This is a genomic window from Arthrobacter sp. GAS37 (genome assembly GCF_044908325.1).
In the GTDB taxonomy this organism is placed as follows: Bacteria; Actinomycetota; Actinomycetes; order Actinomycetales; family Micrococcaceae; genus Arthrobacter; species Arthrobacter ramosus.
In genome coordinates this window covers 1-54,414 of sequence record NZ_JBIYDB010000010.1, presented here as the reverse complement: position 1 = coordinate 54,414, position 54,414 = coordinate 1, and the positions used below count along the sequence as shown (strand labels likewise).

53 protein-coding genes and 1 tRNA gene (1 of these 54 only partly in view) are annotated in these 54,414 nt (G+C 64.7%); 31 read left to right on the top strand and 23 right to left on the bottom strand.

Translation table 11 applies throughout. The annotated features are described in order from the left end of the window. Together ABH924_RS10700 and ABH924_RS10695 are read left to right on the top strand one after the other, a co-directional pair. Positions 1-518, top strand: partial view of a class E sortase gene (locus ABH924_RS10700; RefSeq protein WP_234753039.1) — the 3' portion only. 211 nt of this gene lie to the left of the window's left edge; the window shows 518 of its 729 coding nt (coding positions 212-729); its start codon lies beyond the left edge, outside the window; it ends in the stop codon at positions 516-518. A gap of 170 nt (positions 519-688) precedes the next feature. Then, positions 689-1,330 (top strand): aminodeoxychorismate/anthranilate synthase component II, encoded by a 642-nt coding sequence (locus ABH924_RS10695; protein ID WP_404498679.1) that lies wholly within the window; start codon positions 689-691, stop codon positions 1,328-1,330. On the opposite strand, the gene pknB is transcribed toward ABH924_RS10695, so the two are convergent. From pknB to ABH924_RS10660, 7 genes are read right to left on the bottom strand one after another with little or no spacing between them, the layout of a single operon-like run. After that, positions 1,327-3,297 carry a Stk1 family PASTA domain-containing Ser/Thr kinase gene (pknB, locus tag ABH924_RS10690; protein ID WP_404498677.1) on the bottom strand — a complete coding sequence of 657 codons (1,971 nt, stop codon included), beginning with the start codon at positions 3,295-3,297 and terminating at the stop codon, positions 1,327-1,329. The two genes, ABH924_RS10695 and pknB, sit on opposite strands and share 4 nt — an antisense overlap. 6 nt (positions 3,298-3,303) lie before the next feature. Continuing rightward, positions 3,304-5,103, bottom strand: a complete 1,800-nt coding sequence (locus ABH924_RS10685; RefSeq protein WP_404498675.1) for a protein kinase — start codon at positions 5,101-5,103, stop codon at positions 3,304-3,306. Beyond that, a complete protein-coding gene (locus ABH924_RS10680) occupies positions 5,100-6,557 on the bottom strand; it encodes a penicillin-binding transpeptidase domain-containing protein (RefSeq protein ID WP_404498673.1) in 1,458 nt (485 codons plus the stop codon). Before ABH924_RS10680 ends, ABH924_RS10685 begins: the two co-directional genes overlap by 4 nt. After that, positions 6,554-7,921, bottom strand: a complete 1,368-nt coding sequence (locus ABH924_RS10675) for an FtsW/RodA/SpoVE family cell cycle protein (RefSeq protein ID WP_404498671.1) — start codon at positions 7,919-7,921, stop codon at positions 6,554-6,556. The genes ABH924_RS10680 and ABH924_RS10675 overlap by 4 nt, the downstream gene beginning before the upstream one ends. Further along, positions 7,918-9,633 carry a PP2C family protein-serine/threonine phosphatase gene (locus ABH924_RS10670; RefSeq protein ID WP_404498669.1) on the bottom strand — a complete coding sequence of 572 codons (1,716 nt, stop codon included), beginning with the start codon at positions 9,631-9,633 and terminating at the stop codon, positions 7,918-7,920. The genes ABH924_RS10675 and ABH924_RS10670 overlap by 4 nt, the downstream gene beginning before the upstream one ends. 3 nt (positions 9,634-9,636) lie before the next feature. Beyond that, positions 9,637-10,119 carry an FHA domain-containing protein gene (locus tag ABH924_RS10665; protein ID WP_234753040.1) on the bottom strand — a complete coding sequence of 161 codons (483 nt, stop codon included), beginning with the start codon at positions 10,117-10,119 and terminating at the stop codon, positions 9,637-9,639. 5 nt (positions 10,120-10,124) lie between these two features. Further along, positions 10,125-10,868, bottom strand: coding sequence for an FhaA domain-containing protein (locus ABH924_RS10660; protein WP_404498667.1), 744 nt, complete (start codon positions 10,866-10,868; stop codon positions 10,125-10,127). Positions 10,869-11,230: 362 nt separating this feature from the next. Between ABH924_RS10660 and ABH924_RS10655 the strand changes: the two genes are divergently transcribed. After that, a tRNA-Leu gene (locus tag ABH924_RS10655) sits at positions 11,231-11,313 on the top strand. A gap of 105 nt (positions 11,314-11,418) precedes the next feature. Here ABH924_RS10655 and ABH924_RS10650 read toward each other — a convergent pair. Continuing rightward, positions 11,419-12,102, bottom strand: a complete 684-nt coding sequence (locus tag ABH924_RS10650) for a TetR/AcrR family transcriptional regulator (RefSeq protein ID WP_404498665.1) — start codon at positions 12,100-12,102, stop codon at positions 11,419-11,421. Between the two features lie 139 nt (positions 12,103-12,241). Between ABH924_RS10650 and ABH924_RS10645 the strand changes: the two genes are divergently transcribed. The 5 genes from ABH924_RS10645 to ABH924_RS10625 all read left to right on the top strand — a co-directional run bounded on the left by ABH924_RS10645 (position 12,242) and on the right by ABH924_RS10625 (position 18,629). Next, on the top strand, positions 12,242-13,633 hold the full coding sequence (locus ABH924_RS10645) for a flavin monoamine oxidase family protein (RefSeq protein WP_404498663.1): 1,392 nt from the start codon (positions 12,242-12,244) through the stop codon (positions 13,631-13,633). A 163-nt stretch (positions 13,634-13,796) separates the two neighbouring features. Beyond that, positions 13,797-14,555 (top strand): LamB/YcsF family protein, encoded by a 759-nt coding sequence (locus ABH924_RS10640; protein WP_404498661.1) that lies wholly within the window; start codon positions 13,797-13,799, stop codon positions 14,553-14,555. Next, the gene (locus ABH924_RS10635) at positions 14,552-16,177 is read left to right on the top strand and encodes a 5-oxoprolinase/urea amidolyase family protein (protein ID WP_404498659.1); all 1,626 of its coding nucleotides are present in this window, start codon (positions 14,552-14,554) and stop codon (positions 16,175-16,177) included. The genes ABH924_RS10640 and ABH924_RS10635 overlap by 4 nt, the downstream gene beginning before the upstream one ends. After that, positions 16,174-17,907, top strand: coding sequence for an acetyl/propionyl/methylcrotonyl-CoA carboxylase subunit alpha (locus ABH924_RS10630; protein ID WP_404498657.1), 1,734 nt, complete (start codon positions 16,174-16,176; stop codon positions 17,905-17,907). The genes ABH924_RS10635 and ABH924_RS10630 overlap by 4 nt, the downstream gene beginning before the upstream one ends. A gap of 35 nt (positions 17,908-17,942) precedes the next feature. Further along, complete coding sequence (locus ABH924_RS10625) at positions 17,943-18,629, top strand: GntR family transcriptional regulator (protein ID WP_404498655.1); 687 nt, start codon at positions 17,943-17,945, stop codon at positions 18,627-18,629. Between the two features lie 28 nt (positions 18,630-18,657). Here the strand turns inward: ABH924_RS10625 and ABH924_RS10620 are convergent, their stop codons facing one another. Together ABH924_RS10620 and ABH924_RS10615 are read right to left on the bottom strand one after the other, a co-directional pair. Further along, on the bottom strand, positions 18,658-19,275 hold the full coding sequence (locus ABH924_RS10620; RefSeq protein ID WP_404498653.1) for a hypothetical protein: 618 nt from the start codon (positions 19,273-19,275) through the stop codon (positions 18,658-18,660). 150 nt (positions 19,276-19,425) lie between these two features. Further along, entirely contained in the window at positions 19,426-19,875 is a 450-nt protein-coding gene (locus ABH924_RS10615) for a DUF5997 family protein (protein WP_404498651.1), read from the bottom strand. Positions 19,876-20,008: 133 nt separating this feature from the next. On the opposite strand from ABH924_RS10615, the gene ABH924_RS10610 reads away from it, so the two are divergent. Genes ABH924_RS10610 through ABH924_RS10595 form a run of 4 tightly spaced genes read left to right on the top strand, consistent with a single transcriptional unit; the run spans position 20,009 to position 23,301 of the window. Then, positions 20,009-20,812 carry an ABC transporter permease gene (locus ABH924_RS10610; RefSeq protein WP_404498649.1) on the top strand — a complete coding sequence of 268 codons (804 nt, stop codon included), beginning with the start codon at positions 20,009-20,011 and terminating at the stop codon, positions 20,810-20,812. Beyond that, the gene (locus ABH924_RS10605) at positions 20,809-21,873 is read left to right on the top strand and encodes a sulfate/molybdate ABC transporter ATP-binding protein (RefSeq protein ID WP_404498647.1); all 1,065 of its coding nucleotides are present in this window, start codon (positions 20,809-20,811) and stop codon (positions 21,871-21,873) included. The genes ABH924_RS10610 and ABH924_RS10605 overlap by 4 nt, the downstream gene beginning before the upstream one ends. A 48-nt stretch (positions 21,874-21,921) precedes the next feature. Further along, complete coding sequence (locus tag ABH924_RS10600) at positions 21,922-22,677, top strand: LysR family substrate-binding domain-containing protein (protein ID WP_404498645.1); 756 nt, start codon at positions 21,922-21,924, stop codon at positions 22,675-22,677. A gap of 3 nt (positions 22,678-22,680) precedes the next feature. Further along, on the top strand, positions 22,681-23,301 hold the full coding sequence (locus ABH924_RS10595) for a LacI family DNA-binding transcriptional regulator (protein WP_404498643.1): 621 nt from the start codon (positions 22,681-22,683) through the stop codon (positions 23,299-23,301). Between the two features lie 95 nt (positions 23,302-23,396). Here the strand turns inward: ABH924_RS10595 and ABH924_RS10590 are convergent, their stop codons facing one another. Both ABH924_RS10590 and ABH924_RS10585 read right to left on the bottom strand, forming a co-directional pair. After that, positions 23,397-24,896 carry a SulP family inorganic anion transporter gene (locus ABH924_RS10590; RefSeq protein WP_404498641.1) on the bottom strand — a complete coding sequence of 500 codons (1,500 nt, stop codon included), beginning with the start codon at positions 24,894-24,896 and terminating at the stop codon, positions 23,397-23,399. A gap of 6 nt (positions 24,897-24,902) precedes the next feature. Beyond that, entirely contained in the window at positions 24,903-26,006 is a 1,104-nt protein-coding gene (locus ABH924_RS10585; protein ID WP_234753016.1) for a GTP pyrophosphokinase family protein, read from the bottom strand. Between the two features lie 153 nt (positions 26,007-26,159). Between ABH924_RS10585 and ABH924_RS10580 the strand changes: the two genes are divergently transcribed. The 4 genes from ABH924_RS10580 (at position 26,160) to ABH924_RS10565 (ending at position 29,384) form a co-directional block, all read left to right on the top strand. Further along, positions 26,160-26,969 (top strand): alpha/beta hydrolase, encoded by an 810-nt coding sequence (locus ABH924_RS10580; protein WP_234753018.1) that lies wholly within the window; start codon positions 26,160-26,162, stop codon positions 26,967-26,969. Positions 26,970-27,038: 69 nt separating this feature from the next. After that, positions 27,039-28,007: a carbohydrate kinase gene (locus tag ABH924_RS10575; RefSeq protein WP_404498639.1), complete on the top strand. Its 969-nt coding sequence runs from the start codon at positions 27,039-27,041 to the stop codon at positions 28,005-28,007. Next, on the top strand, positions 28,004-28,528 hold the full coding sequence (locus ABH924_RS10570; RefSeq protein WP_404498637.1) for a YbhB/YbcL family Raf kinase inhibitor-like protein: 525 nt from the start codon (positions 28,004-28,006) through the stop codon (positions 28,526-28,528). Before ABH924_RS10575 ends, ABH924_RS10570 begins: the two co-directional genes overlap by 4 nt. Positions 28,529-28,574: 46 nt before the next feature. Then, on the top strand, positions 28,575-29,384 hold the full coding sequence (locus tag ABH924_RS10565; RefSeq protein ID WP_234753021.1) for an HAD family hydrolase: 810 nt from the start codon (positions 28,575-28,577) through the stop codon (positions 29,382-29,384). Positions 29,385-29,417: 33 nt separating this feature from the next. Here ABH924_RS10565 and ABH924_RS10560 read toward each other — a convergent pair whose 3' ends face one another. Beyond that, positions 29,418-30,692, bottom strand: a complete 1,275-nt coding sequence (locus ABH924_RS10560) for a LuxR C-terminal-related transcriptional regulator (RefSeq protein ID WP_404498635.1) — start codon at positions 30,690-30,692, stop codon at positions 29,418-29,420. A 139-nt stretch (positions 30,693-30,831) separates the two neighbouring features. On the opposite strand from ABH924_RS10560, the gene hxlB reads away from it, so the two are divergent. From hxlB to ABH924_RS10540, 4 genes are all read left to right on the top strand, one after another. Then, complete coding sequence (hxlB, locus tag ABH924_RS10555) at positions 30,832-31,434, top strand: 6-phospho-3-hexuloisomerase (RefSeq protein ID WP_404498633.1); 603 nt, start codon at positions 30,832-30,834, stop codon at positions 31,432-31,434. A 54-nt stretch (positions 31,435-31,488) separates the two neighbouring features. Next, the gene (gene hxlA / locus ABH924_RS10550; RefSeq protein ID WP_234753024.1) at positions 31,489-32,112 is read left to right on the top strand and encodes a 3-hexulose-6-phosphate synthase; all 624 of its coding nucleotides are present in this window, start codon (positions 31,489-31,491) and stop codon (positions 32,110-32,112) included. Between the two features lie 181 nt (positions 32,113-32,293). Continuing rightward, positions 32,294-32,542, top strand: coding sequence for a hypothetical protein (locus ABH924_RS10545; RefSeq protein ID WP_078107057.1), 249 nt, complete (start codon positions 32,294-32,296; stop codon positions 32,540-32,542). Between the two features lie 38 nt (positions 32,543-32,580). Next, a complete protein-coding gene (locus ABH924_RS10540; RefSeq protein WP_404498631.1) occupies positions 32,581-33,366 on the top strand; it encodes a glycerophosphodiester phosphodiesterase family protein in 786 nt (261 codons plus the stop codon). Here ABH924_RS10540 and ABH924_RS10535 read toward each other — a convergent pair. Continuing rightward, the gene (locus ABH924_RS10535; RefSeq protein ID WP_404498629.1) at positions 33,308-34,585 is read right to left on the bottom strand and encodes an RNA polymerase sigma factor; all 1,278 of its coding nucleotides are present in this window, start codon (positions 34,583-34,585) and stop codon (positions 33,308-33,310) included. The two genes, ABH924_RS10540 and ABH924_RS10535, sit on opposite strands and share 59 nt — an antisense overlap. A gap of 6 nt (positions 34,586-34,591) precedes the next feature. Beyond that, positions 34,592-34,942, bottom strand: coding sequence for a YciI family protein (locus ABH924_RS10530; RefSeq protein WP_234753028.1), 351 nt, complete (start codon positions 34,940-34,942; stop codon positions 34,592-34,594). 132 nt (positions 34,943-35,074) lie between these two features. On the opposite strand from ABH924_RS10530, the gene ABH924_RS10525 reads away from it, so the two are divergent. Together ABH924_RS10525 and ABH924_RS10520 are read left to right on the top strand one after the other, a co-directional pair. Continuing rightward, positions 35,075-36,217 carry a glycerate kinase gene (locus ABH924_RS10525; RefSeq protein ID WP_404498627.1) on the top strand — a complete coding sequence of 381 codons (1,143 nt, stop codon included), beginning with the start codon at positions 35,075-35,077 and terminating at the stop codon, positions 36,215-36,217. A 255-nt stretch (positions 36,218-36,472) separates the two neighbouring features. Then, positions 36,473-36,937 (top strand): GatB/YqeY domain-containing protein, encoded by a 465-nt coding sequence (locus ABH924_RS10520; RefSeq protein ID WP_404498625.1) that lies wholly within the window; start codon positions 36,473-36,475, stop codon positions 36,935-36,937. 51 nt (positions 36,938-36,988) lie between these two features. Here ABH924_RS10520 and ABH924_RS10515 read toward each other — a convergent pair whose 3' ends face one another. After that, on the bottom strand, positions 36,989-38,341 hold the full coding sequence (locus tag ABH924_RS10515; RefSeq protein WP_404498624.1) for a uracil-xanthine permease family protein: 1,353 nt from the start codon (positions 38,339-38,341) through the stop codon (positions 36,989-36,991). 187 nt (positions 38,342-38,528) lie between these two features. Between ABH924_RS10515 and ABH924_RS10510 the strand changes: the two genes are divergently transcribed. Next, positions 38,529-39,134, top strand: coding sequence for a malonic semialdehyde reductase (locus ABH924_RS10510; RefSeq protein ID WP_404498622.1), 606 nt, complete (start codon positions 38,529-38,531; stop codon positions 39,132-39,134). Between the two features lie 221 nt (positions 39,135-39,355). Continuing rightward, positions 39,356-39,856 carry a 2'-5' RNA ligase family protein gene (locus tag ABH924_RS10505; protein ID WP_404498620.1) on the top strand — a complete coding sequence of 167 codons (501 nt, stop codon included), beginning with the start codon at positions 39,356-39,358 and terminating at the stop codon, positions 39,854-39,856. A gap of 6 nt (positions 39,857-39,862) precedes the next feature. Here the strand turns inward: ABH924_RS10505 and pgm are convergent, their stop codons facing one another. Beyond that, on the bottom strand, positions 39,863-41,539 hold the full coding sequence (gene pgm / locus ABH924_RS10500; RefSeq protein WP_404498618.1) for a phosphoglucomutase (alpha-D-glucose-1,6-bisphosphate-dependent): 1,677 nt from the start codon (positions 41,537-41,539) through the stop codon (positions 39,863-39,865). Positions 41,540-41,746: 207 nt separating this feature from the next. Here pgm and ABH924_RS10495 point away from each other — a divergent pair, with 207 nt between their 5' ends. Further along, positions 41,747-42,367 (top strand): DUF4190 domain-containing protein, encoded by a 621-nt coding sequence (locus tag ABH924_RS10495; RefSeq protein WP_404498616.1) that lies wholly within the window; start codon positions 41,747-41,749, stop codon positions 42,365-42,367. An 81-nt stretch (positions 42,368-42,448) separates the two neighbouring features. On the opposite strand, the gene ABH924_RS10490 is transcribed toward ABH924_RS10495, so the two are convergent. The 3 genes from ABH924_RS10490 to ABH924_RS10480 are packed head-to-tail and all read right to left on the bottom strand — an operon-like array spanning position 42,449 to position 46,176. Next, entirely contained in the window at positions 42,449-43,918 is a 1,470-nt protein-coding gene (locus ABH924_RS10490) for a peptide MFS transporter (protein WP_404498614.1), read from the bottom strand. A 58-nt stretch (positions 43,919-43,976) separates the two neighbouring features. Further along, positions 43,977-45,434 (bottom strand): amidase, encoded by a 1,458-nt coding sequence (locus ABH924_RS10485; RefSeq protein WP_404498612.1) that lies wholly within the window; start codon positions 45,432-45,434, stop codon positions 43,977-43,979. Continuing rightward, positions 45,427-46,176 carry a Type 1 glutamine amidotransferase-like domain-containing protein gene (locus ABH924_RS10480; RefSeq protein ID WP_404498610.1) on the bottom strand — a complete coding sequence of 250 codons (750 nt, stop codon included), beginning with the start codon at positions 46,174-46,176 and terminating at the stop codon, positions 45,427-45,429. The genes ABH924_RS10485 and ABH924_RS10480 overlap by 8 nt, the downstream gene beginning before the upstream one ends. A 196-nt stretch (positions 46,177-46,372) precedes the next feature. Between ABH924_RS10480 and ABH924_RS10475 the strand changes: the two genes are divergently transcribed. The 3 genes from ABH924_RS10475 to ABH924_RS10465 all read left to right on the top strand — a co-directional run bounded on the left by ABH924_RS10475 (position 46,373) and on the right by ABH924_RS10465 (position 48,055). Beyond that, entirely contained in the window at positions 46,373-46,699 is a 327-nt protein-coding gene (locus tag ABH924_RS10475) for a rhodanese-like domain-containing protein (protein ID WP_234754882.1), read from the top strand. Positions 46,700-46,729: 30 nt separating this feature from the next. Beyond that, on the top strand, positions 46,730-47,677 hold the full coding sequence (gene pheA, locus ABH924_RS10470) for a prephenate dehydratase (protein WP_404498608.1): 948 nt from the start codon (positions 46,730-46,732) through the stop codon (positions 47,675-47,677). 129 nt (positions 47,678-47,806) lie between these two features. Further along, entirely contained in the window at positions 47,807-48,055 is a 249-nt protein-coding gene (locus ABH924_RS10465; protein ID WP_234754884.1) for a hypothetical protein, read from the top strand. 27 nt (positions 48,056-48,082) lie between these two features. Here ABH924_RS10465 and ABH924_RS10460 read toward each other — a convergent pair whose 3' ends face one another. Then, complete coding sequence (locus ABH924_RS10460) at positions 48,083-49,129, bottom strand: diacylglycerol kinase family protein (RefSeq protein ID WP_404498606.1); 1,047 nt, start codon at positions 49,127-49,129, stop codon at positions 48,083-48,085. A 111-nt stretch (positions 49,130-49,240) separates the two neighbouring features. Between ABH924_RS10460 and serS the strand changes: the two genes are divergently transcribed. The 3 genes from serS (at position 49,241) to ABH924_RS10445 (ending at position 52,709) form a co-directional block, all read left to right on the top strand. After that, a complete protein-coding gene (serS, locus tag ABH924_RS10455; protein WP_404498604.1) occupies positions 49,241-50,521 on the top strand; it encodes a serine--tRNA ligase in 1,281 nt (426 codons plus the stop codon). A gap of 100 nt (positions 50,522-50,621) precedes the next feature. Then, positions 50,622-51,641, top strand: a complete 1,020-nt coding sequence (locus tag ABH924_RS10450) for a hypothetical protein (protein ID WP_404498602.1) — start codon at positions 50,622-50,624, stop codon at positions 51,639-51,641. A 222-nt stretch (positions 51,642-51,863) separates the two neighbouring features. Continuing rightward, complete coding sequence (locus ABH924_RS10445; RefSeq protein ID WP_234754888.1) at positions 51,864-52,709, top strand: HAD family hydrolase; 846 nt, start codon at positions 51,864-51,866, stop codon at positions 52,707-52,709. An 80-nt stretch (positions 52,710-52,789) separates the two neighbouring features. On the opposite strand, the gene ABH924_RS10440 is transcribed toward ABH924_RS10445, so the two are convergent. Together ABH924_RS10440 and ABH924_RS10435 are read right to left on the bottom strand one after the other, a co-directional pair. After that, on the bottom strand, positions 52,790-53,503 hold the full coding sequence (locus tag ABH924_RS10440; protein ID WP_404498600.1) for an aromatic acid exporter family protein: 714 nt from the start codon (positions 53,501-53,503) through the stop codon (positions 52,790-52,792). 66 nt (positions 53,504-53,569) lie between these two features. Next, positions 53,570-54,169 (bottom strand): hypothetical protein, encoded by a 600-nt coding sequence (locus ABH924_RS10435; protein ID WP_404498598.1) that lies wholly within the window; start codon positions 54,167-54,169, stop codon positions 53,570-53,572. Positions 54,170-54,414 lie beyond the last annotated feature (245 nt).

The following is a 54,414-nucleotide window of genomic DNA, read 5'->3' as shown; positions in this document are numbered from 1 at the left end:
CCGTGGTTGCCGAGGCTCCCGAGCACGGCGGCATGATCGGCATCATGTACATTCCGCGGTTCGGCCCGGACTATTCGCGGCCCATCATCGAGGGAACCGGCTCAGACATTCTGGACACGCTGGGCCTCGGCCACTACGGGACCACCAGCATGCCCGGAGCCCCGGGCAACTTCGCCGTCGCGGGACACCGCCAGACCCATGGCGCAGTGCTGGACAACATCCATCTCCTGGTACCGGGCGACAAGATATATGTGCAGACCAAAGACGGTTACTACACGTACGTTTTCCGTAACAACCAGATCGTGCTGCCTTCGCGGACGGACGTCCTCCTTCCGGTCCCCACACAGCCCGGCGCGACGCCTACCGAAAGCTACCTGACCATGACCAGCTGCAATCCGCGCTTCGGTGCGGAAGAACGCATCATCGCGTACTCCTTGCTGGAAAGCTGGCAACCCGCCTCCGCCGGCCCACCGCAGGAGATCGCCAAGCAAGTCGCCCAGACGCGCGGGAAGGGTTAAGCCATGTACGGATGGATTTTTCGCCACCTTCCGGGACCCCTTTGGGTGCGTATCCTGACATCAGCGGCCCTCGTGGCATGCGCGCTTGTCCTGATGGTCCAGTTCCTCTTCCCCTGGATGTCACAGTTCACTACCTTCACCGACTCAACGATTGGTTCAGCACAGCAGCCATGAGCACAACAAAAATCCTCGTCGTGGACAACTACGACAGCTTCGTCTACACCCTGGTCGGCTACTTGCAGGAACTCGGTGCGGAAACCACAGTGGTCCGGAACGACGACGTCACCCTCGCCGAGGCGATCGAACTGGCGGACGCGCGCGACGGCGTGCTGATCTCCCCCGGCCCCGGCACCCCAGCCGAAGCCGGCGTCTGCATTGAGCTGATCAAGTGGTGCGGAGACAACAACAAGCCGATGTTCGGGGTCTGCCTCGGACACCAGGCGCTGGCCGAAGCCTACGGTGGGACTGTCACGCACGCACCAGAGCTGATGCACGGCAAGACATCACCTGTGCAGCATGACGGCAAGAGCGTTTTCGCCGGTCTGCCCTCGCCGGTGACGGCCACCCGCTACCACTCCCTGGCGGCTGTCCGGGAAAGCATTCCCGACGTTCTGGAAATCACGGCCGAAACCGCCAGCGGGGTTGTCATGGGCCTGCAGCACCGTACGGCTCCGCTGTGCGGCGTGCAGTTCCACCCGGAATCGGTGCTCACCGAAGGTGGCTACCTCATGCTCGGCAACTGGCTTGAATCACTCGGGATGTCCGGGGCGGCCGCCCGTGCAGCCACCCTGAGCCCCCTGATCCAGCGCTAGCCGCCTAATCCGCCCAAGCCTCCGCCGCCCTTGGTATCGCTCGGAGACGGCGTAGGCGTCGGAGTGGGACTCGGTGACGGGACGGGAGCCTTCGCGACAATCACGCTGATGGTCTTGCCCTGCTCCACGAGGGAATTGAAAGCATCGCCCTGGCTCGTCACCTTGCCTGGGGTTACTTGCGAATTCTCCTGTTCGGTGACCGCGATGGCCAGACCGTTCGTTTTGAGCAGCGCTTCGGCATCGGCCTCGCTCAAACCAACGAGTTGAGGCACGGATACCTTGCCCGTGGACACCACCAAGTCAACCGTGCTGCCCACCCCAACCACAGCCCCGGAAGCCGGTTTGGTGCTGATGACGGAGCCCGCGGGAACCGTCGCACTATTGGCCAAGGTACTTGACCCGCCTACGAGGCCGGCCTGACGCAGGAGGTCGCGGGCCGCGGCTTCGGTGAGGCCGCTCAGGCCTGCCGGGACAGTCGCCGAGAGCGGCCCGTCTGAAACGTTCAGCATGACTTGCGATTTCGGCGCCACTTGGGACCCCACGCCGGGGTCGGTGCTGATCACCGCCCCCTTGGGGACCTTGTCATCCGGGACATGGTGCGACTCCGGGCTGAGATTGGCGCCGTAAAGCGTCTGCAATGCCGTGGCCTCGCTCATACCGACGACCTGCGGTACCGCGATCAACGCGGGCGGAGCCGGCTTCTGGTTCACCGTGCTGTAGACCCAGAATCCGCCGCCGGCCAAGACCAGCAGCACCAAAATAACCACCACCGCGGTCCACGCACGACGGCGGGACTTCTGCCGGGCGGTCCGCTCGCGTTCAGGGGCGAAACCAAGCGGCATGGCGCCGTCGTGGTCTGCTTCAGGTTCCGGTTCGCCGGCCTGGAGGGCCAGCATGTCCTGGTCGCCGGCGGCCTGGCCGTTGCCCGATCCTAGGCTCAGAGTGCTGTCCAGGAATTCGGCGCCCGTCAGGCCGCGCACCAAGCCACGTTCGGGAATCTGCTGTGTCGACGGCACCACGTCCTGGACGTCCGTGGGCGTTCCGGAAGCAAGGGCCGGGACTGCGATGCCGTTCTTGGCCGCGCGCAAGGCACGCCGGAAGGCGGCCGCATCCTGGAAACGATCGGCGCGATTCTTCTGCAGGCCCTTGGCCAGGACACTGTCCAGTGCCTCCGAAACGGCCGGATTGAAGGTGCTGGCGGGCTCCGGGATCTCGCGGACGTGCTGGTAGGCCACCGAGACAGGGCTGTCGCCCGTGAACGGGGGGCGGGACGTCAGCATTTCAAACAGGAGGCAGGCCGCAGAGTACAGATCGCTGCGGGCATCCACGGTCTCGCCGAGGGCCTGCTCGGGCGACAGGTACTGGGCAGTACCAACGACGGCCTGCGTCTGGGTCATGGTTGCCGCGGAATCGGCCATCGCCCGGGCGATTCCGAAGTCCATGACCTTCACATCGTTTGACTCCCCGGTCACCATGACGTTGGCCGGCTTGATGTCGCGATGCACGATCCCGGCCTTGTGGCTGTACTCCAGCGCGGCAAGGACGCCAAGGATGAACTCGATGGCTTGATCGATGTCCAGTTCCTTGGCACGGATCAGGTCGCGGACAGTCCGGCCGGACACGTATTCCATCACGATGTAAGGGACGCGGACGTCCTCGCCCGGTCCACCGGACACCGTGTACTCGCCGGTGTCATAGATGGCAACGATCGAGGAATGGTTCAGGGCCGCCACCGCCTGTGCCTCGCGCTTGAAGCGGGCATGGAACTGCGGATCGCGGGCAAGATCGGCACGGAGCAGCTTCACCGCTACGGTTCGTCCGAGCACCGTGTCGATGCCCTTGTAGACATCGGCCATGCCGCCACGACCGAGCAATTCACCGAGTTCGTACCGCCCGTTGAGGACGCGCTGGGATGTCATTGGAGTGCTGTCCTCTCTGTGGGCGGGGGTGGAGCGTCCGGTTGGCATGGTGTCCTACGGGGTGGTCTTAGGAGAAGCAGACGGGTTCGTGGTCGACTTGGACAGGTGATAGGTCACGACAGACCCGGCGGGGATCTTCTGCCCGGCCGCAGGATCGGAACTGACGAATGTTCCCGGCGCCTGGCCCGTTGCTCCGTCAACGGGGGCTCCGGTTACCCAGCGCAGGCCCGCACCTTCGATGGCAGCCTGCACTTGTGATTCAGTGGCTCCCTTGCCGATGGTCGGCACTGTGACCATCTGCGGTCCCTTGGAGTAGCTCACGGTGATGGTCGATCCCTTGGCCACGGGGCCCGAAGGATTGATGTCGATGACAGTCCCGGGCGTGGATGGATCGAAGACCTGGACACCGCTGACCACGAGGCCGAGTGCATTGAGGTCCGAGCGCACCTTGTCGTACGGCTGTCCCTTGTACTGCTCCGGGATCAGGTTGATGGTCTCCGGGGTGGGCGTAGGGGTGGCCGAGGTCTCCGTGGGGCTCGGACTTGCCGAGGTTGGCGGCGCGCTCGAGACCTGGGACGGAGAAGTGCTGCTCGCCGGCGCTGGACTGCTGGGTGAGAACAGCCCGGACTGGGTCAGGATCGCCCCCACGACGGCGAGCAGCACGAGCACGATCAGCGCAATGAGCGGCCATCTCCACGGGCTGCGTTTCTTCCGCTGCGGCTCCTCCTGGTACTCCTCTTCTTCATGGATGTACTGGTTGTGCTCGTCGGCCTGATCCAAACTGCGTTCGGCGGCCAGGGCATTGGCACGGGACAGCGGATTTCCACCCTCGGCTGCGGCCCCTACAGCAGCGGCTCCCGCAGCGGCGGCGCCGATCACCGGGAGCGCCGACGTCGACGTCGACCGTGCTTCCCTGCCGTACGGCGAGGTGACAATGCCAGTGGGCGCGGTGGCAATGTCCGTAGGCGCAGTGATGGGGCCCGTGGTGGATTCGAACAGCAACATCCCTGGCACGGCCGCGTGTGCCGTCGCGATATCGCCGGCGCGGATCGCTTCCGCGGCTTCAGCCAGCTTGATGGCACTTGCAGGACGGTTCTTCGGATCCTTGGCCAGCATGGACATCAGCAGGGCGCGTATCGGGGTGGGCAGGGTTTCAGGCAGCGGCGGCGGGGCGTCGTTGACCTGGGCCAGCGCAATGGCGATCTGGGATTCACCGGAGAACGGACGATGCCCTGTAAGGCACTCGTAGCCGATAATCCCCAGGGAATATATGTCCGAGGCGCCTGTGGCCGTTTGTCCCGTGGCCTGCTCCGGAGCCAGGTACTGGGCCGTGCCCATGACCTGGCCGGTCTGCGTGAGCGGAACTTGGTCCGCGAGGCGGGCGATACCGAAGTCGGTGATCTTGACACGGAAGTCCGGCGTGATCAGGAGGTTGCCCGGTTTGATGTCCCGGTGCACCAGGCCCTGGGCATGCGCGGGGGCCAGCGCCCGGGCGGTCTGGGAAATGATGGACAGGGTGCGGTCCGGGGAAAGGACCTGCTCGTGTTCCAGGATGCTGCTCAGCGGCTGGCCCGGCACCAATTCCATGACCAGGTAGGCGGAGCCGTCTTCCTCTCCGTAGTCGAAGACGTTGGCGATTCCCACGTGATTAAGCAACGCGGTGTGGCGGGCTTCGGCGCGGAACCGCTGGAGGAACCCGGGGTCACCCGTGTATTCCTCTTTGAGTACCTTGATGGCGACGATCCGGCCAAGGATCTGGTCCTTGGCCCTCCAGACCTCTCCCATGCCGCCAATCGCAATGCGACTGGTCAGCTGGAACCTGCCGCCGAGGGTGATTCCTGACGTAGGCCTCATTTGTTCAACACCGCCTCAAAAATCTTCTTCGCGTTCGGACTGGTTAGCTTTGCGCCGGTAGACACATCAACGCCTTCCATGACAATGGTGACGGCTACCTGCGGGTCGTTGGCCGGGGCGAACCCGGTAAACCATGAGTTGTTCAAACCTGAATCGCCGAGTTGCGCCGTGCCGGTCTTGCCTGCCACCTGGACTCCCGGTACCGCGGCGCCGCTCGCAATGCCTTTGGAGACGACGTCGGTCATCCATTGTGTGATCTGGCTGGCGATATCAGGCGTGGTGGAAGTACGCAGTGCCTCGGCCTTGGGCTCGCTGATGACACGCAGGTCAGGTGCCCGCACAGTCTTGATGATGTTCGGCTTCATCTGGACGCCCTTATTGGCAATAGCGGCGGTCATCATGGCGATTTGCAGCGGAGTGGCCCTGACATCACGCTGCCCGACGGCGGACTGGGCCAGCGCTGCCTGGTCCAGATTCTTGGGGAAGATACTGACCGCGGACTGAAGCTTGAGCTGGTCCCCGAAATCCTGTCCGAAGCCAAACTTGCTGGCCTGGTCCGCGATGGCCTGCTGGCCCAGGTCCAGGGCGATGCTGGCGAAGGGCGTGTTGCACGACTGCTCCAAGGCAAAAGGGAAATCGGCAGTGTTGCGGGTTGAGCAGTTGCCGCCGGCATAGTTGGGCAGCGAGGCGCTCGAACCGGGCAAGGGCAGGCTGTCCGGGTTCGGCAAGACACTGTCCTTGTTGTACTTCCCGGAGCTCAAGGCAGCCGCGGTATCGACGAGCTTGAACACGGAACCGGGCGCCAACAGCTCGCCGGTGGGTCCGCTCACGGACTGGTTGAGGTTGATGCCGGGGACCTGGTTGATTTGGTCGTAACCGGCCTTTTCCTTGGCGGGATCATGCGTGGCGATCAGGTTGGGATTATAGGACGGCTTGGAGACCATCGCCATGATAGCGCCCGTCTTCGGGTTAGTGACGACAATCGAGCCACGCTGACCGTCAGGAATGAGGTCGTAGGCGAGCTTCTGGATCACGGGATCGAGGGTCAGTTCCACCGAGGCGCCCTTCGGCTGGCTGCCGAGGAAAATCTGGCTCACACGGTCCAGGAAGAGTTGGTCGGAGCTGCCGGCCAACTCATCCCGGAGCTGCTGCTCAAGCCCGGTGGATCCATAGGTCCTGGAGAAGTAGCCCGTGATCCCCGCATAGAGCTCCGGCTGGGCATAACTGCGCTGGTACTTGCAGGTTTCGTCTCCGGCAACGGATTCGGCAATTGGCTTGCCGCCCACGATGATGGCACCGCGGTCGTTGCAGTAGTTCGCCAGGACGGCGCGCTGGTTCCACGGATTGTCATTGAGGTCGCCGGCGCCGATGACCTGGACGTAGCTGATCGCGCCAAAGAGTAGGGCGAACATGGCAACTGCTGCCATCCACGAATTGCGTATGGAATGGTTCATGAGGTCTGCACCGCCTCTGTGGGGGCATGGGTAATGGGCGTAGTGTCCACCGGGCCGCGCGCGGTGTTCGAGATCATGAGCAGCAAGCCCACGATGATCCAGTTGGCAAGCAAGGAAGAACCGCCTGCCGCAAGGAACGGAGTGGTGAGCCCCGTCAACGGGATCAGCCGCGTGACGCCGCCGATCACCACGAAGCACTGCAACGCTATGGCAAAGGAAAGGCCACAAGCCAAGAGCTTGCCGAACGCGTCCCGCGCGCCAAGAGCCGCCCGGAACCCGCGGGTGAAAAGCAGCATGTAGAGCATCACGACGGCAAAGAGACCGATCAGTCCCAGTTCCTCACCGATGAGGGCTACGATCATGTCGCTGTTGGCGAACGGCACCAGATCCGGCCTGCCTTGTCCGAGCCCTGTGCCTCCGAGGCCGCCGTCGGCCATGCCGAAGAGGCCCTGGACGATCTGTCCGCTGCCGCCCGGGGACCGGTCGAAGACTTCCGGGGTGAAGGCGTTCCACCAACTGTCCAGGCGGAATGCGACGTGCGAGAAGAACCTGGACGCCAGGAATCCGCCACCAAGGATCAGTATGACGCCGATGACCACCCAGCTGATTCGGCTTGTTGCGACGTAAATGATCACGATGAACAAGCCGAAGAAAAGGATCGAGGTGCCAAGGTCCCGCTGGAACACGAGGATGCCGATGCTCACGAGCCAAGCGGTGATCATGGGGCCAAGATCCTTGAAGCGCGGCAATTGCATGGGGCCGATTTTGCGGCCGGCAAGCAGGATGAGGTCCCGGTTGGAGGAAAGATAACCTGCGAAGAATATAGCCAGGGTGATCTTGGCGATTTCCCCTGGCTGGAAAGTCATGGGACCGATCCGGATCCAGACGCTGGCACCTAGCACCTCGCCGGCGGAGATACCGGGAACGATCGGCAGTACAAGGAGGACTGCGCTGGCCGCCAGCGAGATAAAAGTGAAGCGGCGAAGGAGGCGGTGGTCCTTGAGGAACCAGATCACGACAATTGAGACGGCCATGGCCAGGAGGGTCCAGCGCAACTGGTTATTACCCGTATCCTCGCCTGGCTGGTCCATGCGATGGATGAGGGCCAGTCCCAAGCCGTTGAGGGCAACGACGATCGGAAGGATGATCGGATCGGCATATTTTGCGCGGAACCTGAGGATCATGTGGAAAGCGAATGCCGCCACGATCAAGAGACTCGACTGGAACCAGAAATCGCCGTCGAAAGCGGCCGGACTATTGAGCCCGACCATGGCGCTGGCGCCGATTCCCACGGCAAGGGCAAGGACCAGCAGGACGAGCTCGACGTTCCGGCGCGGCTTGGGTGTGGTTATGGCCAGAATCATGGGGACACCGCGCACGTAGGGACCGCCGTTGACGTGGGTGACGATGTTGGCGGGTTCGAAGGGCTCGGGCTTGCCGTGGGGGTGGGGCTTGCCGTCGGCTTGGCTGAGCCTGTGGGGCAATTTGCCGGCAGCCCGGTGGTGCCGTTCTCCTGCAGGCTTTTCACGATCTGCTGGGCATCGGCGAGATCCCGTGCCGGAACGGTCTGGCGAAGGGTTTGTTGCGTGTATTGAGGCAAAGAGTCCATGCGGATGTTCGTCGTGGCCTCTACCTTCGAGAGCTGGAACGGGCCAAGGCTCTGGGAAATGCCGTTGAAAATTGCGACGTGCTGGTCGAACTCACCGACGTAGTAGCGTGTCTGGGTCCACGCATAGCCGAGCCACAGCCCGGCAACCACGAAAATGGCCAGGACGGCAGCAATGGCCGGCGTCAACCAGCGCCGCTTCCGCGCGACAAGCGGTTGTGTATCCTGGCGGTCCTGTTCAGCCTTGTGGGTCAGCACCGTGGCAGCCCGGCGCGCAACGCTGCGTCCGGCTATGGTCGGGATCGAACCCGTATCGGCCGCGGTCGCGGCCGCACCGACCAGTTCGTGCGGACGGCTTGCGAGCTCTTCGCGAAGGATCTCCGCCGACAAGTGCTCGCCAAGGTGCGGGTCCGTCGCCGTCGGAGGCTCAGTAGTCGCGGCGGGTTTTCCAGGACCCGCCGCTGCGGGCTCGGTGGCGGCAGTGGGTCTTGCCGCGGCGGCGGAAGGCCCGGCGTCGGACGGTGTTTCCGGCCGCGTGACCCGGCCCGCTGTGGGGCCGTTGGATCCGGACTCTTTGGCCGGGGCGTTCGCATCGCTGCCGTGATCGTCCGTGCCCGGCGCGGCCGTTCCCGCCTCGGCCGCTTTCGGCAGCGCTGGCGCTTCCTGGACGACGTCGACGGCGGCCGTGCTGAGGTTGTCGCCGGTATCTTCGACGATTTCCAACAGCACCACGGTGACGTTATCCGGAGCGCCGTTGGCGAGCGTGAGCTCAACGAGGAGCTCTGCGCATTCGGCAAGGTCCTTGGTTTCGCGGACTACTTGCTCAACGACCGCCCCTTGGACGTAGTTCAGGCCATCGGAGCAGAGGAGCCAGCGTTCGCCCAGTTCGACGTCGAGCTCGTCCAGGTCCAGTTCGGGGCTGGCGTCCACGTCGCCCAGAACGCGCATGAGGACGTTCTTGTGCGGATGGGTTTCGGCTTCTTCCGGGCGCAGCCGGCCTTCATCGATCAGCCTCTGGACGAAAGTGTGGTCCACGCTGATTTGCTCGAATTTGCCATTGCGCAGGCGGTAGGCGCGGGAATCGCCGATGTGCGCGAAGTGCAGCCGCCTGCCTTCGAGCAGCAGGGCCGTGACCGTGGTGCCCATGCCTGCGAGCTTCGGGTCTACGTGGACGAGCTCGGAGAGGAGGGAATTGGCGGTCTGGATTTCGTCTGCCAGGACTGTTTCCGCGCCGTCCGGGTAGGAATCGTGATCGAGGTGGATCATGTCCAGCACGGTGGAGGCTGAGGCGACGTCCCCGCCCGCGTGCCCGCCCATGCCGTCCGCGACGACGGCAAGGTGCCGGCCGGCATACGCGGAGTCGTCGTTCTTCGAGCGGACACGCCCGACGTCGGACCGCGCCGCGTAACGCATGATGAGGGGGAGTTCCGGAGGCAGGGCCTTGCCCTCGGAAGCCTGGGGGGAAGCCATGGGCTACGCCCTCAATTCGATGACCGTCTTGCCGATCCTCACGGGGACACCAAGCTCCACCGGCAGGGCGCGGGTCAACTGCTGATCGGCGAGGTAGGTGCCGTTGGTGGAGCCAAGATCTTCGATGAACCATCGGCTGCCCTGGGGGAACAAGCGCGCGTGCCTGCCTGAAGCATAATCATCCTCGAGGACCAACGTGGCCTCTTGTGCGCGGCCCAGCAGAATGGGGCTCGCGGCCAAAGGAAGCGTGGTCCCCTTGAGCGGTCCTTCGACGACGACGAGCTGGTGCGCCTGCTGCTTCACGGGCTGGGGTGGCGCGGGGGCGAGTTCCGGATGCTTGCGTACTTCGCGCGCCGTCGGAGTTCCCATGGCTGCTTTGCGACCGACCACCAGATCGCGACGCATGGTCGAGACGATGCTGAAGATCAGTATCCACAGCAACAGCAGGAAGCCAAAGCGGAGCGCGGTGATGGTCAGTTCGCTGATGTCGCTCACGGGCGCCCACCAGAGGGCTGGGGGAGAAGTCTGAAGATGATCTTGGTCCGTCCCATGGTGATGGTGGATCCGTCAGTAAGTTCCACACTGCCGTCCACTTTGTGGCCGTTGACGTAGCTTCCGTTAGTGGAACCGAGGTCGACGGCGCGGATGACTCCGTCCGCCGTCTGGATTTCCAAGTGCTTGCGAGAGACGCCGGTATCGTCCACCAGGATGTCGGCCTCGGATGACCTGCCCAGCACGATGGAAGGCGCGTTGAGGGAATAGCGTTGTCCGCCAATGTCCAGGACTGGCTGGAGCCGTGTGGGCTCGCGGCTCGGTGCGGCGGGGACAACGGGCCGAGGAGCCGCAGGCGCGGCAGCCCCGTCGGATTTCTCCGTGCGGGACGTGATTTCGAAATGGCCTTCGCGCTGGGCATCGTCGTGACGGAAGGAGATCCGTACCGGACCCTGCAGGATATAACCCTGGCTGCGCACGTGCTGGATGACGACGTCGCACAATTCTTCGGCCAGGGGAGTTCCCCAGTCTTGGGCGCGCGCGAAGTCTTCATCGCTCAAGAGCACATCGAAGACGTTGGGTGCCAAGGTACGGCCGGCCGAAATAGTGATGGACTTGTTGTCCAGTTCACGGCGAAGCTTACTGGCTATCTCCACCGGCTCCACCCGTGCCCGCGACCCTGTAGAGAAGACGCCGCGGACGGCCTTTTCGATGCCACGCTCAACCCTGTCAAGCAAGCCCATGGTCCTTCTCCTTCCGTTTCGTTGACCCTGCAGTATCAGTAGCCAAGACGAATCCCCGCAGTGGCTGGAGCGCACGCGAGAAGCCTGTCTTCAACCCCGATACTACTGGGCAAGACTGTGAATGGCCTTATTCCACAACGGCTGGAACGCCGGAAAAGTTCGCCGGCCTGCATCATTTCGGGACGCTTCTCGCGTGATTTCCGCATCATACGGGGGACCGGCAATCCATGGCGCCCCGGGGTTTTACGGCCCCGTCCTTGGTCGATTGGTGTTTTCAACAGGTTGTCCGTTATGCTTGATCTCGCTGCTTTCGCAGGGGTGAGGCCGGGGGAACCTGGTACGGTCCGGGCGAAAGAAGTTGCGCGCGAGTGGCGGAACGGCAGACGCGCTGGCTTCAGGTGCCAGTATCCGAAAGGGTGTGGGGGTTCAAATCCCCCCTCGCGCACGCAATTCAAGGAACCCCGGTCTCTGACCGGGGTTCCTTTGTTTAACACCCAACTAGCTCGCATTTGTTGTCGCTATGACGGCTCATAACGACAACAAATGCGAGTCAGTTGGGCTGGGTCCGGAGCGCCCCGAGCCCGGTGATCAGTGCATCCAAGCCCATGCTGAACGCGAGATCGGACGGGTAGTTGTTCCGTTCGGGTCCCAGGCTGCGGACCGCCGAAGTAAAGTGCGGCGTGGAGTCGGCCAGGCGGCCGGAATCGAAAATGTCCGCCGGCGCGTTCGCGTCGAAAGCGGCGCCGAAAATGTAGGCCTCGAGGGCCACGATGCTCGGGATGATCTGCTTCTCGGGGAAACCCGCACGGAGGAATCCCTCCGTGACGGCTTCGTACATGGCGAGCGTCTGTGGGGCGTCCGTCACGGGAAGGACCGCGATCACCGAGATCAGCGGGGTGTGCCTTGCGAAGATGCCGCGGTAGGAATATGCCCATTGCCGGACGGCCTCCTCCCAGGGGAGCTTGCTGAAACCGCCGAAGTCGACCTTGGACATCAGATCCTCTTCCACGAGCTTGAGGACTTCATCCTTGGAGGACACGTGGTTGTAAAGGGCCGACGGCGCCACACCCAGGGAGCGCGCGAGTGCGGCCATCGTGAGCCCGTCGTAGCCCTTCTTGCTGATCAATTCCAGCGCCGCTGCAGTGATGCCGTCCTGGTCCAGGACCGCCGCCATTGGCCGGCCTGCCCTGCGACGCGCTTTAGTCTCGCCGGGAGCGGGGGTGGGTTCAGGCATCGCTGACCTTTCTGGAGGCTGTGTCAAAGCATTATTCCATTCGGGTCTTCACAGCCGGGGCCAAGACAGCTACAGTTGAGATAAATGAACGTCATTCATTTATTGGTCAGCCAACGGGGCCGGCCACAGAAAGGACATCATGTTGAATCTTGATCGCGACGTCGTAATTGTCGGTGCTGGTCCGTCGGGGTTGACGGCCGCCCGCGAATTGAAGAAGGCCGGACTCAGCGTTGCCGTGCTCGAAGCACGCGACCGCGTCGGTGGGCGCACGTGGACCGACACGATTGACGGAGCCATGCTGGAAATCGGCGGACAGTGGGTGTCGCCCGACCAGACCGCCCTCATGGGGCTACTCGATGAACTCGGCCTCAAGATGTACTCCCGCTACCGCGCCGGAGAATCTGTGTACTTGGCGCCGGACGGCAGCCGTACCCGCTATACCGGGGCTTCCTTCCCGGTGAGCGAAACCACCGCTTCCGAAATGGACAAGCTCACTGCCATCCTGGACGGCCTCGCCGCCGAGATCGGCCCGGAGGAGCCCTGGGCCCACCCCAAGTCCCGCGAACTGGACACCATCTCCTTCCACCACTGGCTGCGCCAGAATTCCACGGACGAGGAGGCCTGCAACAACATCGGGCTCTTCATCGCAGGCGGCATGCTGACCAAGCCGGCCCATGCTTTCTCCGCGCTGCAAGCGGTGCTGATGGCAGCTTCGGCAGGCTCCTTCTCCAACCTGACGGACGAAGACTTCATCCTGGACAAGCGGGTTATCGGCGGCATGCAGCAGGTCTCCCTGTTGATCGCCGCGGAACTGGGTGACGACGTCGTGCTTAACAGCCCGGTCCGAACCATCAATTGGGAGCCGGCCGGCGAAGGCCATCGCGTCACCGTTGAATCCGAGCGTGCAACAGTCAATGCACGATTCGTGATCATGGCTGTCCCGCCGAACCTGTACTCCCGCGTGTCCTTCAATCCGCCGCTGCCGCGCCGCCAGCACCAGATGCACCAGCACCAGTCCCTGGGCTTGGTCATCAAGGTCCACGCTGTCTACAGCACGCCGTTCTGGCGCGAAGACGGACTGTCCGGCACTGGCTTCGGCGCCGACGCCCTGGTCCAGGAGGTCTACGACAACACCAACCACGGAGACACCCGCGGGACCCTGGTGGGCTTCATCTCGGACGAGAAGGCAGACGCCGTCTTCGAGCTCAGCGCCGAGGACCGCAAGAAGAAGGTCCTTGAGTCCATCGCGAGCTTCCTGGGCGAAAAGGCCCTGGATGCCGAGGTCTACTACGAATCCGACTGGGGTTCCGAGGAATGGACCCGTGGCGCATACGCGTCCAGCTACGACCTGGGTGGTCTGCACCGCTACGGCAAGGACCAGCACGCCAACGTAGGACCCATCTACTGGTCCTCCTCCGATTTGGCTGCGGAAGGCTACCAGCACGTGGACGGAGCAGTCCGGATGGGCCAGGCAACGGCCGCCCGGATCGTCACCGCCAACAACCGCGTCGCTGCGGTACCGGTGGCCTAGAAAAGGTACTAATCCACACGTGAGGTCTCGGCTCTTTCACTCGGCGAAAGAGCCGAGACCTCACTTTTGGAATCCGGGCGGCTGGTCCCACCAGCAGGATTGTTGAACAATCTTGGCGCTTCAGGCATGATGGTGAGGTATTCAACCTGAGACGGGGATCACAATGCCTTCTATTGACCTCAACAGCGACGTCGGAGAATCGTTCGGCAACTGGACCATGGGCGACGACGCTGCCGTCTTCCGCTACGCGTCGAGTGCCAATGTCGCCTGCGGATTCCACGCCGGAGATCCCAGCACCATCGCCGGCACGTGCCGCGAAGCCGTCGCCGCAGGAGTGACCATTGGTGCCCACGTGGGTTATCGGGACCTCGCGGGATTCGGCCGCCGCTTCTTGGACTGCTCCGCAACAGAACTGGCCGACGACGTTCTCTACCAACTCGGCGCGCTCCAGGCGTTGGCCCACGCGGCCGGCTCCGAGATCAAGTACGTCAAGCCGCACGGCGCCCTTTACAACACGATCGTCCACCACGAGGTTCACGCCCAGGCAGTGGTCGACGCCGTCCATGCCTTCAGTCCCGGACTCCCGCTCCTTCTCCTGCCGGGCTCCGTCGCGCTCGCCAAAGCCGAGGCGAAGGGGCTCCGCGGAGTAGTCGAGGCGTTCGCCGACCGGGCCTACAACGCGGACGGCACCCTCGTATCGCGCCGCGAAGAAGGCGCTGTGCTGCACGATCACGCTGCCATCACCGAGAACATGGTCCGCCTTGCAACCGAGGGCAAAATCGTGGCCCGCGACGGTTCCGTCCTGAACGTCCACGCCGAAAGCATCTGCGTCCACGGAGACACTCCCGGCGCCGTGGCCATGGCAGCCGCCGTCCGCGCGGGGCTCGAAGCCGCCGGCGTCACCGTACGGAGCTTCGCGTGAGCCTCACGGGAATACGCTGGGCAGGCCCGCGTGCGCTGCTGGTGGAACTTTCCGACCTCCCTTCCGTGCTCGCGTTTCATTCCCGTCTCTTGGCCGAGCCCCTGCCCGGCCAGCTCGATGCGGTCGCCGCGGCAGCCACCGTACTGCTTAAGTTCGGCACGCACGCCGAGGCACTCGCGGCTCGCACCGCCGTCGGGCATGTTGACCTGGGTGCCGTGCCACGCGACGTTTCCCGCGACGTCACCATCGAAGTGGTGTACGACGGCGAGGACCTCACCGAGGTGGGCATGCTCACCGGTCTGGGCCGGGACGGCGTCGTGGCCGCCCACACTGGACAGCTCTGGACCGCGGCTTTCGGCGGCTTCGCCCCGGGCTTCACGTATTTGCTCGGCGAGAACCACAGCCTCGACGTTCCGCGCCGCAGCTCGCCACGCACCGCCGTTCCGGCCGGTTCCGTCGCGCTCGGCGGGACGTTCTCCGCCGTCTACCCGCGGCAATCCCCGGGTGGTTGGCAACTGATCGGACGCACGACTGCGGTCCTCTGGGATCTTGAGCGGGAGTCACCGGCGCTGGTTCGACCGGGAGACAAGGTCCGGTATGTGGCCGTCCGCGAGGCCGTTGCCCTGACGTCAGCACTGCCCGCGGCCCGCGAAGTCACCGGTCCCGGCCTGGTGGTGGACTCACCCGGACTGCAATCGCTGGTCCAGGACCTTGGGCGACCCGGACTGGGGGATCTGGGAGTGTCGGCCGCGGGCGCCGTGGACCAGCAATCGGCCCGCCAGGCAAACCGTTTGGTGGGCAACCAACCCGGTGCCGCGGTTGTGGAAACGGTGCTGGGCGGACTCTCGGTTCAGGCCGTCGGCGACCAGGTGCTCGCTCTCGCCGGAGCGGTGGTCCCCTTGGAAATCCGCGATGCATCGGGGGCTCCAGCCCGCCGTGCCGCGATGTGCGCGCCCTTCGCTCTCCTCGACGGTGAAACCCTCAGCCTGGGGGAACCGACGCTCGGAGCCCGAAGCTACCTTGCCGTCCGCGGCGGGATTGATGTGCATCCGGTGCTCGGCAGCCGCTCGAGCGACTCGATGTCCGGAATCGGTCCCGCACCGTTGTCCGCGGGGACCCGCCTCCCCGTGGGAAAGGCGCCGCTGTTCCGGATGGTCGGCGCTCCCGAGGAATCCACGCTGCGGCTAGGAGTGGCGTCCGCGGAACTCCGCATCACCTTGGGCCCGCGGGACGACTGGTTCGTCGCAGGAGCCCTGGATGCGCTCACGGGGGAGGAATGGGTCACTACCGAGCAGTCCAACAGGATTGGTGTACGGCTCAGGCCTGGAAGCGACCGTGCACTCGAACGAAACCCCGACCGCGGCGCCGGCGAGCTCCCCAGCGAAGGTGCCGTTGCTGGCGCACTCCAAGTGCCACCCAGCGGACACCCCGTCCTTTTCCTGGCCGACCACCCGGTGACGGGCGGGTATCCGGTGATTGCCGTCGTCGTACCCGAAGACCTGCCGACCGCGGCGCAATTGCCGCCCGGCCACCGCGTGCGGTTCACGATCGTGGACCCCGCAACCCTTGAACCCCTTGAACCTGCCGCTACCGGCGCTGTCCCCGAAGGAACCAAGCCATGAAAAAAGTCCTGATCGCCAACCGCGGCGAGGTCGCCGTGCGCATTGCCCGCGCCTGCTCCGATGAGGGCCTGGAGTCTGTTGCCGTGTACTCGGACCCCGACGCCGATTCCCTCCACGTGCGGTTTGCCGACGAGGCCTACGCACTGGGCGGTTCCACCGGCGCCGAGACGTATCTGGACATCGCGAAGCTAATCGACGTCGCCCGCCGCGCCGGTGCCGACGCCGTACATCCCGGATACGGGTTCCTGTCCGAGAACGCCGACTTCGCGCAGGCCGTGATCGACGCGGGCCTCACATGGATCGGACCCGCGCCACAGTCCATACGGGAGCTGGGCAATAAGGTGACGGCTCGCGAGATCGCCGTCCGCGCCGGGGCTCCGCTCGTTCCGGGCAGCGATGGGCCTGTGGCAAACGCCGCTGAAGTACTTGCCTTCGCCTTGGAATACGGCATGCCCGTGGCAATCAAGGCTGCTTTCGGCGGGGGAGGCCGCGGGCTCAAGATTGCGCGGCGCCTGGAGGACATCGAGGACGCGTTCGAATCGGCCGTGCGTGAATCCAAGGCGGCCTTCGGACGCGACGAATGCTTCGTGGAACGCTTCCTGGACCAGCCACGGCACGTCGAGGCCCAGATCCTGGCGGATATGCACGGCAACCTTGTGGTCCTCGGAACCCGCGATTGCTCCCTGCAGCGTCGCAACCAGAAGCTCGTGGAAGAGGCCCCCGCACCCTTCCTGAGCCCTGAACAGCGCACCCTCATCCACGAATCGGCCAAGGCTATTTGCCGCGAGGCCGGATACTACGGTGCCGGAACCGTCGAATACCTCGTGGCTGTAGACGGCACCATCTCCTTCCTGGAGGTCAACACACGGCTGCAGGTGGAGCATCCCGTCACCGAAGAAACCTCCGGGGTGGACCTGGTCCGCGAACAATTCCGGATTGCCGCAGGCGGCACCCTCTCCCTCACGGAAGACCCTGAGCCCAACGGACACGCCTTCGAGTTCCGCCTCAACGCCGAGGATCCCGCGCGCGGCTTCCTGCCGGGCCCTGGCATGGTGGACGTCTTCGAAGCGCCCACGGGTCCAGGTATCCGCGTGGACTCGGGGGTTCGCTCGGGCTCAGTGGTTCCCGGAGAATACGACTCCCTCCTGGCCAAGCTGATCGTCCGGGGCGAGGACCGGCAGCAGGCCCTGCGCCGCGCAAGGGTTGCCCTGGACGAGATGCAGATCAAGGGTTTGCCCACCGTTCTGCCCTTCCACCGGGCCGTGGTCCGCCACGAGGCTTTCACCTCGGAGGACAAGCTCGGCGTGTACACCACGTGGATCGAGACTGAGTTCGCCGAAGAGCTGGCCGCGTCTCCGGAGATCGCCCGCGTGGCCCCCGGCTCCGAACGCAGCACGTTCACGGTGGAGCTGGATGGCAAGGCAGTACAACTTGGCCTCCCCCTTCGCTTGTTCGAGGCGCTGATGAGCGGAGGCGGCGGTTCGGAGGCTGCTGTTTCGGCTCGGGTAGTGGCCGACGACGCCGGGCTGGCCTCGCCGATGTCCGGCTCGCTGGTGAAGTGGCTCGTTGAGGACGGTGCCGTCGTGGAAGTTGGACAGCCCGTGGCCGTACTGGAGGCCATGAAGATGGAAACCACCGTCCCTGCCCACCGTTCCGGCACCCTGGCGCGTGGTCCGCACGGGCCGGGCACCGCCGTCGGGCGCGGAGACGTGCTCGCGAGCATCGGCTGAGGTCCGCGGGTATCGCCGTTCGGTAGATTTGGGGCATGCCCATGAACGCTGCGCTTCAAGGAATCGCCGACGCCGGCCACGCCACCCACGCCCACACTGGAGCGTGGGTTGCCGCCCAGCTTCGCCAGCGCATCTCCGATGGCCTGTTGCCGCCAGGCACGAAGCTCTCCGAGCAGGCCTTGTCCGAGGCGCTTGGCGTTTCCAGGAACACCCTGCGGGAGGCGTTCACCGTGCTTGCGGGGGAATCCGTGGTCCAGCGCATCCCCAACCGCGGCGTGTTCGTGGCCGCCCCCGGAGCCGACGACGTCCGCGAAATCTACCGGGTGCGCCGCCTGATCGAGCCGGCGGCCGTGTTGTGGGGCGATGTCCCGGCCGGAGCCCTCGACGCCATGGACGTCATCGTCGACAAAGCCAGGGCTGCCCTCGCCGAGGGATCGGTGGCCGGCATGGCGGACGCCAACCAGGAGCTGCACAAGGCGTTGGTGTCGTTGTCCGGAAGCGCCTCCCTGGACGCATTGATGGAGAAAGTGCTGGCCGAGATGCGATTGGTCTTCCACGCGATGGCCACGACCCCCGACTTCCACGGACATTACGTGGAACGCAACGCCGCTTTGGTCGCCCAGATCCGTACCGGACAGCGCGAAGAGGCTGCAGCCGAGTTGCGCCGCTACCTCGACGGTGCCGAACACGAACTCCTGGTGCACATCGGGGCAATTCCGTAGGGCGTGGGCATGCAGGGGTATGATCCAGCTACGGAGCAGAAATGCCCGCCGCGGCTTCGGCTTCGGCCATCGCAGCACCCAACTGCTCGACGGCGCGGGCGTAGTCCGTCCCCGCGGTGACGCGGCAGCGCTGTGCTTCCTGCAGAGCGCGGACCAAGGCGGCGGTTTGCGGAACGTTGACGTCGCTCATGCCGGGGAAGTCGATGCCCTTGGCGGGATCCAGCTCATACCTTTGCCAGCGAGCCAGGAGGGCGTCGTGACGGGCTGCAGCTTCCGTGAAACCGCTGCGGTTTTGACGCCTCTGCTCCAGTTTCCGGCCGACGACAAATGCGGCAACGGCGGCACCTATGCCGAGGAACAGCATCAAGAGCCCGACGGCGGGCGAGGCCAACGCGGGGATGACGACTGCCGGGACAATCACGACGAGTCCGGCGAAGATGTTCCAGAAGATGGCGTCCGGCTCTTTGACGAGGTCCCGGTCGCGGTGCCCGAGGGGCCCCTGCAAGGCGAGGTGGCCGCCGTCGGGGGCTCCGTGGATGACCCCTTTGCGGACAGCGTTGACCGTAAAGGCCACCGCGCACATGAGCAAAATCGCCCACAGCCCGATCTCCCAGACCGTCAGCTGGATTCCAGTTGTGGCGGGCAATCGGACCACCTCCACGCGAATGCGCACCGCTTTGAATTCAGTATGCGCCGAGGAAGACCTGGAGGCGAGGGCCCGATTTGGGCGTAAGAGCAGGAAGGCAGGTCACCCCGACCGGGGTGACCTGCCTTCCTGCGGAAGTCCGGTTGCTGCTTAAGCGTGGTCCCGCTTGGATGCCTTGGGCGCGTCCCGCTTGGCAGTGGCGTTGGTCTTGGCTTCCTTCGTAGCTTCCTTCTTGACAGCTTCTTCCTTGATGCGCTTTGCCTCGGAGCGTACGGCCGCGTGCGTGGCGCGCTCGACGACGAGCCACTGCGGGGGAGCTGCCAGCAGTTCGGTGATTTCCGCCGTCGTCAGGGGCTCGGTGATTCCGCCGCGGGCGAGGCCGCTGATGGAGATATTCAGCTTCTGTGCCACCACGGGACGCGGGTGCGGACCCGACCGGCGGAGTTCGGCGAGCCACTCCGGGGCATTGGCCTGGAGCTCGGCGAAATCGGCGCGGGTGATTTCCGAATCCTGGAACTCCTGGGGTGTTGCAGGCAGGTAGATGCCAAGTTTCTTGGCAACGGTGGCCGGCTTCATGGACTGGGAGTTTGCAGAGGTCATGGTTCAAGGGTATCCGCCACCGCAGGGAAGTGGCACAGCCGCTGTTCTAGGATGAATCCATGCCGCACATAAGAGTCGCCGGGGCCGCCCGGAAAGTCCTGGTGACGCAAGCCTCGGCGTACCGTAGGCGTTGATGAACTTCAGCGGGATTCCACGGTGGGTTTATGGCCTTGCGGTAGTTGGCGGTTTGTTCGTCCTGTTGCCGCTGGCCGCCATGGTCGCGAAGGTCAATTGGGCACAGTTCATCCCGCTGGTGACCTCCGATTCCTCGCTGACGGCGCTCGGGCTGAGCCTCCGTACCTCCGCCGCGAGCACCGCGCTCTGCGTTGTCCTGGGCATCCCCTTGGCGCTTGTCCTTGCCCGCCGGCCCTTCCGCGGGCAGCGGCTCCTCCGCGCCTTCGTCCTCCTGCCGTTGGTGTTGCCGCCGGTGGTGGGCGGCATTGCGCTGCTCTACACGTTCGGGCGGCAGGGTCTTCTGGGGAAGAGTCTTGAGCTCGCGGGCATCCAGATCGCCTTTTCGACGACGGCGGTCGTCCTGGCCCAGACGTTCGTCGCCCTGCCGTTCCTGGTAGTCAGCCTCGAAGGCGCCTTGCGGACGGCCGGCAACCGCTACGAAGCTGTTGCCGCGACGCTCGGCGCCCGCCCCACCACCATCCTGCGGCGCGTGACCGTACCCATGGTCCTCCCCGGGCTCGCGTCCGGGGCGGTGCTGTCCTTTGCCCGAAGCCTGGGCGAGTTCGGGGCGACACTGACTTTCGCAGGGAGCCTGCAAGGTGTCACTCGGACCCTGCCCCTGGAAATCTACCTGCAGCGCGAGACCGACGCGGACGCCGCCGTCGCCCTTTCACTCGTGCTCGTCGCCGTGGCCGTGATCGTCGTCGGGCTGTCCTACGGGCGTCCGCACCGCGCGGACATTCCCGCGGAAGCGGCCGCATGAGTTTCCACATCGACGCCACGGTCCGCGCCCGCAACCTGGACGTGTCGTTGAGCCTCGGACAGGCGGAAACCGTGGCGATCCTCGGACCCAACGGGGCTGGAAAGTCGACGCTGCTTTCCGTCGCGGCGGGACTCGTGCGGCCGGACGCCGGCTCTGCCCGCCTGGGTGATCAGGTTCTCTTCAACCTCGACGGCGGCAGCCGGGTATGGACCCCTCCGCACCTTCGCGGTACGGCGCTGTTGGCCCAGGAGCCGCTGCTTTTCCCACACCTGAGCGTCTTGGACAACGTGGCTTTCGGCCCGCGTAGCGCAGGGGCTTCCCGGGCGGAATCACGCGAAACTGCGCGGCACTGGCTCGCCGAAGTCGACGCCACGGAGTTCGCCGGGCGGAAGCCCGGGCAGTTGTCCGGGGGACAGGCCCAGCGTGTTGCGGTGGCCCGCGCGCTGGCGGCCAGTCCCGAGTTGCTGCTCCTTGACGAGCCGATGTCCGCGCTGGACATCCACGCCGCCCCGCACTTGCGCCGGCTCCTCAAACGCGTCTTGTCCGGACGTCGCGCCCTGATCATTACCCACGATGTCCTGGATGCCCTCATGCTCGCGGACCGCGTGATCGTCATGGACAAGGGCAGGATTGTGGAGGAAGGCGCCACCCGTGAGGTGTTCCGGCGTCCGCGAAGCCAGTTCGCCGCCGGCCTGGCCGGGGTGAACCTCATGGCGGGCACGGTCACGCAGGACGGACTCAGGACGTTCGCCACCGACGAGCTTCCCGGCCTCCATGTCGCGGGACACCTCGATGACGAAGCGGAACCGGGCCAGCCTGGCGTCGCCGCCTTCCCGCCGTCGGCCGTTTCCATCTTCCTGAACGCCGCCCACGGCAGCCCGCGCAACTCTTTCCCGGTTGCAATCACGGACCTTGAACCGCACGGGGACCACATCAGGGTCCGGGCCGGCGATCTGGCAGCGGACATCACGCCCTCTGCCTCCGCCGAGCTGGGACTGGAACCCGGCTCCCGCGTCTACTTCGTGGTCAAGGCCACGGCGGTCCAGGTGTACGCGTCGTAGCTTGGTCCGGCGCTGCGTTGGCTACCGCGTGCGCGGTACTGTGAACTGGTGCCTTCCGATCAAGAATCCCTGCCCGCCGTCGGCGCCCCCGACCGCTCCGACGCTGAAAACAGCGGTCCCCGGGAGCTCACTTTCGCCTATGTCGCCGGCGTGACGCCCGGGAAATGGATCCGGCGCTGGGAAGAGCGCATGCCCGATGTTCCGCTGCACTCGTTCATGTCCGACGACGGCGCGCAGCTGGAGGTTCTGCGCGATGGTTCCGCGGATCTCAGCTTTGTGCGCTTGCCGGTGGATCGCGATGGACTCCACGTCATTCCGCTCTACGAAGAGCAGCCAGTGGTGGTGGCCCCGAAGGGTCACGAAATCTCGGTGTTCGAAGAGGTGGCGCTGGACGATCTCGCGGAGGAGAACTTCCTGGATGTCGCCGGTATGGGCGGGCCGGAGATGGCCATGCAGGTGGTGGCCTCGGGGGCCGGTCTCGTGATCCTGCCGATGTCTGTTGCCCGGCATTTCAACGTCAAGGACACCGTGGCGCGGCGCCTGACAGGGGCCGAAGGGACGCAGATCGCGCTTGCCTGGCCGAGCGACTCCACCAGCGAGGTCATCGAGGAATTCATTGGCATTGTCCGTGGCCGGACCGCGCAGAGCTCGCGGCAGCCTTCGGCACAGCAAGAGAAGCCCAAGAAGGCACCCAAGCTGGACCGGCGCGGCACCGGCGCCAAAAAGCCGGCGGTGGCTCAGCGCTACGCTCCGAACCCCGACAAGGGCCGGGGCAAGGGCTCCCGCAAGAAAGGAAAGCGGTAGGCAATGGGACTTGGAGCGAAGCCGACCATCCGGGACGTCGCCAAGAGCGCCGGCGTTTCCCTCACTACCGTGTCCTATGTCTTGTCGGGGCGACTCGGTGGCACCACCCGCATCAGCGACGCAACACAAGAGCGTGTCCAAGCCGCGGCCAAGGAACTTGGTTACGTACCGAACCAGGCGGCCCGCGGAATGCGCCGCGGCAAGACCGACCTCGTGGCGATTGCCATCGGAGACCTGGAATGGCCGTGGGACCGGGCCCTGGCAACGGCCGCCGCACGCATTTTGCCCCAGCATGGCTACCAGCCCGTGATCCTCATCGGCGAAGGGTGGCGGCGGTTCATGCTCTCCGGCGGTGCCGACGGCGCCATCATCGGGGCTCTCCCGCCCGGCACCCTTCTTGACCTCACGGTGGGCGAGCTGGCCCGGCGCGGAGTAGCACAAGTCATCATTTCGGACACCATGCAGCCTGCCGGCTTCGATGTCCTGGCACCCGGATCCGCGGGCGGGACCCCGGAACCGGAAGCCCTCGAAGGCGCTATTACCCTGCTCCTCGATCGGCTTGCCGGACGCACCATTGGAGCGGGGACCACGATGGCCGCGCCTTGGGAGTTCAAGACCCCGTAGCACCCAACTAGCTCGCATTTGTTGTCGTTTTGAAGGCTCATAACGACAACAAATGCGAGTCAGTTGGGGGGCGGAGCTGGTTGGGCTCGGGGACGTTAGCCTGCGTTGAGCTTGCCCGCGAGCCGTTCGCGCATCCGGACGCTCGCGGCGTTGAGGCCAATCAGCTCCACCTCCCGGCCGTGCCGGCGGTATTTTTCGGTAACGGAATCCAGTACGGCAACGGTAGAGGCATCCCAGATATGCGAAGCGTGCAGATCGATGACCACGCGATCGATTCCCTCCGAGGAATCCTTCGCATAGTCGAACTGCGTGTAGAGGTCGTTGGAGGAAGCGAAGAACAACTCGCCATCAACCGTGTAGCTCGCCACGGTCCTGCCGTTGAGCTCGACTTCGCTCCGTTCCACCGTGGCGAAATGCGCCACTCGGCGGGCAAACAGCACCATGGCCGTGAGAACGCCGGCTCCTACTCCGATGGCCAGGTTGTGCGTCGCCACCACCACAATCACCGTCACGAGCATGACGCCGGTCTCGGACTTCGGGAGTCGCCTGAGCGTCGTGGGCCGGATCGAATGCCAGTCAAAGGTGATGAGGGAAACGAAGATCATCACAGCCACCAGAGCTGCCATGGGAATCATACCGACCACGTCCCCGAGTACCACCACAAGCACCAGCAGGAACGCTCCGGCCAGGAACGTCGACAGCCGGCTGCGGGCACCCGAACCCTTCACGTTGATCATGGTCTGGCCAATCACGGCGCAGCCGCCCAAGCCACCCAGGAAACCGGTGACGATGTTGGCAATGCCCTGGCCCCATGAGACCCGGGTCTTGTTGGAGCGGGTGTCCGTGATGTCGTCCACGAGCTTGGCCGTCATGAGGGACTCCAGGAGGCCCACGAGCGCCATGGACAAAGCGAACGGGGCAATCGTCTGGAAGGTCTCCCAGGTCAAAGGCACGTTGGGCAGGAAGAAACCGGGAAGGCTGTTGGGGAGTTCGCCCTTGTCATGCACCGTCGGGACGCGGATCCCGGACAGCGCCGTGACGAGGGTGAGGGCGACGACCGCCACCAACGGCGCGGGCACCGCCGTCGTGATTCTGGGCAGACCGAAGACGATCAGTAGACCCACGGCCACAATCGGGTAGACCATCCAGGGAACCCCGATCAGCTCGGGCAACTGGGCCATGAACACCAGAATGGCCAAGGCGTTCACGAATCCGACCATCACCGAACGCGGAATGAAGCGCATGAGCCGCGTGACACCCAGGACCGCCAGGACGATTTGGAAGACCCCGGCCAGGATGACCGTTGCGATCAAGTAGTTGATCCCGTGATCCTTCATGACCGGGGCAATCACGAGCGCGACGGCGCCGGTGGCCGCGGAAATCATGGCGGGCCGGCCACCTACGATCGCCGTGGTGACTCCCATGGTGAAAGACGCGAAGAGCCCGATCCGTGGATCCACGCCGGCGATCACAGAGAACGCGATGGCCTCTGGAATGAGCGCAAGTGCCACCACCAAGCCGGCCAGTGCTTCCGTCTTGAGCCTCCGGGGCGAGCGCAGGGTGAAACGGAGGGACTGGAGCTGCTCGGGTGTCATGGGTCCTTAGCTGTTGGTCAGGCGGTACCGCTCAATCTGCTTGAGACGCCGCTGGAGGCTGTCCCGCCGGGGGTGGGGGGCGACGTCGGGCGCCTCAGCGGTGAGGTCGATGTGTTCAGTGCCGTACTGCCACAGCAGGAGGTCATCCAGGAGGCGGTCCGGTCCAGGGGAGTAACGGTGGTCCAGGGCTTTGCGGACCTCGGTGATCCGGTTGGCGCTGAGGAGTCCGGCGAGTTCCACGGTCTTGTTCAGTCCGTGGGCCGCAAGGAGCTCCGCAGCCCAACCCCAGTCGTCATCAACTTTACGGTCAACGTGCGGAAGCAGCGTGCGCCAAACGTCCCGCACGCGATTGGGGGTGAGGGGCATGGAACCCTCGCCATCGAGATCCCAGTAGCCGCGGACTTCCTCGTAGCGCTCGTGGAGGTCGGCGAAGGCGCTCTCCACGGTTTCGAGCATTGCCGCTGTGGCGGTGAACTGGCGGTCGAAATGCGGCGTCCAGGCGCGCGGATCCTCAGCCTTGAAGCGGATGTCGTGTTCGATCTCGCTCCAGGCGTGCGCAAAGACCGTACGGATCTGGCATTCGAAGAAGTAGCTGCCGTTCGGCGGAATGTCCGGATTGAAGACCTGCTGGTATGCCTTCACGGACTCGTTCTGGATGGTGCGGAGGATAAGGTGGCGGCTCGAGTATCCGTAGGTGCCGGACTCGATGGAGCCGATGTCCTTCTCAAGGTCGCCGCGGCAATCGAAAAGCTGGCGCTGGCGCTTGATCAGGTTGGCAACCGCGGCGTTCTCGGCCGGAAGCTTGGTGATGACGCGCAGCCCCACCATGTCGTTCAGGGTCCGGAACGGGTCGGGGAACTTCAGCACCCGCGGACCCCCCTCCAGGGGCACCTCGGTGCGGGAAATCTTCTCTCGGAAAGATTCGACCGTCTTGGTGCGTCCCGTGACGAAGAGGGGCACGGACTCGCTGTTCTTGAGCATGTCACGCAGGGTCAACAGGACGTCGCGGGTGACGAGTTTCAGGGCAGGACGGACGCGCTCGTAAAGCTCAACGTTCGCCTGTACTGATTCGCGCAGCTGAGGATCCAAGCTGTCCCAATTGCTAGCCATGCCTCCAGCTTACGGGGGAGTGCCGACAGTGAAGCGGAGCCGGACCCGGCCACGCGCCGTCGGGCGCTCCATTGCCTATGTCGGAGCGGAAACCGCGACGGCTCCCGCTCCGCGGCGCTCCTCCGCGATAGGCTCGGCACAAAGGAGGACACGATGAAGCGGCACAAGTACTACTACGGCCAGCACTCCAGCCAATGGGGCGAGCTGTTCGTACCAGATTCGCTGCAGCCACACCGCACTCGACCCGACGGAGTGGTGGTGGTGATCCACGGAGGCTATTGGCGCTCCCAGTACGGCGCGGAACTCGGTGAGCCGATTGCCAGGGACCTCGCTGCGCATGGAATAGCCGCCTGGAACCTTGAATACCGGAGGGCAGGAAACGGTGGCGGCTGGCCGCATACGTTCGAAGATGTACTCGATGGGATCGACCATCTGGGCGAGATTGCCGGCAAGCATGAACTCAATCTGAACAAAGTGGTGGCGCTGGGACACTCCGCAGGCGGCCATCTCGCGGTCTGGGCAGCGGGGCGGGAAAAGCTCTCGAAGATCGGCGCCCCGGACGCCGACCGGCAGCTCCATCGGCATGACAACGGCGCCGCAGTCCGGCTGACCGGCGTCGTGAGCCAATCCGGTCTGCTGAATCTGGCCGACGCCGAGCGGCTCAACCTGAGCAACGGCGCCGTCGACAACCTCATGGGTGGCGACTCGGTGAGATACCCCAAACGGCATATCTATGCGGACCCCATGAGGTCGCTGCCTCTCGCCGTTCCCGTCTTCGCAGTCCACGCCGCATCGGACGAGGATGTCCCGTGCAGCCAGTCCGAGGCTTATGTTGCCGCAGCCACGGCTTCCGGGGGCGCGGCCCAGTTCCTCAAGGTGCCCGGCGACCATTTCGACCTGATCGACCCCAGGGCCGTTGCGTACAAGAAGTGCCGGGAGTTGGTGCAGCGGCTGCTGGTGTGACGGATTGCTGACAAAGTCACCGGCTGTCACCGCGAGACGCGCACCACATCCGCATGGCAGAGTTGTCCCATGCTGACAGTCATAGGTGAGGCGCTGGTTGATGTCGTCCAGCGTTCCTCGGGAGTCGAAGCCCACGTGGGCGGAAGTCCGCTAAACGTTGCCGTGGGTCTGGCCAGGCTGGACCACGCAGTCCAGTTCATCGGCCGCTTCGGCAAGGACGCCTACGGGGAATCGATAGCGGCCCATCTGCGCTCCAGTTCCGTCATGGTTCCGCTGCCGCCGGACGAGAGTCCCACCAGCGTGGCCACCGCCCTGATCGACGACGACGGCGCGGCCAGCTACACCTTCGACCTCGCCTGGGAGCTCCCCGGCCTCGCCGATCGCCTCCCGTTCATGCTTCAGGGGACGTCACTCCTGCACACGGGCTCCATTGCCACCATGTTGGAGCCGGGCGCAGCGGACGTCCTTGCCGCCGTCGAGCATGCCCATCCGAACGCGACGGTTAGCTTCGATCCCAACTGCCGGCCCAGCATCATCAAGGATCGCGACTATGCGCGCGCCCAAGTAGAGCGTTTCGTGGCTCTTGCCGACGTGGTCAAGGCATCCGATGAGGACCTCGAGTGGCTCTATCCCGGCGTCGACGTCTTGGAATCGGCCAGGCGTTGGCTGGGGCTGGGCGGCAGTGGGGGACCCGCCGTCGTGGTGGTCACGCGGGGTGCAGACGGCCCCTGGGGCGTCACGGCCGCGGGCGAGGCCCGGGTGGACGCCCCAAAGGTACAGGTGGCGGATACGGTGGGTGCGGGCGATTCCTTCATGGCCGCTCTGCTCTCGGGGATCGTTGACCGCGGACTGGCAGGGGCCCAAAACCGGGAAGAGCTGCACGCCATGCCCGCCGAAGTGCTCGAAGGGATCCTCAACCATGCGGCGCGCGCCGCGGCAATCACGGTCTCCCGGCCGGGCGCGAACCCGCCCACGCGCGCGGAACTCAATGCCCTGGGCGTCCCGGAGTCCAGTGCAAGCGTCGAAAGGCAGCCATGAGCTACGCCGACCTCCCACAGGTCCCTTCCTTCCATGTCGCGAGCAAGTCGCTCAAGGACGGTGACGCGCTCAGCAGCGCCCAGACGAGCAAGCGCTTTGGCGTGGCCGGCGGCAAGGACGAATCCCCGCAGTTGAGCTGGAACGGAGCCCCGGCGGGCACCAAGGGTTACGTCGTCACCGTCTTCGACCCCGATGCCCCCAGGGCCGGTGGCTACTGGCACTGGGCCGTGGTCAACATACCGGCCGGTACGAACTCCTTGCCGGCCGGTGCCGGCGTTCAGGGCGGCTCGCACTTGCCGGCGGGCGCGTTTCAACTAAAGAACGACGGCGGGTTCCCTGGTTATCTGGGTGCCGCGCCTCCGCCGGGGTATGGCCCGCACCGGTACATCGTGGCCGTGCACGCCGTCGACGTCGAAGAGCTGGGTCTCGACGCCGGTGCCTCCACGGATGCGCTCGTCCGGAAGCTGGCAGCACACACGTTGGGCCGGGCCGTCATCACGGGCCACTTCGAGCGGCGCTAGCTTTGGGGCGAGGTCGACGGCGGCTGCCCCCACGTAGACTGACATAATGCGGCTCGTAGCAAGTGACATTGACGGCACCATCCTCGGCCATGACGGCAAGATCAGCAGCCGCACCATCCGCGCTTTCCATGCCTGCCGTGACGCGGGCATCGAGGTGGTGTTCGTGACAGGGCGGCCGCCGCGCTGGCTTTACCCCCTCCGCGAGCAGATCGGCCACAGCGGGATCGTTATTTGCTCCAACGGGGCCGTGGTGTGGGACCTTGAGGCGGACAAGCTGATTTCGGCCAATGCCTTGAGTATCGACTCCGTGCTGGAGGCCCGCCGGATCATCAAGCAGCTCCGGCCCGACGCCTTGTTCGCGGCCGAAACCCTCACGGGATTCCACCTTGAGCCGGGTTTCGTCGAGAACCCAACCAGTGAGCTCCTGGCCGAGTTCACGCCCGCTCGGTTGGATGAAACGCTCACCGCGGATGACGCCGTCGTGAAGTTCCTTGCGGTGACGCGCAGCGGCACGCCGGATGATTTCCTGGCAAAGGTCCAGCCCGCCGTCGCGCATCTTGTGGAAACCACCCACTCGGCGCCGCGGACCGCACTCCTGGAAATGTCGGCGCCCGGTATCAATAAGGCCGTCACGCTCGCTGAATATGCGGCATCCCGGGGCATCGAGGCCGCTGAGGTGGTGGCTTTCGGTGACATGCCCAACGACGTCGAGATGCTGCGCTGGGCGGGCGACGGGTACGCGATGGCCAGCGGCCACCCGGAGGCGATCAGCGCCGCCGGCCAGCAAGCACCGCATTTCGACGACGACGGCGTGGCCCAGATCCTCGAGGCAAAGCTCGCTTCCCTGCGGGTCTAGTCAGTCCTGTACCGGGCCGGCGCGCACCGGCCGCTAGTTCGGCGCCCGCAGCCCGTGGCTGTGCGCCAGTGCAATGGCCTCTGTTCGTGAACCGACGCCGAGCTTCCTGAAGATATTCCTGACATGGAATTTAACGGTGTTTTCGCTGATGTGCAGCTTGGCGGAGATGGCACGGTTGCGCTGTCCGGCCGCCAACAGTTGAAGAACTTCCATTTCGCGCTCGGCCAGGCCCCATCCACCGATATCGCCCACGGGGGCTGATGGTGGGTCCAGCGGCAGGACCACCTGCACGTCCGCTCCCCAGCCGGCCATGACCTCGACGTTCATCCGGCCATCCAGCGCTGCCACTCTGCTGTTGAGCCGGGCGATGTTGGGCGAATCCGCAGTCAGTTCACCCAGGCCGTCGTCGCGCACATTGATCAGGAGGTTCACGCCGTCGCAGTCCCACTGCACCCGGACACGCCTCACCGCGGGCTGCTCCACGATGGCCAGCACCAGACCCCGCACGATCGCCCGGGCAGCATGCGCGACTTCGCCGGGCAAGGCGCGGCCGTTGACCGGTGGTTCGATGAACTGGACGTCGAGCCCGCTGAAGTGCATGAGTGGCCGCAGGTCCTCCCGCAGCCTTTCAAACGCGGTGGCCACAGGCTCTTCCACGAGATCCGATGTGCGGTCGCTCAACGTCCGCAGATTGACGAGCGAGGTCGCGGCCAGGTCCGTGACGGCCTTGCGGGCCGCGGCATCGTCAAGGGAGCTTGATCGTAGCGCCGCCAACATCGTCTCGAGCGTGGTGGAATGCCTGTCCACGAGTTCAGCAGTGACGCGGAGCCGCTCGGCGGATGCCGCCCGGGATTCCAAGAGGTACGACGGCGGAGCGTCCGCCACCTTCTCCTGGATGCGCCGCGCCGTCAGTTGCCACAGGTAGTCAAGCATCCGCAGCGCCGACTCACGCTCCAGCGGTTCCTCGGGCAGGACCGGCTCAGTCAGGGTCAGCAGCGCACTGGTCTCGGACGTCAAGGCAAGAACCGGAAGCTGGCCTCCGGCGATGGTCGCTTCTCCCTGCCAGGCCTCGCCTTCCGCTACATGGGAGCGCAACTGGTCCAGTTCGGGAATGGAGACACGGCTGATGATGCCTTCCGCCCCGGCCTTCTTCTGGGGCCGGCCAGTGCAGTCTTCGGTGAAAATGACCAGCGCGCTGCTGCCCACGTAGGGCAGCGACGCTTCACGAAGTCGCTCGGCGATACTCATCAACGGGGCGTTCGCGAGTGCGGCAACCGCTTCGAGGAGTGTCCAGGTGCTTGGAGTCATCCCGCCACTGTAGCGCCCCACGTCTCGCGCCTACTACCCAAACGAGTAGCTAAGACTGCCCATGCACAGCGTTACGCCTATCCGTTCAATCCTGAACGATTGATTCAAACGGAGCATTCACCTGAGCAGGAGGTAACGCATGACCACCACCGCCGAGACTGTCCACGCCGCATCGGATGTCGAGCTAAGCCTGGCCCTCGTGGGCAGCGAGATCGCGGAAACGGCCGCTGAAGTGGACCTGCGGCAACTGTCCCGCTTGGCCACGGAAGTCCAGACCGCTGGGAACTCGGCCACCGGCCGGATCTTTGTTGCAGGAGCCGGCCGCAGCGGCCTTGTCCTGCGGATGGCCGCGATGCGGCTGATGCACCTCGGCTTCGACGTGCACATCGCGGGGGACACCACGACGCCGGCCATCCGCTCGGGTGACCTCCTGCTGCTTGCCTCGGGCTCCGGGACGACCTCCGGTGTCGTGCGCGCCGCTGAGACGGCGTCCAAAGCCGGCGCCAGGATCGCCGTGTACACCACGAACGCAACGTCCCCGCTCGCGGAACTGGCCGACGTCGTCGTCATCATTCCTGCGGCGCAGAAGACAGACCACGGGTCCACAGTGTCCCGCCAGTACTCCGGCAGTCTATTCGAGCAGGTCCTCTTCCTCGTTGCCGAAGCAGTGTTCCAGACCCTGTGGGACAACGACGCAACCCCGGCCGAGGAACTCTGGCTCCGCCACGCCAACCTCGAATAGCCCCTGATTCCATCGCACCAACAGCACAACAAACTACGGAAAGAGAACCCCTCCATGAAGCTGCAAGTCGCCATCGACGTCCTCACCACCGAAGCTGCCCTCGAAATTGCGGGCAAGGTGGCCGAATACGTTGACATCATCGAACTCGGCACTCCCCTCGTGAAAAGCGAAGGCCTGTCCGCCGTGACCGCCATCAAGGAAGCCCACCCGGACAAGATCGTGTTCGCCGACCTCAAGACCATGGATGCCGGCGAACTCGAAGCCGACATCGCTTTCAAAGCCGGCGCGGACCTCGTCTCAGTGCTCGGCGGCGCAGACGACTCCACGATCGCGGGTGCAGTCAAGGCAGCCAAGGCCCACAACAAGGGCATCGTGGTGGACCTGATCGGCGTGGCGGACAAAGTGACCCGTGCCAAGGAGGCCCGCGCCCTCGGTGCCAAGTTCATCGAGTTCCACGCCGGCCTCGACGAGCAGGCAAAGCCGGGCTACAACCTGGATGTCCTGCTGAGCGCCGGCGAGGAAGCCCGCGTGCCGTTCTCCGTGGCCGGCGGCGTGAACCTGTCCACGATCGGAGCCGTCCAGCGCGCCGGAGCGGATGTCGCCGTCGTCGGCGGCTCCATTTACGGAGCCGACGACCCCGCGCTGGCCGCGAAGCAACTCCGCGCCGCGATCATCTAGGGATCCCTTTCCGACCGGGCGCTCCCAACTAGCTAACAGTTAATGTCGTTTTCAGGCCTCTAAACGACAACAATTGCTGGCTAGTTGGGAGCGCTCACCCATTACACAGCTTCAGTCCAACTGCCGTTCAACTAGTCCCCGTATGCTCTTGCCGTATTCGATGCCGATCACAGGGGACATGATGGCCAAGAGAAAGACGACGGGGTGGCCCGAGGCCCCCGTTCGCCGCGCAGTGCCGGCCGAACATTGGAAGCAGTTGCGCCGCGGAGACCGCGTGAGCGTCAAGCTCGCGCCGGGGTTTGAGAACCCCGGCCAAGTGGACGCCGTTTCGAGCGACCACAGCGTGGTCTGGGTAAACCTCGACGGCGGCCGCGGCCGCACGCTGGTGCACTGCGGCGACGGCGTGGAGATCGTCCCGCAGGAATCCTGACGGGGTCGCGGGCGGCACGGCCGGGTTACGCTACCCGTGTGAGCTCGCATTTGCCCTTCTTCAGTCGCCCGGACGGACAATCCGCTCCGCTTGCCTTCGCGCACCGCGGGTTTTCGCCGGATGGCTTTGAGAACTCGGCCGCAGCATTCAGGGCCGCGCTTGAGCTTGGCATCACGCATCTTGAAACCGATGCCCGCACCACTGCCGACGGCGTGGTGCTCCTTTTTCACGACGACACCCTCGACCGTGTCACAGATGCCCACGGCCCCATCTCCAGCCTCAGCGCTGCCGAGATTGCCAAGGCTCGCATCGGGGGCCGCGAAGCAATTCCCCACTTGGCAGACGTCCTGACGGAATTCCCCGAGGCGCGGCTGAACGTCGACGTCAAGGATTGGCATACCGTCAAACCCCTCGCCGGAGTCATTGAACAACTCGATGCCCATGACCGGGTGCTGATCGCGAGCTTCTCCGACCGACGTCGTCGGGCGGTCCTGCGCCTGCTCCGCCGCCGCACGGCGTCTTCAGCTGGAATCGCCTGCAACGCTGCCTTTACTCTTTTGGAACCGCTTCTTCCGGACCGCTGGCTGCGGAAGATCCTGCACGACGTCGATGCCCTCCAGGTGCCGGTCCGCTACGGCCCCGTGACGGTAGTGACGCCCGGTTTCCTGCGGCGCGCGCATCGGTTTGGGCTGCAGGTTCACGTCTGGACAGTCAACGATCCCGCCGAGATGGCCAGGCTGCTGGAGATGGGAGTGGACGGCCTGGTCACCGACCGTGCGGATCGTCTGAAGTCGGTGCTGCAGCGCCGGGGCCAGTGGTGGTGAGCGCCCGGGCGCGTGCCGCCAGGAAGTCCCGCTCGGCGTCGTTATCGGTGCGCTCCCGCGCTGCCCGGTAGGCGGCGACAGCTTCGTCGTCACGGCCCAAGCGTCGGAGGAGATCCGCCCGCACGGCGTGGAACAGGTAGTAGTTGCCCAGTTCAAGCACGTCGACGGCGGCAAGCCCCGCGGCGGGTCCTTCCACCTCCGCGAGGGCAATGGCCCTGTTCAAGGCGATCACCGGGGTCGGCTCCATGGCCATGAGTTGCCCGTACAGCGCCAGGATTTGGCGCCAATCCGTGTCCGCGGGTTGTGCGGTATCGCTGTGCACAGCGTTGATGGCAGCTTGCAATTGGTACGGTCCGGGCTGGTTCCTCTTCAGGCATTCCCGCACCAGCAGTTGCCCTTCCGCTATTAGATCGGAGTCCCAGAGGCTGCGGTCCTGGTCCGCGAGGAGCACCAGGCCGCCGTCGGAACTTGTCCGTGCTGTGCGGCGGGCATTTAGCAGAAGCATGAGGGCCAGGAGCCCTTTGGCTTCGGGCTCATCAGGCATGAGTTCCATGATGAGCCGGCCGAGGCGTATAGCCTCGCGGCAGAGGTCTTCGCGCACCAGCCCGGCCCCTGAACTTGCCGCGTAGCCCTCGTTGAAGACCAGGTAGACCACCGCCAGCACCGACTTCAACCGCTCCGGCAGCTCGGCCCCGCTCGGTACCCGGTAGGGGATATGGGCATCGCGGATCTTTCCTTTCGCCCGCACCAGGCGCTGTGCCATGGTTGGCTCGGGGACGATGAAAGCGTGGGCGATTTCGGCGGTGCTGAGCCCGCCCAGGAGCTTGAGTGTCAGGGCCACCTGCGCGGCCCCGTTGAGTGCGGGGTGGCAACACGTAAAGATCAGCCGGAGCTGGTCGTCTTCCACGGTGTCCACATCGATTCCTTCGGGTTCATCGCCGCGTTCATCGCCGTGCAGGAGCGCGGCCCGGGCGAGTTTCTCCCTGCCGGAGGCCTCGCGGCGGAGCCGGTCGATGGCGCGGTTGCGGGCCGTGGTGATGATCCAGCCCGCGGGACTTGGCGGCAGCCCGGCGTCGGGCCAGCGCGCCACGGCCTCGGTGAAGGCATCCTGGACCGCGTCTTCGGCGGCATCGATGCTGCCCAAAACGCGGACCAGGACAGCCACGGAGCGTCCATACTCTTCGCGGAATATTTGTCCGATCTCAGAAATATGGACCATGGGAAACTATTCCCGGTAGCCCGCGAACGGCCGGACCTCGATTGGCAGCGTGGTGGCTTGGGCGGCTTTGCGTCCCCAGCCAAGTGCCACGTCCAGGTCCGGGGCTTCGATCACCCACAGGCCGCCCACGTGTTCCTTGGCCTCGGCGAAGGGGCCGTCCGTGGTGAGTACTTCGCCGTCGTTCACGCGTACCACCGTGGAGGTGCTGGCCGGGTGCAGGCCGCCCGTGAAAACCCAGGCGCCGGCGTCTCGCATTTCCTGGTTCAGGACGTCAAGATCGGCCATGATTTTGTTGAGGACTTCGGGCTCCGGGGCGGGGCCGTCGGGCTGGTAGATGCTGAGCAGATAGCGTGACATGACTGTTCCTCCTTGGGATGTGGCGCCGGCACCTTGCCCGCGTCTCATCCTCTATACGAACGGCGTGAGCTGTTTTCGACATCTCCACGTACGAATCTGCGAAAAGCTTAGCCCCGCTGGCAGGATGGGAGCATGCGCATCCTGATTGCCCCGGACAAGTTCAAAGGTTCCCTCACCGCCGCAGAAGCGGCTTCGGCGATGGCCGAAGGGGCATTGCGCGTGTATCCGGATGCCGTGGTGACGCAGTTTCCCATAGCCGACGGGGGCGAAGGAACACTGGAAGCAGCTGTGGCGGCAGGCTACGAAGAGCGGATCAATGCCGTCGTCGGCCCCATTCTCAAACCGGTGGGCGCTGCGTGGGCCATCCGGCAAAATGCTTTCGGCGGAGCCATCGCGGTGATCGAAACCGCACAGGCGTCCGGATTGGCACACATGGAGCCGACGCCGGAGAACGCCTTGCGCGCCCACAGCTACGGTTGCGGCCAGCTCATCGCCGCGGCCCTCGACGCCGGAGCCACCGAGATTGTGCTCGGGGTGGGCGGTTCCGCGATGTCCGACGGCGGCAGCGGCGCGTTGCGTGCGCTCGGACTCAAGCCCCTGGACGCGGCCGGAAATGTGGTTCCGCTCGGCGGTGGCTCGCTCGCCGACGTCGTGTCCCTCGACGTCTCCGGGCTGGATCCGCGCCTGACCGCGGTTCGGTTCCGGATCGCCGTCGACGTCCAGAATCCCCTCTTCGGCAGCGACGGCGCCGCGCATGTTTTCGGCCCGCAAAAGGGCGCGGACGAGGACGCGGTGGAACTGCTCGACGCCGGCCTGCGCAACTGGGCTTCCCTGCTGCGGGAAGCTGGCGGACACGACGTCAACGTTCCCGGTGCCGGAGCGGCCGGCGGATTCCCGGCGTCGTTCTTGGCCTTCACCCAGGCGACGCTCGAAGGCGGGTTCGCCCTCGTGGCGGGACTGACGGGGCTTCCCGAACAGCTCGGCGGCGCGGACCTGGTGATCACCGGCGAAGGATCCATGGACTCGCAGTCGCTGACAGGCAAGGCACCCATTGCTCTCGCGGATTCGGCCCACGGGCAAGGCATTCCGGTGATTGTGGTGGCCGGCAGGATCCTGGTGACCCCCGAGGAACTAGCCGGCCACGGAGTGGTTGCTGCAGCGCAGTTGCTCGACGTCGCACAACGTCGGGATGGCGTGCCCGACGCCGCGGACGCCATAGCGAACGCCGCCAAGTACCTTGCATGGGCTACGAGCCAGGTGCTTGAAGGGGTCTAAGTTCCGGTCCACCAAGGGACATGCCCCCCGTTGGCAACGAGGAATGGACATAGTGCGAATATGTCCATTCCTGAGTGCCAAGAGGGGGCATGCTCAACTGGGTTACTCGGCATCACCGGGCAGATAATTAACGTACAAAAGCATGGCTCTGACTTCTGCCATGCACCTACGATGCGACGACCCCGCCCGGGACGCCGTCACCGCCTGCCGGGCTGGCAGCCGGCCAGCATGGCAAATCGAATCGAGGAGCACACCATGTCCACCTTGAAAGAGCGGCTGCACGCAGACGTCGTCAGCCATATGAAGGATGGCAACCGCGTCGCCCTGAACGCCACGCGCAACGTCCTGAGTGAGATCGACACCCGTGAGAAGGCCGGACAGGCGCCGATCCACCTGGACGACACCCAGATCACGGCCATGCTGCAAAAGGAGGCTTCCCAGTATCACGAGGTCGCCCGCCTCTACGAGGAGGCCGGAGAGTCCGAGCGGGCCGCCACGGAGATCGCGGATGCCGAGGTAATCGAGGCCTACCTGCCGGAACCACTGACCGCCGAAGAAGTCGAGTCCATTGTTGACGAGACCATCGCCTCACTGAAGGCCGACGGCGTGGAGTTGAGCCTGATGCACATGGGCTACGTCATGAAGCCGGTCACCGAAAAAGTCGCTGGCCGCTTCGACGGCAAGGCTGTCAGTGAGATTGTCCGCGTGCGCCTGTCATAGCTAAGTGTTCGGCGGGGAGGGCTACCCTCCCCGCCGAACTTATGGAAGCCCCTACTTCTGCTTCCCGCTCCTCTTTGCCGCCGCGTTCATCGCTGCCTTCGCCGCCGGCGGCAGCCCTGCCATCTCCATCTCCGGCTCGGCGACCGTCCCGCGCCAACGGGCTATGCCCTTCATGCCGTGGTAGACCACCAAAGCAGCGGCCGAGCCCAGTGCGATGCCCGTGAACTTGAGTTCGCCGATGGTCCACGTGTAATCCGCGATCCCGATAATCAAAGCAACCGCGGCCGTGGTCAGGTTGATGGGGTTGGAGAAGTTGACCTTGTTCTGCACCCAGATCTTCACGCCCAGGACGCCGATCATCCCGTAGAGCATGGTCGCGGCACCGCCGAGCACCCCAGCGGGAACGGTGGCAATCAGTTCGCCGAACTTGGGCGAGAAACTCAGGAGGATGGCGAAGGCACCGGCAACCCAGTAGGCCGCCGTCGAGTAGACCTTCGTGGCTGCCATGACGCCGATGTTCTCGGCGTAGGTGGTGGTGCCTGAGCCGCCGCCGAATCCGGCGAGGACCGTCGCGACACCGTCTGCCATCAACGCGCGGCCGGAGACGTCGTCGAGGTTTCGGCCAGTCATGGCGGCAACGGACTTCACGTGCCCCACGTTCTCGGCCACGAGCACCAAGACAACCGGCACGAACAAGCCCACGACGCCGAGGTGGAACTCGGGAGTCTGGAAGTGCGGCAGGCCGATCCACGAGGCCGAGTCCATCTTGGAGTAGTCCACTTCGCCGCCCGCCATGGCGGTAAGGTAACCCACTACAACGCCAACCAGGATGCTCAAGCGGCCCAGAATGCCGCGGAATAGGACGCTCACCAGGATGATCGTCACCAGCGTCACGAGGGCGGTCACCGGGGCCTTGTCGAAGTTCGCCTTTGCGGCCGGCGCCAAGTTCAGGCCGATCAGGGCGACGATTGCGCCGGTGACAATAGGCGGCATCGTCCGGTTGATCCACTCAGCGCCGAACTTCTGCACTACCGCGCCGACAAGCGCCAGTACGACGCCGGCAAGCACCACTCCGCCCAGCGCGCCGGGAACGCCGAACTGCTGCTGGGACGCCAGGATAGGGGCGATGAAAGCAAAGCTCGAACCAAGGTAGCTGGGTACCCGGCCCTTGGTGATGACCAGGAACAACAGAGTGCCGATGCCGGAAAAGAGCAGTGTGGTGGCCGGTGGCATGCCCGTGATGATGGGCACCAGGAAGGTGGCTCCGAACATCGCAACGACGTGCTGCATGCCGACGCCGATGGTCAACGGCCACGCCAGCCGCTCCTCGGGTGCCACCACGTGTCCCGGCCGGATCGTCTTGCCGTTGCCGTGCAGCTTCCATTTGGTTCCGAGCATGCTCATCGACGGGAGCCTTCCCTGAAGTTGTGATTGTCCGGGTGCAACCTTACCGCCCGGACGACCTGCCGATTCCGCTGTGTGGAACGTCACGTGGCTTCACGGGAAGAGGCGCGGCGAAGTTGAAGTTGCAACCATGGAAAGCATAAGCGCCCGGCCGTCCACGGCTGCGGGCACAGCGAAAGGTACGCGAATGACGATCGCCCACGAAGAAGCAGTGATTGACGCCGCAGCAGTCGACGCCATCTTTGCCGAAGCCCGCACTGCCAACTCCTTTGCCGGTGAGGTCTCCGAGGAGCAGGCGCGGGCCATTTACGAACTGACCAAGTTCGGACCGACGGCGTTCAACTCCCAGCCGCTGCGCGTCACTTACGTCCGTTCGGACGAGGCCCGCGCCAAGCTCGTCGAGACCCTCTCTCCGGGCAACAAGGCCAAGACCGCTTCTGCTCCGCTCGTTGCCGTGCTCTCCTACGACACCGCTTGGCACGAGCAGTGGGACAAGTTCCTCCCGGTCTACTCCGCCCCGAAGGCCATGTACGACGCCAACCCCGAGTTCACCGCAACCACGGGCAACAACAACGCCCACCTGCAGGCCGGCTACTTCATCCTCGCCGTCCGCTCGCTCGGCTTCGCTGCCGGCCCCATGACCGGTGCCGACTTCGCTGCGATCGACACCGAGTTCTTCCCGGCCGGGGACCAGAAGAGCTTCCTCGTGGTCAACATCGGCCAGCCGGGTCCGGACGCGTTCGGCGAAGCCAAGCCGAAGTTCGCCTACGAGGACGTCGTCCGCACCGTCTAACCCTCGCTCACTTTTGACGTCCTTTTCGCCAACGCCCGCTCACTCTTGTGAGCGGGCGTTCGCGCTTATGGCGGTATATCTGAGCGAGCGTCGGTCCGTGAGGCGGTATATCTGAGCGAGCGTTTTCCTCGACCGACCCTCGCTCACTTTTAGGGTCTTTTCCGACAACGCTCGCTCACGTCTGGTGAGTGGGAGCGGCGCTGCGGTGGCAAAATTTCCTTATGCGGAACCTGATTCTGGTGGCGTTCGTCGAAGCCGTGGCTGACGGGCTGGTCTTCCCGCGTAGTGACTGGCCGCTGCACATCACATTGTTGAGGTTCGACGTCGATCCCTCCGATGATGACGACGTCGCCGCGCGCCTCAGCGAGCTCGTCACGGCGCCCGCGATGGGCGCCTTAGGGGCGGATCTCACGGTAGGGCCCGACGCCGGATTCGGTCACCAAGGGTCCATCCCGGTCAGCCTCGTGGAACACCATCCCGTTTTGCAGGGCCTGCACGAGGAGTTGTTCGACGCTGTGGCAAGCGTCGGAGGGCGCGTGGCAACCCCGCGCTACGTCATGGAGCACTACCGCCCGCATATTTCGCATCACGACGGCAAGCGCCCCAAGCCGGGTGACGCCGTCGTGCTCGACCAGATCGCGCTGGTGGACATGGCGCCGGAAGGCAACCACACCATTCGCCGAATCCTCAAGCTGTGGCGCCTCCCGGCGGAGCCAAACTAGCGAGGGCTAGGAGATCACGCCGTCCACGAGCGCCTTGGCCTCTTCCTGGACCTGCTTGAGGTGCTCGGCACCCTTGAAGGACTCGGCGTAGATCTTGTAGACGTCCTCGGTTCCTGACGGGCGGGCCGCGAACCAGGCGTTCTCCGTGACAACCTTGAGGCCGCCGATTGGGGCACCATTGCCCGGAGCCTCGGTCAGCTTGGCGGTGATTTCCTCGCCCGCAAGCGTGGTGGCCGTGACATCCGCGGCGGAGAGCTTGCCGAGCTTGGCCTTCTGCTCACGCGTGGCAGCGGCGTCGATCCGGGCATAGACGGGCGCGCCGAACTGGTCCGTGAGGCCCTTGTACAGCTGGGACGGCGACTTGCCGGTGACCGCCGTGATCTCCGATGCCAGGAGGGCCAGCAGGATGCCGTCCTTGTCGGTGGTCCAGACGCTTCCGTCGCGCTTGTTGAACGAGGCGCCCGCGGATTCTTCGCCACCGAAGGCGCCCTCGCCGGAGAGCAGGCCGGGGACGAACCACTTGAAGCCCACGGGAACTTCCACGAGCTTGCGGCCTAGTCCAGCGGCTACGCGGTCAATGATGGACGATGAGACGAGGGTCTTGCCGACCACGGACTCCGGGTTCCAGCCTGTGCGGTTGCGGTAAAGGTAGTCGATCGCGACGGCGAGGTAGTGGTTCGGGTTCATCAAGCCGCCCTGCCCGTCAACAAAGGGCGTCACGATGCCGTGGCGGTCGGCGTCGGCGTCGTTTCCGGTAGCGACGTCGAAGGCACCGGTGCCGGCCGAAGCGCTGTCGGACATGCGCTTGATGAGTGAGGCCATGGCCGACGGCGAGGAGCAGTCCATGCGGATCTTCTCATCCCAGTCGAGGGTCATGAAAGCCCACTGCGGGTCCACGGTGGGGTTGACCACGGTCAGGTCGAGCTGGTGACGCTCGCCGATTTCACCCCAGTAGTCCACGGAGGCGCCGCCCATGGGGTCCGCGCCGATGCGGACGCCCGCCGTGCGGATCGCATCGAGATCCAGGACGGATGGGAGGTCGTCCACGTAGCTGCTCAGGAAATCGAACTTGCCCGTGCCATCCGCTTTGAGGGCGTCGTTCAAAGGAATCCGCTTGACGCCGCGCAGGCCGTTTTCCAGGAGCTCGTTGGCGCGGTTGGCGATCCAGCCGGTGGCGTCCGTGTCGGCAGGGCCGCCGTGCGGGGGGTTGTACTTGAAGCCACCGTCGGCCGGAGGGTTGTGGCTCGGGGTCACCACGATGCCGTCCGCCTGGGGCTGGCCGGGGCCGGCTTCGTTGTTGTACTTGAGGATCGCGTGGCTCAGGGCCGGGGTGGGCGTGTAGCCGTGCCGCGCGTCGATCAGTACGTTGACGCCGTTGGCGGCGAGGACTTCAAGGGCAGAATTCTGCGCTGGTTCGCTGAGTCCGTGGGTGTCCTTGGCCAGGAAGAGAGGTCCGGTAATGCCCTGCCCGGTGCGGTATTCCACGATCGCCTGGGTGATGGCGAGGATATGCCCTTCATTGAATGAGGCCTTGAGGCTCGACCCCCGATGCCCGGAGGTGCCGAAGGCAACGCGCTGCGCGGGATCACTCAGATCCGGCGTCACGTCGTAGTACGCGTCAAGAAGAGCGGTGATGTCTACAAGGTCCTGGGGAAGGGCAACAGTGCCCGCACGGCTAGCCATTGACCCAGCATGCCAGACCGTCCGGTGCGCATGAAGAGAAAACCCACTATTGCGGTACCTGTGACTTCGTATTTCCGCTTGACCGACGAAGATTCACTGCCCGTTTACCGGAGTGCGGCATGGGCTTGGGGAGCTGGGGCACCGGAGCTTATGTGCGCCTTCGCTCGGCGGTAGGCTGGGCACAAAGACTCGCAAGGGGGATTTACCGTGACCGACCAGCCAGCCAAACCCGAGAACGCTCCCGAGGGTGACGAACCGCCCAAGGGCTACGAACCGCCGTCGTACATTCCGCCCGCACCCCAACCCGGCGAAATCCCGTACGGCGAGCAGCCGTTTGCCTCGCCGACGGCTTCTGGACCCTACGGCCAGCCACAGCCGCAAGCGCAGCAGCCGCAGGAACCGTATGGCCAGCCCCAGGGCGGTCCGGCTCAATTTGGCCAGCCGGCCTACGGACAGCAGCCGGCCGGCCCCTACGGACAGCCCGCTTCGCCGTATGGGCAACCTCCCCAGGGCCAGCCCGCGTACGGGCAGCCGGCCAGCCCTTACGGACAGCCCGCTTACTATGGCATGCCCGTCGAGCCCAAGGGCCTGAGTATTGCGAGCATGTGCTGCGGGATCGCGGTATTCGTGGGCCTTGGCATCTTCGTCCTGCCCCAGATTGCCGCCGTGATCCTCGGCCACATGGCCCTCAAGAAGGAACCGGCCGGCAAAGGCATGGCCATTGCGGGCCTAGTCATGGGGTACCTCGGCATTGTTGGCGTGATCATATTCTGGGTCTTTATCGCGATTTTTGCTGCGACCGCTTCGCGTTACAACTACAACTACTAGCAAAAACGACGGCGGCCGGTGCGTCTGGCGGTAACCCGCCCAACGCACCGGCCGCCGTCGCGGTTTAAGTCGGCTACGTGACTAACGCACGCCGCCCATCAATTTCTTGATGGCGGGCGAGCCGGCTGCCAAGGCCACGGCGATGACCACGGCCGTGCCGCCGACGCCCAGGAAGTACGGCAGTTCGTTGTCGGGGTTGTACAGTCCGGCCAGGATGCCGGCCAGCGCGGTGCCGAGAGACACCGAGAGGAAGAACAGGGCCACCATCTGGGTGTGGAAGGCCTTGGGGGCCAGCTTGGTGCTCACGGACAGGCCGATGGGGGACAGGAACAACTCGGCCAAGGTGAAGAGGAAGAGGATTCCCACAAGCACCAGCAGCGGGGTCTTTCCGGCCCCGGTCAGGGGGATGAAGGCCAGGAACGCAAGGCCCATGATGAAGAGTCCGGCAGCGAACTTGATGGCGGATCCTGGCTGCTTCGGACCAAGTTTTGTCCACAGGGCAGCCATGACGCCTGCGAAGACGATGATGAATACGGGGTTGATGGACTGTACCCAGGCTGCTGGCATTTCCCAGCCGAAGAGGTTGCGGTCCAGTTTTTCCTCCGAGTACACGGCAATGAACGTGAACTGCTGCTGGAAGAGTGCCCAGAACGCTGCCGACGCGATGTACAGGGGAATGAACGCGACAACACGCTTGCGCTCAAACGGCGTGACCTTCTTGCTCCTGAAGATCAGCGTGAAATAGATCAGCGAGGCGACAATGGCTGCGTAAGCCATGCTGCGGGCCAGGTTGCCGGGGTTGACCACACCGGTCATCAGCAGCCCGGCGATCACGACGGCGATGCCGAGGAAGATGAGCCCGTAACGGCTCCGCTGTGCGGAGGGAAGGGGGTTCGGGACGCGGTGGGCTTCTTCTGGGAGCTTGTTTCGGCCCAGTGCATAGATGACGAGGCCGATCGCCATGCCGATTGCGGCTGCGCCGAAGCCCCAGTGGAAGCCGTTGCTTTCCTGCAGCCAGCCGGTAACGAGCGGTCCGATGAGGGCGCCGAGGTTGATGCCCATGTAGAAGATGGAGAAGCCGGCGTCACGCCGTTCGTCCTTCTCCCCATAAAGCGTGCCGACCAGTGCTGTTGCGTTGGCTTTGAGGCCGCCGGATCCGATACCCACCAGCACCAGGCCTGCCACCAGGCCCGGGATCCCGGGCAGGAGGGCAAGAGCGATGTGGCCGGCCATGATCATGATGGCGGAACCGAAAAGTACCCGTTCGGAGCCGAAAAGCCGGTCCGCCAACCATGCGCCGAGGATCGTGGAGAGGTATACACCTCCGCCGTACGCGCCAACCAGTCCGGCGGCGAGCGATTTGTCGATCGAGAGTCCGCCGTGGTCCGCAGTGAAGTACATGTAGTAAAGCAGGATTCCCTGCATGCCGTAGAAGGAGAATCGTTCCCACATTTCTACGGAGAAGAGGCTGGCCAGCATCTTTGGGTGGCCGAAAAATGACGTATCGCCCGCGTTTTTGGCGGGCGTCCGCGTGTCTAGAGTTGTGCTCATCTAATCCATGGTGACATTGACTGAGCGCATTGTCATATCATTTAGGTGCCTAGGGCAACTATTCGCCGGGGTGGAGCGCTGGTTTTTGCTGCCGCTCAAGCTGCCTTGCGAGCCGCAGGAGCAGGAGCTCGGATCCCTGTTTTCCGATGAGCTGGATTCCCATCGGAAACCCCGTTCCAGGCGTTGGGCCGGTCCAATGAACGGGCACGGTGATCGCCGGCAGTCCGCACACGTTCACCATGGAGGACCAGGGCGCAAACTCGCATTGCTTGCGGTAGTCGTCGTCTGCGTCGCCGGGCCAATCGGGGGCCGGCCATTGCTCGCCTCCGGGCATTGTCCCGGTGAACCAGCCCACGGGCCGTGGCGTCTGTGCCAGCGACGGCGTCAGGACGAGGTCCCACTGGGCGTACTGGGCGACGGTGTCGTGGGTGAACTGCCGCAGGAAGCCGAGCGCTTCGTTGACCTTACCCGCGCTCCGCTGTTGCGCCCGACGCCGGAAGGTCCGGGTCAGCGGGGTCAGCAGGGCTTCGCGCTGGGGCAGGATCCGGGCGCTCCCGACGCCGGCGGTCCAGGCGGTCGTGAACGCTTCCGGATAGCGATTGTCGTAGCGGATCTCGGCGTCGAGCACCGAATGGCCCGCTTCCGTCAGCAGTTCGATGCCCCTGGCGAGGGCACCCAGGGCTTCTTGCTCCGGGGCGAAGGGGAAGGTGGCGGACCACGGGCTGTCCAGGCTCGCGCCGATGCGCAGGGCCGCGGGCGCTTCCTCCAGGCCCGCGAGGTAGCCCCCTTCCGGCCGGATTCCGTGCGGGACGAGGGCATCCATCATGAGCGCAGCGTCCGCGGCGGAGCGCGCCAAGGGACCGGCCACCACGAGTCGTGCCGCGTCCCCGACGCTTTCCCCGGCCGGCACCAAGCCCCGGCCCGGCTTCAGCCCCAGCAGCCCACATGCCGCAGCGGGAATACGTATCGACCCGCCGCCGTCGCTCCCGGGCGCGAAGGGAACCAAGGCCGCCGCAACCGCGGCAGCGCTGCCTCCCGAAGACCCGCCGGAGCTGCGGCTCAATGCGTGTGGATTGCGCGACGGCGGTGCGATGCGGTTTTCGCTATAAGCCGTGAGTCCGAACTCCGGAACCTGAGTCTTGCCCAGTGAGATGGCACCGGCGCCTTTAAGTGTCGCGGCAAGGGCTCCGTCCTCCGGAGCAGGCTTACGGTCCAGGGCACCACTGCCGTGAGTGGTCACGACTCCCGCAACATCGCTGAGGTCTTTGAAAGCCAGCGGCACACCGTGCAGGAGGGGAAGCTCGGGACCTCCGTTGCGCCGGCGAACGTACGCTGCGTCAGCGGCTCGGGCATCGAGCATGGCCTGGTCTGGCGTCACCGTGACGAAGGCGCCCAGCGTATGGTTCAGCTGGCCGATCCTCGCAAGGAAGTGTTCCGTCACCTCAGCTGCAGAGAGCTGACCGGCGGCCAGGGCTTGGCGCAACTCGACCGCGCCGAGTTCGTGGATATCAGCCAAGGAATCGGGACTCCAAACGCTCCTCCACGGCAACGGGAACGGCGTCGGCCGAATCGCCGGGTACCGCGGTGACGCGATAAGCAGCCTTGCCCCTGACTTCGGCAACCACGTCCACAAGTTCCGTGCCCTTGTAAACGAGCCCGACGCCGTCGTCGGTGCAGTGCGTTTCGCCCAGCACACCCTCTGCCACCAACCGGTGAACCAGCGGGCGGCGGCCCGGTTCGGAGTCATAGTGGACACCATTGGCGTAGGGGAGGAAGCCCAGTCCGTTGGTCACTGCGCGCAACTCAGGGCCGTAGGAATCCGTGGTGCCGCCTTCGAACCAACAAATCGAGCCCGCGGACACTCCGGCCAGCACCACACCCTGTTCCCAGACGCGCCTCAGAATTCCGTCCAGTCCATGCGCACGCCACACGGCCAGCATATTGACCACGGAGCCACCGTTGACCCACACCACGTCCTGTTCCAAAAGGTACGCCTCGGGATCGCTGTAATTAGGCATAGTGAAAAGGTTGAGGTGGCTGAAATCGAAGCCCGAAACCCGTGCGGCTTGGTCCAATTCCGCGGCGAACCAACGCTGGTCACCGGAAGCTGTGCCGATATGCGCAACTCGCGGCGCGCGTCCGGCGACTCCGGAGAGTTCGACGGCATGGTGAACCAGGAGGTCGAACTCCATCCTGGTGCGATGACCGGACTTATAGCCGCCGGAGGTTGCCAGGATAGTGGTCTCGCGAGCAGCCATGGTGCCTCCTCCCTGCCTTGAGCGGTCTCGATCGCCACAACGGCGAACATTTAGCGCCAACACTAGTGCCGCGGCGGCGGAGTGAGGAAGTAGCGTAACCTGCCGCGAGGGTTCCCTTGCCGTAGCGAAGCGAGGTAAGGGTAGCCGGCGCGTACTAGGCTTGATTGGAGATCTGAATCAACTGGAAGGGACCCACGTGAGCGATTTCGAGACCGTGCCTGTCGGCGATGTTCCGGCGGACGCGAAAATCCTGGATGTCCGGGAGGATTACGAATGGGTAGCGGGCCACGCCGAGGGTGCATTGCATATTCCCCTTGACCAGATCCCGGCCCGGCTTGACGAACTTGACCCTGACGATGACCTGTATGTCATCTGCCGCACGGGCGGACGGTCCTATCGGGCGGTTCAGTGGCTGGTGGGGCAGGGCTACACCGCCACCAACATCGCCGGAGGCATGGACATGTGGTTCGAGTCCGGCCGCCCGATGGTTTCGGAGAACGGCCTCAAGCCGGTTGTCCTCTAGTCGCGACGCATAACACCTAAGGAATATTCAATGTCGGCGTCCGCGCTCACCTACACCTTCCTCGGTCCGGAAGGCACCTTCACCGAGGCTGCCCTCCTGCAGGTCCCCGGCGCGGCCGATGCCAACAGGGTGCCTTGCACCAATGTGAACACGGCATTGGAAAGGGTTCGCCAAGGCGAGGCGGATGCGGCCATGGTGCCGATCGAGAATTCGGTGGAGGGCGGCGTGACCGCCACCCTGGATGCTATTGCCACCGGAACCGAACTGCGGATCATCCGTGAAGCCCTCGTTCCCATCACGTTCGTGCTGGTTGCCCGGCCTGGAGTTAAGATCTCGGACATCCGCCGGATATCCACCCACGGCCATGCCTGGGCCCAGTGCCGGCTGTGGGTCGACGAAAATATCCCGAATGCGGAATACGTGCCGGGCTCCTCCACGGCGGCAGCCGCCGTCGGGCTTCTCGAAGGCGAGGCGCACTATGACGCCGCCATCTGCGCCCCCCTTGTCGCGGCTGAACGGCCCGGCCTGAATATCCTCGCAGAGAACATCGGCGACAACCCCGGCGCAGTTACCCGCTTCGTCCTCGTCAGCCGTCCCGGTGCACTGACTGAACGCACCGGCGCGGACAAGACCACCGTCGTCGTGCCCCTTCCCGAAGACCGTCCAGGCGCCCTGATGGAAATCCTGGACCAGTTTGCCACCCGCGGAGTCAACCTCAGCCGCATCGAGTCCCGGCCTACCGGCCAGTATCTGGGTCACTACTTCTTCAGTATCGACGCCGACGGCCATGCCTCGGACGCCCGGGTAGCCGATGCTTTGGCGGGCTTGCACCGGATCAGCCCGGCCACCCGCTTCCTGGGGTCCTATGCACGGGCGGACGAGCAGAAAGCCTTGGTTGCTCCGCATACCTCCGACGCCGCGTTCGCATCCGCACATGCCTGGGTTCGGGGCATTCTGGGTGGGGAACCGGGCGCTTGACCGGCCCGAATCCGCTCCGCAAAGCGTTGGATAATTGACTCTTCAACCCCTATCGCGTGGATAAAACTGTGCGTATGCTTGCTTGATCCACAATTGATGGACGCATGCCCCTAACGGAGGGAGCGGGCCATGTCAGGAAATAGCAATGACACCAGCGGCCAGGGAATGATCGTCAACCCCAAGCCCAAGGCGGACAACCAGGACTGGGACGGCGACGACGCCGACCGGGCCGATCGGCTGCGCTTTGAGGAAGAACAGGCTATGATTCGCGAGCAATCGGAAGCGCGCGCGGCCGCCAAAGCCTTGGCAGAACACAAGTTGGCAGAACGCAAGTTGGCAGAACAAAAAGCAACGGAAGCGGCGAAGAACGCCAAATAGCGCGTTGCGCTATCGCACGCGCACCGCTTATTGCACGCGTACCAGGAGAGAACGCGGCTCCACCTTGACGGTGACTTTTGTGGCTTCGCCCGAGGGATCACCGTCAAGTTGCGTGGCCATCGGTTCGCTGCTGCTGATGACCACCTTGCCCGAACGGTAGTAATTCATGACCGGCAGGTTCCGGTTGTGCTTGAACAAGATTTTGGCGTACACCGCGATCCAGCCGATGGCGCTGCGGGGGCTCATGACCACAACGTCCAGGACGCCGTCGTCGATCATCGCCCCGGGGATGAAGTCGATGCCCCCTGGAATCAGGCCGCAGTTGGCGAACAGGACGCTTCGGATTTTCCGGGATTGCTCGGGCTCGTCGTCCATTGCAATGGAGACCCTTTTGCGCCGACCCGGTAGGTGGCGGACGCCCGCCTCGGTGTAGGCCAGCCAGCCGACTGCCTTCTTGAGGCCGTCATTGGTATCGCCCACAACCTCGGCATCCAGTCCCATGCCCGCGATCACCAGGAAAGCATGCTCGGAAGAGGCGCCTGTCCGCTCGTTGTGGATCGCCATTCGGGCGGTGTCGATGTAGCGCTGGTGACCGAAGAGCGCTGTGTGGACGTTGCCCCGCAGATCGTTGACATCCAGATTCACGTTGCGTGCCAGCAGGTTTCCGGTTCCGAGGGGAATCAAGCCCATCGCGACGTCGGTGTGCGCGAGGGTCTCTGCCACGACGCGCACGGTACCGTCGCCGCCGCCGACGAGTACGACGTCGGGCCTATACGCGAGTGCCGCCTTGGTCTGCGAATGGCCAGGGTCCTCCGCGGTGGTGTCGAAGAAACGGGGTTCGTCCCAGCCCGCAAGATGGCAGGCTTCCCGGATGATCCTCCGCGCGTCCTCGGCCTTCGCCTTCACCGGATTGAGGATCACGGCCACCCTTTGCAAGCCGGCTTCGGGCTTGTGAGCGTCTTCGCGCACAGCGCTGCGGGTATGCCTGGCCCTGAGGCGGCGCACGCCCCACCAACTGGAGACGGCGAAGACCACGCCCCCAGCCAGAATCACGTACAGGATCCAGTCGCTCATGGTGCTTCAACCCTATCCCGCTACAGGTGCGGCCGTGCACGGCGGCAGGGGGTGCCTGCCGCCGTCGGGCGCTGGCCGCGGAGCTGCTCGCTCATTCGATACTCTTGTCTGGTGATCGACGTAAAAGACCTCAGCGAAAACCCGGACAAGTTCCGTGCCAGCCAGCGCGCCCGCGGCGCCGACGAGTCCGTGGTGGACGCGATCATTTCCGCCGATGCAGACCGCCGCGCGGCACTGATCCGCTACGAAAACCTCCGTGCGGAGCAGAACGTCTTCGGCAAGAAGGTGGCACAGGCCAAGGGCGAGGAAAAGCAGGCGCTGTTGGCCGAGGTCAAGGAACTGGCCAACTCGGTCAAGGCCGCCTCTGCCGAAGCCGACGCCGCGCAGGCCAAGCAGGAAGAGCTGCTCCGTGTCATCCCCAACCTGATTGTGGACGGTGTGCCCGAGGGTGGCGAGGACGACTTCGTGGTGGTCAAGACGGTCGGGACACCACGCGAATTCCCTGATTTCGAGCCACGGGACCACCTGGAAATCGGCGAACTCATCGGCGCGATCGACATGGAACGCGGCGCCAAGGTGTCCGGTGCGCGCTTCTACTTCCTCCGCGGCGTCGGTGCCCGCCTGGAGATGGCACTGCTGCAGATGGCCATGGACCAAGCCATCGAGGCCGGCTTCGTACCGATGATCACCCCCACTTTGGTGCGTCCGGAGATCATGCAGGGCACCGGTTTCGATGTAAAGCACGACGCCGAGATCTACCGTCTCGCCGAAGACGACCTCTACCTCGTGGGAACCTCGGAAGTGGCCCTCGCCGGCTACCACTCGGACGAGATCCTGGACCTTTCCGCCGGCCCCATCCGCTACGCCGGGCAGAGTTCCTGCTACCGCCGCGAAGCCGGTTCGCACGGCAAGGACACCCGCGGCATCATCCGCGTCCACCAGTTCAACAAGGTAGAGATGTTCATCTACACCACGGTTGAAGAAGCCGCTGCCGAGCACGAGCGACTCCTGGCCTGGGAAGAGGAAATGCTGGCCAAGGTCGAGCTCCCGTACCGCGTGATCGACACCGCGGCGGGCGATCTCGGCATGTCCGCGGCCCGGAAGTTCGACTGCGAAGCCTGGGTCCCCACCCAGAACGCATACCGCGAACTCACCTCTACGTCCAACTGCACCACCTTCCAGGCCCGCCGCCTCAACATCCGTGAGCGGGCGGTCAATGAGGACGGCGTAGCAAAAGGCACCCGCGCCGTCGCGACCCTGAATGGCACGCTGGCCACTACCCGCTGGATCGTGGCCATCCTGGAGCACCACCAGAACCCCGATGGCTCGGTCAACGTCCCCAAGGCACTCCAGAAGTACATCGGCGGCCTTGAGGTCCTGCCCGTTCTGTAGCCCCGGTAGGCGGTACGCACTCGTCCTCCACAGCCCGGCTTTGTCCACATAGAGCCAAAGCACGGCTGACGCTGCGGAACGATCCATGGATAGTAATTCCATGGACATCCCTCCGCAGCTCATTGTCTCCGCCGAGCGGCTGGCTCTCACCGGCTCCACAGCTGTGATTCACCGGCCGTTCAGGGCAGGCCGCCTCGTCCGGCTGAGGCGCGGGTACTACGTGAAAACCTCCACCTGGGTGGAAGCGACACCTGCCCAGAGGTTCGAGTGGTCCGCAGCGGCGGTCGGTCTGGCATTCGACCAGCCGGTCTTTTGCGGTGAGTCCGCGGCTGTCGTGCTCGGCGTCCCGACACTTCGCCCCCCGGAGTTCGTCGATCTAGCTACTTCCTCGGAGCGAATCACGGGACGGCGGCCAGCAACGTTTGTGGTCCACGGAAACAGCGCGCTTGCCGAAAAGGCCCGGAATGCAGGCAACCATCCCATGCGGTACGTCCTTCGACGCGACGCGCAGGCCGTGGTTTCCGGCCATTTTTCGTGCACGAGTCCGGTGCAGACTGCCATGGATGTCATGTGTACCTCGTCCTTCAGCCGCGCGCTGGTTGTAGCTGACGGAATCGCACGAATGCTGTGGCAACAGGGTCTGCTAGGGCAAGGTGCTTGCTTGATCGAACACCCTGGGATCGCCTTGGCACTGGACGGCATCGTGGCTGATGCCACCAAGCACCGGGCAGTCCGCATCGCGAGTTTGGCCCACACGAAGGCCGAATCAGTCGGGGAGTCGTTCAGCAGGGCTGTCATAGAACTGCTGGGCTTTGAGCAACCGCTCCAACAGCACACGATTGTTGACTCCGGCCAGTTCGTTGCCAGAACCGATTTCTGGTGGCCGGAGGAATTGATCGCGGGCGAATTCGATGGCAAGCAAAAGTACGCGGACGAGGACATGCGGGGGGATTGGAGCCCGGAAGAGGTCGTGTATCAGGAGAAGCTACGTGAGGACAGCATCCGTGCCTTGGGGTTCACCGTCGTCAGGTGGAATTGGGCGGATCTGGAGCAGCCAGGCCGTCTTCGGCAGAAGCTCCTCCGCGCCGGACTACGGCCTCGGAGCCGACCCCGGCTCTAGTTTCAGATCCCCTGTCCACAAGCGCCCGAATGGGAAACAGGCTGCGGGATGGGGCTGCGGAATGGGAAATGGGCCGCGTGCCAGGTACCGCCCAGGCCTCGCGCCAGAGCCTCAGGTTAACACTCACACTGTGGACAAACCTGGGAGTATTCACCGCGTGTTAATCCGTTGCTGTGTCCTGCGTCCTAGCTGGTGCCGGGTGAGGTCTGCTTCACTGGAGGCATGACTATTTTGACTGGTACCTCAGTCGCTGGCATCGATGACCAGCGGAATTTGAATCACAAACTCATGATCGCGTTGGACGTCGACGGAACCCTCGTGGATCACGATGGCCACATGTCGCCAAGTGTCCGCGACGCCGCAAGGGCAGTCGTCGCCCACGGACATGACGTCCTGATCGCCACCGGCCGCTCGCTGAACGCCACCTTGCCCATCATTGAGCAGATCGGACTGGATCGCGGGTATGCCGTGTGCTGCAACGGCGGCGTCACGTTGCGGCTCGACCCCCAGCTGGACACAGGCTACGAGATCATTCACAAAGCCACTTTCGATCCCGCCCCGGCGCTGATGGCTCTTCGCGAGCAGCTTCCGTCCGCCAAGTACGCGCTCGAGGACGAGGACGGGAACTTCCTCTCCACCGAGCGGTTCCAGGACGCCAGCTTCGGCGTTGAGGCAATCGGCGTCGACTTCCAGACGATGCTCGATGCCACTGCGGTGCGTGTCGTGGTCTTCAGCAGCGAGAACACGGCTGAAGAATTTTCCACGGCCATTCGCAAGATCGGGCTGTCCGGGGTCACCTACTCGGTGGGCTGGACGGCCTGGCTGGATATCGCCGCCGCCGGGGTCACCAAGGCCAGCGCCTTGGAGCAGTTGCGCCAGCGGCTCGGCACCCACCCCCGCCACACGGTGGCAGTGGGGGACGGCCGCAATGACATCGAGATGCTCAGCTGGGCCGGGCGCGGTGTCGCCATGGGCCAGGCGCCTGAGGAAGTCATCGCCGTCGCGGATGAGGTTACCGCTTCGGTGTACGACGACGGTGCGGCCCTCATCCTGCGTCGCTTGGTGTAACAGCCCCCAGCGGGGCCGGCCGCGGACGCTCACCGCAGCTCAGGCGGCGTCGGAGACCACAGTGATGATACGCCGCAGGCTCATCGCGACCGACGCGGTGGCGTTAACGGACGCGCCGCCTGGACAGCTGTCCGCACCGCGGTCGCGGTACGTGCGAGCTCGCCGCTGCGGCTTGCCCATTCTTCATGGTTCGGTGGCCAGGATTCCGTCATGGCGCTGGCCATGTCCCTGAGTTGCTTGGACAGTGCCCGTTGGTGTCCGTCGATGGCAGGATCGATGCCTTCGAGATGCAGGGGCGGAAAGACCAGCCAGTTCACCGCGAAACCGACTGCCACTCCCATGCCCATTTGCAGGACGTATGCGAAAGAGAATCCCTGCGCATTCGAATAACCCAGGACCAGCACGAACAACGCCGCCATGGGAACCCACTCGGAGGCGCTTCCAAGCCTTGGCAGACCGCCGATAACCACGCCCAGACCGACGACGACGGCCACCGCCAGTACGTTCGGGGCCGTGACTGTGGTCACTGCGAAGGCCATGGCAATGCCCGATGCGAGTCCCAGCAGGCTTTGCAGCCCGTGCTTGGCGGAAGCCGCAACGGTGGGGTGCATGCTGACCAAGACGCCCAAGGGCGCGTAGTAGGGATAGGAGGCGGCCGTCCCAGGCATAAACGGCGCGAGGTACCAAGCCAACCCGGCCGCGACGGCCGTCTTTGCGGCAAACAGGAGTCGGTGGCCTGTGACGGCCTGCCTGAGCGCGGGAAGAAGCCGCCCAAGCTTTGGCTTGGAGATCATGGACTCAAGGTAGGCCGGGAGGAATGGTGTGTCGAGGACGATATGGCCGAAGGCGTGCCGACGCAGTCAGTAAACCTCGAGGATCAACTGCAGCAAGCGGGCTGCGGCCGGCCTGGCAGCGTGCTCCTCCACCCATTGGGCGCGGGCCAGGGCCTTACTTACGGCTTGGGTGCTGATCCCCAGTTCCTGGGCCACGGTCTTCTGTTGTCCACGCACGCCCGGCGTCAGCAAGTCCAGGACGCGCCACTCAGCAACGCTCCGATGCTGCACAATGTGCCCTAGGAGCCGCAGTACTGCCTCCGATTCGGCAGCGAGGGCAGCGATCGGCCCCTCGACGGCCACAGGGACCCGCTCTTTGCCATTCCGCAAGCGGTCCACGGCGCGGCGTGCATAGACCAGGCCGTGTCCGGAGGCGTCCTTGATTTGCTTGGGCAGGGGTTCGTTGACGGGTCCGACGCCGATTCCCACATACCACTGTCCGCTCCGCAGGGCGATGAGCGCTGAATCCACGGCCTGATGCGGGAATTCCACGATGCCCTGGACTTCGTCCTCCACCGAGCGGTCAAAGTCCAAGCACGCAGGGATATGGCGCAAGTCTTTGAGCAGCTGCGGTACGAGGTCCCCGTTGCCGCGGCTGTCGCGTTGGTTGATGGTCAGCGTGAACATGGTGGATCAAACATTACCGGCAGGTAGTTGACTTTCAAGCGGTTAATTCAGAGCGAACTGCTCGTTACGACGGCGGGTGCCCGGCGATTGCGAGCCGATCCGTTCCGCGTCGGGGCCAACCGATTAACGAACGACGGCGGCGGGGGGGGGAGGGCAGTGTAAAGGGCACCCACCGAAGCGGCCCCGGAAACGTGCGGGTCTGCTCAGCCGACGCAATACCGGGGAGCACCCCGTGGAACAGCGAG

What these genes read in the sequence shown, in the direction of transcription:
- ABH924_RS10570 (WP_404498637.1), top strand. Translation starts at nt 28,004, where the DNA reads ATGAGCTACGCCGACCTCCCACAGGTCCCTTCCTTCCATGTCGCGAGC.
- ABH924_RS10615 (WP_404498651.1), bottom strand. Translation starts at nt 19,875, where the DNA reads ATGACCTCTGCAAACTCCCAGTCCATGAAGCCGGCCACCGTTGCCAAG.
- hxlA (WP_234753024.1), top strand. Translation starts at nt 31,489, where the DNA reads ATGAAGCTGCAAGTCGCCATCGACGTCCTCACCACCGAAGCTGCCCTC.
- ABH924_RS10465 (WP_234754884.1), top strand. Translation starts at nt 47,807, where the DNA reads ATGTCAGGAAATAGCAATGACACCAGCGGCCAGGGAATGATCGTCAAC.
- ABH924_RS10525 (WP_404498627.1), top strand. Translation starts at nt 35,075, where the DNA reads ATGCGCATCCTGATTGCCCCGGACAAGTTCAAAGGTTCCCTCACCGCC.
- ABH924_RS10510 (WP_404498622.1), top strand. Translation starts at nt 38,529, where the DNA reads ATGACGATCGCCCACGAAGAAGCAGTGATTGACGCCGCAGCAGTCGAC.
- ABH924_RS10640 (WP_404498661.1), top strand. Translation starts at nt 13,797, where the DNA reads ATGCCTTCTATTGACCTCAACAGCGACGTCGGAGAATCGTTCGGCAAC.
- ABH924_RS10520 (WP_404498625.1), top strand. Translation starts at nt 36,473, where the DNA reads ATGTCCACCTTGAAAGAGCGGCTGCACGCAGACGTCGTCAGCCATATG.
- ABH924_RS10610 (WP_404498649.1), top strand. Translation starts at nt 20,009, where the DNA reads ATGAACTTCAGCGGGATTCCACGGTGGGTTTATGGCCTTGCGGTAGTT.
- ABH924_RS10670 (WP_404498669.1), bottom strand. Translation starts at nt 9,633, where the DNA reads ATGGCTTCCCCCCAGGCTTCCGAGGGCAAGGCCCTGCCTCCGGAACTC.
- ABH924_RS10565 (WP_234753021.1), top strand. Translation starts at nt 28,575, where the DNA reads ATGCGGCTCGTAGCAAGTGACATTGACGGCACCATCCTCGGCCATGAC.
- ABH924_RS10590 (WP_404498641.1), bottom strand. Translation starts at nt 24,896, where the DNA reads ATGACACCCGAGCAGCTCCAGTCCCTCCGTTTCACCCTGCGCTCGCCC.
- ABH924_RS10545 (WP_078107057.1), top strand. Translation starts at nt 32,294, where the DNA reads ATGGCCAAGAGAAAGACGACGGGGTGGCCCGAGGCCCCCGTTCGCCGC.
- ABH924_RS10460 (WP_404498606.1), bottom strand. Translation starts at nt 49,129, where the DNA reads ATGAGCGACTGGATCCTGTACGTGATTCTGGCTGGGGGCGTGGTCTTC.
- ABH924_RS10625 (WP_404498655.1), top strand. Translation starts at nt 17,943, where the DNA reads ATGCCCATGAACGCTGCGCTTCAAGGAATCGCCGACGCCGGCCACGCC.
- ABH924_RS10605 (WP_404498647.1), top strand. Translation starts at nt 20,809, where the DNA reads ATGAGTTTCCACATCGACGCCACGGTCCGCGCCCGCAACCTGGACGTG.
- ABH924_RS10515 (WP_404498624.1), bottom strand. Translation starts at nt 38,341, where the DNA reads ATGAGCATGCTCGGAACCAAATGGAAGCTGCACGGCAACGGCAAGACG.
- ABH924_RS10685 (WP_404498675.1), bottom strand. Translation starts at nt 5,103, where the DNA reads ATGAGGCCTACGTCAGGAATCACCCTCGGCGGCAGGTTCCAGCTGACC.
- ABH924_RS10660 (WP_404498667.1), bottom strand. Translation starts at nt 10,868, where the DNA reads ATGGGCTTGCTTGACAGGGTTGAGCGTGGCATCGAAAAGGCCGTCCGC.
- ABH924_RS10585 (WP_234753016.1), bottom strand. Translation starts at nt 26,006, where the DNA reads ATGGCTAGCAATTGGGACAGCTTGGATCCTCAGCTGCGCGAATCAGTA.
- pheA (WP_404498608.1), top strand. Translation starts at nt 46,730, where the DNA reads ATGTCGGCGTCCGCGCTCACCTACACCTTCCTCGGTCCGGAAGGCACC.
- ABH924_RS10505 (WP_404498620.1), top strand. Translation starts at nt 39,356, where the DNA reads ATGCGGAACCTGATTCTGGTGGCGTTCGTCGAAGCCGTGGCTGACGGG.
- ABH924_RS10675 (WP_404498671.1), bottom strand. Translation starts at nt 7,921, where the DNA reads ATGATTCTGGCCATAACCACACCCAAGCCGCGCCGGAACGTCGAGCTC.
- ABH924_RS10630 (WP_404498657.1), top strand. Translation starts at nt 16,174, where the DNA reads ATGAAAAAAGTCCTGATCGCCAACCGCGGCGAGGTCGCCGTGCGCATT.
- ABH924_RS10650 (WP_404498665.1), bottom strand. Translation starts at nt 12,102, where the DNA reads ATGCCTGAACCCACCCCCGCTCCCGGCGAGACTAAAGCGCGTCGCAGG.
- ABH924_RS10560 (WP_404498635.1), bottom strand. Translation starts at nt 30,692, where the DNA reads ATGACTCCAAGCACCTGGACACTCCTCGAAGCGGTTGCCGCACTCGCG.
- ABH924_RS10450 (WP_404498602.1), top strand. Translation starts at nt 50,622, where the DNA reads ATGGACATCCCTCCGCAGCTCATTGTCTCCGCCGAGCGGCTGGCTCTC.
- ABH924_RS10535 (WP_404498629.1), bottom strand. Translation starts at nt 34,585, where the DNA reads ATGGTCCATATTTCTGAGATCGGACAAATATTCCGCGAAGAGTATGGA.
- ABH924_RS10480 (WP_404498610.1), bottom strand. Translation starts at nt 46,176, where the DNA reads ATGGCTGCTCGCGAGACCACTATCCTGGCAACCTCCGGCGGCTATAAG.
- ABH924_RS10595 (WP_404498643.1), top strand. Translation starts at nt 22,681, where the DNA reads ATGGGACTTGGAGCGAAGCCGACCATCCGGGACGTCGCCAAGAGCGCC.
- ABH924_RS10680 (WP_404498673.1), bottom strand. Translation starts at nt 6,557, where the DNA reads ATGAACCATTCCATACGCAATTCGTGGATGGCAGCAGTTGCCATGTTC.
- ABH924_RS10530 (WP_234753028.1), bottom strand. Translation starts at nt 34,942, where the DNA reads ATGTCACGCTATCTGCTCAGCATCTACCAGCCCGACGGCCCCGCCCCG.
- pgm (WP_404498618.1), bottom strand. Translation starts at nt 41,539, where the DNA reads ATGGCTAGCCGTGCGGGCACTGTTGCCCTTCCCCAGGACCTTGTAGAC.
- ABH924_RS10575 (WP_404498639.1), top strand. Translation starts at nt 27,039, where the DNA reads ATGCTGACAGTCATAGGTGAGGCGCTGGTTGATGTCGTCCAGCGTTCC.
- ABH924_RS10580 (WP_234753018.1), top strand. Translation starts at nt 26,160, where the DNA reads ATGAAGCGGCACAAGTACTACTACGGCCAGCACTCCAGCCAATGGGGC.
- pknB (WP_404498677.1), bottom strand. Translation starts at nt 3,297, where the DNA reads ATGCCAACCGGACGCTCCACCCCCGCCCACAGAGAGGACAGCACTCCA.
- ABH924_RS10645 (WP_404498663.1), top strand. Translation starts at nt 12,242, where the DNA reads ATGTTGAATCTTGATCGCGACGTCGTAATTGTCGGTGCTGGTCCGTCG.
- hxlB (WP_404498633.1), top strand. Translation starts at nt 30,832, where the DNA reads ATGACCACCACCGCCGAGACTGTCCACGCCGCATCGGATGTCGAGCTA.
- ABH924_RS10695 (WP_404498679.1), top strand. Translation starts at nt 689, where the DNA reads ATGAGCACAACAAAAATCCTCGTCGTGGACAACTACGACAGCTTCGTC.
- ABH924_RS10445 (WP_234754888.1), top strand. Translation starts at nt 51,864, where the DNA reads ATGACTATTTTGACTGGTACCTCAGTCGCTGGCATCGATGACCAGCGG.
- ABH924_RS10490 (WP_404498614.1), bottom strand. Translation starts at nt 43,918, where the DNA reads ATGAGCACAACTCTAGACACGCGGACGCCCGCCAAAAACGCGGGCGAT.
- ABH924_RS10435 (WP_404498598.1), bottom strand. Translation starts at nt 54,169, where the DNA reads ATGTTCACGCTGACCATCAACCAACGCGACAGCCGCGGCAACGGGGAC.
- ABH924_RS10440 (WP_404498600.1), bottom strand. Translation starts at nt 53,503, where the DNA reads ATGATCTCCAAGCCAAAGCTTGGGCGGCTTCTTCCCGCGCTCAGGCAG.